This window comes from Streptomyces sp. NPDC058239 (assembly GCF_042882185.1).
Lineage (GTDB): Bacteria > Actinomycetota > Actinomycetes > Streptomycetales > Streptomycetaceae > Streptomyces.
On sequence record NZ_JBHVWS010000009.1, the window covers coordinates 1 to 57,671 of the forward strand.

Genomic DNA, 57,671 nt, shown 5'->3' on the forward strand with positions numbered 1-57,671 from the left:
CACGCCAACGTGACCCGCCTCTTCAACGCCGTCCAACAACGCCTCCCCTTCGGCCCCGACGACACCTGGACCCTCTTCCACAGCTACGCCTTCGACTTCTCCGTCTGGGAAATATGGGGAGCCCTCACCACCGGCGGACGCCTCGTCGTCGTCCCCTACCACACCAGCCGCGACACAGACGCCTTCTACACCCTCGTCCACGACCAGGCCATCACCCTCCTCAGCCAAACACCATCAGCCTTCCGCCAATTCGAAGCAACCGACCAGACCCACAACCACGACCTCGCCCTACGCGCCATCGTCTTCGGCGGCGAAGCACTCGACACACCCTCCGTACGCCGCTGGACCAACCGCCACGGCTCCACCACACCCCGCCTCATCAACATGTACGGCATCACCGAAACCACCGTCCACGTCACCACCAACGAAATCGACGAACACCAACTGGACAACAGCACCACCAGAATCGGACGGGCCCTCCCCGACCTCCGAATCCATGTCCTCGACCCGTACGGGAACCCCACCCCGATCGGAGTGGTCGGAGAACTCCACATCGGCGGCGCGGGCCTGGCACGTGGCTACACCGGTCAACCCGCGCTCACCGCACAACGATTCGTCCCCGATCACCTGAAGCCGGCCCCCGGTGCCCGCCTCTACCGCAGTGGCGACCTCGCCCGCTGGACGGCCAGCGGCGAACTGGAGTACCTCGGCCGGGCCGACGCACAGGTCAAGATCCGCGGCTACCGCATCGAACTCGGCGAGATCGAGGACCAGTTGGCTCGGGTGGCCGGTCTGCGTGAGGTCGTTGTCCTTCCGTATCAGGAGGCGAACGGCCGTACGGATCTGGTCTCCTATCTCGTACCGGAGCCGGACGCCGACCGGCCCACCACCAGTGAACTCCGGGAAGCCCTCGCCGGCCACCTCCCCGACTACATGATCCCGAGGAACTTCGTCCTCCTCGATGCCCTCCCGCTCACCCCGCAGGGCAAGCTCAACCACCGGGCGTTGCCCGCTCCGACAACCGAACGCCCTGAACTGGCAGCCGAGTTCATCGCTCCGCTGCCCGGGACGGAGGAGCTGCTCGCGGGGATCTGGAGCAACGTTCTCGGCGTCGACCGCATCGGCCGCCACGACAACTTCTTCGACCTCGGCGGCGACTCCATCCGCAGCATCCAGATACTCGGCCGAGCCCGCGACAACGGAATCACCTTCCACCTCCAAGACCTCTTCCACCACCCCACACTCGCCGACCTCGCCACCACCACAACCACAACACAACCCACCACCACACCACCCACCACCCAGCCCTTCTCCCTCATCACACCCCACGACCGCGACCGGCTCCCCGACCACCTCGACGACGCCTACCCCATGGCCGAACTCCAGGTCGGCATGGTCTACGAAATGCAACGCGACCCCGACCGCAACCCCTATCTGAACGTCGAGAACCTTCCGGTCGCCGGTCCGTTCGACGCTCCCGTCTTCCGGCGGGCTCTCGCGCTGGTGGTGAAGCGGCATCCCATCCTGCGTACGTCATTGGCGCTGACCGGGTACAGCAAGCCGCTCCAACTGGTGCACACGGACGCCGATGTGCAGCTGACGGTGCTGGATCTGCGGGGTCTCGGGGACGACGCGCAGCGCACGGCTCTGCGGGAGTGCGTCCGTACCGAGCGGGCGAAGGTGTTCGACATCGGTGCGGCGCCGCTGTGCCGGATGACGGTCCATGTGCTGTCCGACGACGCCTTCCAGTGGACCGTCACCGACCACCACGCCATCCTCGACGGCTGGAGCCTCGCCTCCACCCTCGCCGAAATCATCGACACCTACCACACCCTCCTCGACGGCAGCACCCCATCACTCCCACCCCTCCGCTCCACCTACCGCGACTACATCGCAGCCGAACAAAACGCACTCACCACCCCCGCACACACCACCTACTGGCTGGACCTCCTCACCGACCGCCCCGACACCCGCCTCCCCCGCGATTCGGCCGAGCTGTCCGACGAGCCGGGCTACCGCAGCGTCACCACGCATCTGTCCCCGCAGCTCCTCGCCGCTCTGGAGCACGGTGCCGCGCAGGCCGGTGTTCCGCTCAAGGCAGTACTGCTGGCCGCCCATCTGCGTGCGTTGAGCCTGGCGACGGGAAGCCCGGATGTCATCACCGGGCTGACGGCCAACGGGCGGCTGGAGGAGACCGATGGGGCCGAGGTACGGGGGCTCTTCCTCAACACCGTGCCGTTCAGGCTCCGTCTCCCGGAGGGCAGTTGGGCCGATCTGGCGCGGGCCGTGTTCGACGCCGAGCGCGAGATGCTGCCGCACCGCAGGTATCCGATGGCCGCGCTCCGGCGCGAGCTGGGCGGCGCCCCGCTCTTCGAGGTCAACTTCACCTACAACAGCTTTCCGCAGTTCGGTGCGCTCGCCGAGGCGGGTGCGCTGGCCAAGGAGGGACCGGGCAGCGACGTCCCCGGCGTGGCCCCCACGAGCTTCCCGTTCAGCGTCACGCTCAGCCGGGAATCGGTGCTCGGCGGGATGTGGATGGAGCTGGAGTACGACACCGCGGAGCTGTCGGCCGACCAGGTCACCCGGTTGCGCGACTACCACCTGCGGGCACTGGAGGCGGTGGCGGCGGACATCGGTGCCGACGCGCACGGGGCGCCGTTGCTGAGCGAGGCCGAGCAGGCGCTGCTCGACATGCTGAACTACACAACGGACGCCCGGGCGGCCGGCAGGGTTCCGGTGCACGAACTGCTGCGGCGGCAGGCCGCCCGTACCCCGGACGCGCTCGCGATCGAGGACGGCGAGACACGGATCAGCTTCGCCCGGCTGGATGCGGACAGCGATCGCCTCGCCCGGCGGCTGCGTCGGGACGGGGTACGTCACGGCGATCTCATCGGCATCTTCCTGCGGCCCGGATCGGCCGCACTGACCACCTTCTGGGCGGTGTGGAAGGCGGGGGCCGCGTTCGTCCCGCTCGATCCCGGGCTGCCGGGGCACCGCCTGCGGTCGATGCTGGAACAGGCCCGGCCCGTTCTGCTGATCACCGACGATCCGCAGGCCGCCCCCGTCGGTCACCGACTGCTCGACCTGTCGGCCGTCACGCACGAGCCGGGCGCGGAGGGGGCCGGGACGCGGTCCGGGGCCGGCCGGGACAGTGCCGCGCTGCCGTCCGTGAGCACGCGGGATCTGGCGTATGTGATGTTCACGTCCGGCACCACCGGTGGTCCCAAGGGCGTCATGATCGAGCACGGCAGCCTCGCCGCCTATGCGGTGGGTACGCCGCTGGGGCGCACTCGCTCGCTGGGTGCCGGGAGGCCGCTGCGGGTGGTGACCGGCACGTCGGCGTACATCTCCGACTTCCTGCTGGCGCAGGTTCTTCTGGTGCTCGACGGTCACACGCTGTGTGTGCTGAGCGAGGAGCAGCGGCGTGACCCCGGGCATCTCGTCTCCCTCGCCCATGACCGTGAGCGGGCCGTGGACGTCATCGACACGACCACCGTCCAGCTTCAGCTCCTGGTCGAGCAAGGGCTGCTGGATGCGCCGTGGCCGCCCCGGCTGCTCGTCTTCGGCGGCGAGGCGTGCCCGCCCGATCTGTGGGCGGCGCTGGGCGAACGGTCCGGCGTGCGGGCGTTCAACAGTTACGGGCCGGCGGAGGCGACGGTCGAGGCGACCGTGGCGCGTGTGACCGGTGGCGGCGGGCCCGTCATCGGGCGGCCCTGCGCCAACACCCGGATCCATCTCCTGGACACCGCAGGGCATGAAGTGCCGCCCGGCACCGCGGGTGAGATCTGCGTCGGCGGCGCCGGGGTGGGCCGGGGCTACCTCGGTCGGCCCGGGGTCACGGCCGAGCGTTTCGTGCCGGATCCCTGGGGCCCGGCGGGCAGCCGTCTCTACCGTACGGGTGACGTCGGCCGTCTCACGGAATCCGGCGTGCTGGAGTTCCTGGGGCGGGTGGATCACCAGCTGAAGGTGCTCGGCGAGCGCGTCGAGCCGGAGGAGGTCGAGGCGGTGCTGCGCGCCCATCCGGGTGTGGCCGCCGCGGTCGTCGGTCGTCATCCGGACCACGAGGGGCTGCTGGCGAACGTCGTACCGGCCCAGGGCGGTGCCCCGGACCAGCGGGAACTGCGACGGCATGCCGCCTCCCGGCTGTCGTCGGCGGCGGTTCCGGCGCACTTCGTGGTGGTCGACGCATTGCCGCTCACCCCGGCCGGAAAGCTGGACCGTGGCGCTCTGCTGACCACCGGCCCCGGCTCGGGGCCCGAGGGAACCGAAGGTCCTGAAGGAGTCGGAGGTCCGGGCGAACCGGGCCGTGGAGCGGCGGAGTCGGCGTTCTCCCGGACGGAGCGGCGCGTCGCCGAGGTGTGGCGCAAGCTCCTCGGCCTTCGCGCCGGCCGGCAGGACGACTTCTTCACGATCGGCGGGCACAGTCTGCTGGCCGTACGGCTCGCGGGTGAGCTGGGCGCCGCGTTCGGCACCACGGTTCCGCTGCCGCAGCTGTACAGCACTCCCACACTGGCGGGTCAGGCGGCGTACCTCGACGATGCCCGGCACGCGCGGGAGCGCAGGGGCCGAAGCGGTGGCCTGCGCAGCGTCATCGGCCTCGGCGGCTCTCCCGGCCTCCAGCCGCTGGTGCTGGTGCATCCGCTCGGTGGCACGCTCTTCTGCTACCGGGATCTGACGGCCCGGGTCGCGGACTCCTTCGAGGTCCTGGGGGTCCAGGGGGACCTGATGGGCGGCGGGGACACGGCGGACTTCGCCTCGCTGGCATCGGGTTATGCCCGCGAACTGGCGCCCCTGCTCCGGGGGCGGCGGCCCGTGATCGCCGGCTGGTCGGCCGGCGGTGTGCTGGCGCACGAGGTCGCCTCTCGGCTGGCGGACCGGGGCATCGTGGCCGATCGTGTCGTCATCATCGACGCCGCTCCCCAGCAGGGGCCGGACGCGGCGGAGGACGCGGCGGCGCTGGAGCGGCTGCGTACCGATGTGGCACGGCTGGGACCGCGCCGGCTCCTGGCGGAGCACGCCATCGACGACGTGCTGCGGCTGCTCGGCGTGGACGCGGAGGCGCTGGCGGAGCTGAACGGGCCCGTCACCGCGTCACTCATGGAGTTCTGGCAGGGGATGCTGTCCGGCCTGGCCGGACACCGGCCCTCCCCCTACCCGGGCCCCGTGCACCTCGTGGTGTCCCGCCGGGGTGAGGAGGCGGCCGTCCGTGCCGCGATCACCGGATGGGAGCGGTTCGCCGAAACGCTCCGTGTCTCGTACGCCGACGGCGACCACTACCAGCTCATGCGGGAGCCCTGGATCGGGGACGTGGCAGAGGTATTCGCCGGCCCGGACGATCCGACAGATCAGACCGACGGGGGCGTGTCCGGCCGGTCCTGATCCGCCGTACACATCCGAATCCGGCTGGACCCTTTCGAAAGGAACTCGACGTGCTGGTGCTCGGTGTCAGCGGACTCGACCGATCATTGTCCGTGAAGAAGAACATGCTGCCCGGTCTGGACTGGCGGGAACAGCGTGTGGTGCAGGGCCTCGACTCGGCCGCGGCCCTGGTCGGGGAGCAGGGCGTGATCGCCGCCTCGGCGCAGGAGCGGCACGACGGGGTGAAAGGTACGGGCGCGTTCCCCGTCGACGCGGTCGAGGCGTGCCTGCGGATGGCAGGAGTCACCCTGGACGACGTCGACTTCGTCGCGCACGGCTTCCGGTACGAGCCGTCCGTCGCGTTCGAGCGCGATGAGTTCGCCCGGCGTTGGTACCGGGAGGTGTACAGCGAGGACGTGCAGTACGAGGTGTTGCGCGCGCACTATCCGGACCAGGACTGGGAGCGCAAGTTCGTCCGGGTGGGCCACCATGTCGCCCATGCCGCCAGCAGCTACTACCTGAGCGGGTTCCCCGACGCGACGGTTCTGGTGGCCGACGGTATGGGCGAGGCCGAGTCCACGTCGGTCCTGCGGGGCAGCGGTGACGCGTTGCACGGTGTGCGCAGCTACTCCATATCCGCGTCGCTGGGAATCCTCTACAGCGTCGTCACCCAGTACCTGGGGTTCCTGCCGGGGATGGACGAGTACAAGGTGATGGGCCTGGCGCCCTACGGGGACGCGAGCCGGTACGCGAATGTGGCGGACGAGCTGGTGCGCAGGGCTCCGGGCGGACGGCTGCTGACCCCCGTCCTGGCGCACGACAAGTCGCCGACGGAGCGCGAGACGCACCGGGGGGCCATCCGTCGGCTGGAGGAGCTGTTCGGTCCGGCCCGGCATCCGGAGGCATCGCTCGACCAGCGGCACATGGATGTCGCGGCGACCGTCCAGCGCAAGCTGGAGGAGAGCCTCCTGTATGTCCTGCGCGAGACGGCCGATGGCGCGGGCGGCTCCCGCAATCTGTGTATGGCGGGTGGTGTCGCGCTGAACTGCACGGCCAACGGTGTGATCGCCCGCAGCGGTCTGTTCGACCGGATGTTCGTGCAGCCGGCGTCGGGGGACGACGGTACGGCTCTCGGCGCGGCTCTGTGGCAGCTCCAGCAGCACATACCGGCGCCGCCGGCCCCGATGACGATGCCGTACTGGGGCGAGGAGTTCGACGACGCGGACATCGAGACGCAGCTGCGTGGGCTGGGTGCCGGATTCACCGTACGGAAGCTGGCCGAGGACGAGCTGCTGGCCGAGGTGTCGTCGCTGATCGGCGCGGGCAAGGTCGTCTCCTGGTTCCAGGGGCGGATGGAGTTCGGCCCGCGTGCGCTGGGCAACCGGAGCATCCTCGCGGACCCGGCATCGCCCGGCATGCGTGCCCATCTGAACACCGTCGTGAAGCAGCGTGAGGAGTTCCGGCCGTTCGCGCCGGCCGTGCTGGCGGAGGAGGCGAGCACCTACTTCGAGATCGAGCCGGGTCAGGAGTCGATGTACCGTCACATGCTGTTCGTGGCGCAGGTGCGGCCGGAGTACCGCGACAAGCTGCCGTCGATCACGCATGTCGACGGCTCGGCCCGGGTGCAGACCGTCGACCGGGAGAGCGCGCCGAGGTTCTGGCGCCTGATCCGCCGGGTCGGTGACGACCGGGGCATCCCGATGGTGGTCAACACCTCGTTCAATCTGCGCGGCCAGCCGATCGTGCGGACGCCGGACGTCGCGGTCGCCACGTACGCCCGCTCGACGCTGGACGCGCTGGCGATCGGCGACTGGCTGGTGACCCGCGACCAGCCGTCGGCCGACGGGACCGCAGGTGCGACCGATGAGTGAGCGGCCCGGCCCCGCCGGGGCACATTCCGTGACGGAGCTCCGTGAGGCCGTCGCCGCGATCTGGCGCGATGCCCTCGGTCTGGACGACGTCCGCGACGACTGCAACTTCTTCGACGAGGGCGGCGACTCCGTCCTCTCCGTGGAGGTGGCGATCTCGCTGCGGGAACTCACCGGCCAGGAGCTCGAACTGGACATCCTCTACGAGTACCCGGAGTTCGGCGCACTGTCGGCGGCGTTGAGCGCAGGCCCCGATGAGGGAGGGCCAAAGACGAGGGAGCTGACCGCCGCCGAGGAACGGCTGTGGACCGCCGAGCAGCTACACCCGGGGAGCGCTGCCTACCATCTCGCCGTCCGTTACCGCTTCCCCGGCGGTCTCGACGTCATCAGGCTGCGCGCCGCGCTCGACACGCTGGCGGCCCGGCACGAGGCGCTGCGGCGCGGCTTCGTGAAGCCCGCGCTCTCACTGACCGCGCGGAAGGCCTCCGTGGCCTGCCGGTGGGTGGACGCGCGGGGCGTGTCGGACGAGAGTGTGCGCGAACTCGTCGACACCGAGGTGCGCACACCGTTCGACCTCGGCCGGCCTCCGCTGTTGCGGGCCCTTGTCGTGGACCGGGGCGACGCGGGCAGTGAACTGGTCCTGACCGTGCACCACTTGGTATGTGACGGGGTTTCGCTGGACCTCCTCGAAACACAGCTCCAGCAGCTCTACGAGGACGGCTCGGGTTCAGAGGGCACGGAGTGGGAGCGGGAGCCCGCCGGACGGCAGGCCGTGTCCGTACGGCCCCGGGATGCCGGGGCGGCGCTGGACCACTGGCGGACGATGCTCGCCGGCTGTCCCGGGGCACTGTCCCTGCCGCACGATCTGGCCCGCCCGGCGCGGCCCGGTGTCGGGGGCGCCGCCCATCGCATCGTGCTCACGGACGAGCAGGTGTCGACGATCCTGTCGTCGGCCGAGGAGGAGCGGCTCAGTCCGTTCATGGCGTGGGTGGCCGCCTATGTGACCGGCCTGGTCGCGGTGACGGGCGACCGGGACCTGGTGCTCGCCGTGCCGGCCTCGTCGCGGGGTCCCGCCCAGGCGGGCGAGGTCGGCATGTTCGTCGACACGCTGCCGCTGCGGTTCACCGTCCTGCCGGGGGCCACGGCCCGTGACGTGGTGCGGTTGGTGCGTCGTGTGGTGACCGGTGCCCTGGCTCATCAGCAGGTGCCGTTCCAGACGCTCGTCGAGGAGGTGCGGTCCGGCACCGACCGTTCGCGGGCCCCGCTGGCTCAGACCGCCCTCACCTACATGGACACCACTCGGTGCGGGCTGCGGTGGGACGGTCACAGCGCCGAGCGTGAGCAGATCGGCACGGGCACCGCGAAGTACGAGGTGCTGTGGCTGGTCACGCGGACCGGTCGCGGTACGGTCTGCGAACTGGAGTACTCCACGGACCTGTTCACCGACGAGGCGGCGGCCGCCCTGCACCAACGCATGGTGGCGGCCATCGGCGACGCCTTCGCACGGCCCGACGCCCCTCTGCCGGAGTGCGGTACGGACGCGCTCGACGTGTTCGTACCGATCCACGAAAGGGTGCACCGCCGGGCCGTGGAGCGCCCCGGCGCGGTGGCGGTGCGACACGGGCGGACGACGCTGACGTACGGGGAGCTGGACCGGCGGGCGAGCGTGCTGGCCGCCGGGCTCCGGACGGCCGGGATCGGCCGCGGCGCGGTGGTGGCCGTGCCCATGGAGCGCGGTATCGCGTCGGTCACCACATGCCTCGGCATCCTGTACGCGGGCGCCGCCTACCTGCCGGTGGACATCGCTCAGCCGGCCGAGCGCACCCGGCACATCGTGCGGACCGCGGCGACGGCGGCCGTCGTCCCGGACGACGCGGCGGCCGAACTGCTCGCGGAGGTGGTGCCCTCCCACCTGTTGGAGAAGCTGCTCGTCACCGACGAGGCCCCGGTGGCCCCGGCGGCAGTGACCGGAGCCGATGTTGCCTATGTGATCTGCACCTCGGGCTCGACCGGCCGTCCCAAGGCGGTGGTGGTGCCGCACCGTGCCGTCGCACGGCTCGTGCCGGACGCGGACTTCGTGACGTTCGGCCCCGCCGACCGGGTCGCGCACGTGTCCAATCCCGCCTTCGACGCGGCGACGCTGGAGATCTGGGGAGCTCTGGCCGGCGGCGGCACCCTCGTCGTCGCGGACCGGGACGTCCTGCTGTCACCGCGGCGGATGCGTTCCTTCCTCACCGACGAGGGCATCTCCGTCATGTTCCTCACCGTGACTCTCCTCAACCAGATGGTGGACTTCGCGCCGGACGCCTTCCGGGATCTGCGGGTGCTGCTCTTCGGCGGTGAGAAGCACGATGCGCGCAGGCTGGGGAAGCTGTTCGCGGCCGGCCCGCCCCCGACTGTGGTGAACGGCTACGGTCCCACCGAGAACACCACGTTCAGCACCACCCACGCGGTGACCGCCGAGGATCTCGCCGCGGGAGTGGTCCCCCTCGGCCGCCCTCTCCCGCGCAGCACGGCGTACGTCCTCGACGCATCCGGCCGGCAGGTCGGGGCCGGCGGGACCGGGGAACTGTACGTGGGCGGCGAGGGGCTCGCCCACGGCTACCTCGACGCCCCCGCGCAGACCGCCGAGGCCTTCGTCCCCGACCCGTTCGCCGGGCGTCCCGGGCAGCGGCTCTACCGCACGGGCGACCAGGTGCGGGTCCTGCCCGGTGAGCGGTACGAGTACGTGGGACGGCTCGACGACCAGGTGAAGGTGCGTGGACACCGCGTCGAACTCGCCGAGATCGAGGCGGCGGTACGGAGGCAGAACGGGGTGGCCGACGCCGTGGTGCACGCACGTCCGACGGACGACGGCATCGAGATCACCGCCTTCGTGGCACCGGACACCGCCGGGGACGGACCGGAGGCGGCCCTGGACGTCGCCGTGCTCGGGGACGGACTGCGCAGCGAACTGCCGCAGTACATGCTGCCGACGGTGATCGTCGTCGACCGCATCCCCGTCACCGCCAATGGAAAAGCGGACCGCGAGGCACTCCTGTCGGCGTCAGCCGGGGCCGGTGGCCGCGCCCGGGCGGAGTCCGCCGATCCGGCGCAGGACGGCGACCCGGTCGACGGCACGGTCACCGCGCTCTGGCAGGAGGTGCTTGGCACCGCAAGCGCCCTGCCCGAGGACAACTTCCTGAACGCGGGCGGACATTCCATCAAGGCCATGCGGCTGCTGGCCCTCCTCGGCGAGGAGCTGGACGTCACGATCGATCTGGTCGACTTCTTCGAGAACCCCACCCTGCGCGGGCTCACCACCCTCGTACGGCAGGAACTGACGGGAGGCGAACTGTGAACGCCGCTCCTTCTCTGGGCCGCTTCCTGCACTGGGCGCAGGTCCAGCCGGACGCCGTGGCGATCGTCGACGAGACCGGCGAACTCAGCTACGCGGCAATGGAGTCCGCCGCCCGCGCCCGTGCGGCGGGGCTGTCGGCCGACGGGGTGCGCCCCGGTACGCGGGTCGCCGTCGAGTGCGGGTACGGCACCGACTACGTGGTCGCTCTGCTGGCGACCTGGCTGCTGGACGCGGTGGCGGTGCCGCTCGATCCGGCCGCGCCGGCCGAGCGCCGCCGTCACCAGGTCCGACAGGCGGGCTGCGAGGCGGCCGTTCCCTTTCCGTACGCCGACGGCATCGTCCGCGCCGCCGTCGCCGACGTGATCTCCGGGCGGGCGACCGGGACCGCCGGCCCGCCGGACGCGGACGAGCCTGCCGCGTACATCCTGTTCACCTCGGGCTCGACCGGGCTCCCCAAGGGGGTGGAGATCGAGCACACCGGGCTGCTCACCATGCTGGACCACTTCTCCGGCGCCATGGGGCTGGGGCCGGGCGACCGGATGCTCGCGCACAGCAGCATCGTCTTCGACATGTCCGTGCCGGAGATGCTGGTGCCGCTGACGAGCGGCGGCACGATCGCAGTCGCTCCGTCGCGGTGTGCGCGCAACCCGGAGTTCTTCGCGAAATGGCTGCTCGCCCAGGAGCCCGGCGCCGCGTACGCCACACCCAGTCAGCTGCGGCTGCTGCTTCCCTTTCTGTCCGGTGAGCGGGCCTTCACCCACCTGGTCAGCGCCGGGGAGGCGCTGCCCGCCGCGCTGGCGCAGGAGTTGGACGGGATCGTCGGTACCTTGTGGAACGGGTACGGCCCCACCGAGACGACCGTCTGCGGGCTGTGCACCGAGGTCCGTCCCCCCTATCGGGACCCGTTGCCGATAGGCGTACCGATCACCGGTCTGCGCGCCCAGGTGCTGGACGGGTCGCGGCAGCCCGTTCCCGAGGGTGAGGTCGGTGAACTCTGCCTCTACGGGGTCGGCGTGGCGCGCGGCTACGTCGGTGCGCCCGGCCTCACCGCCCGGTCCTTCATCACCGGTCCCGACGGCTCCCGTGCCTATCTGACCGGCGACATGGTGCGGATCGGTGCCGACGGGCAGTTCTTCTTCCACGGCCGGATCGACGACCAGGTGAAGATCCGGGGACACCGTGTCGAGCTGGGCGAGATCGAGTCGGTCGCCGAGCGCACCCCAGGTGTCTCGCAGGCGGTCGCCCTGCTCACCGAAGCGCTGCGCGGGCGGGCCGAGTTGCATCTCGCCGTGGTGTGCCGGGCCGGGGCCGGCGAACCCGTCGGCCCCGGGGCGGCCGAGGCCGCACTGCGCGAACGCCTGCGGCGGGACCTGCCGGTCCACATGCGGCCGGGGCGCCTGTTGTTCTTCGACGAACTGCCGTGCAACGCCTCGGGGAAGACCGACCGCAACGGGGTGCGGCGGATCGTCGAGGAGCGCCTGAGACGTCCCTGAGCAAGGCACACGCACACCGTCACCGGTCGTGCGCCCGAACAGATCCTTCCAGTCGATTCAACCGTCAGTCAGGAAAGGCAGCGGACTCATGAGCGAGCAGACGACCGGCACCCGGTACAACGTGGTCCACAACGACGAGGAGCAGTACAGCCTCTGGGCCGAAGGGCGGCCGCTCCCGGCCGGCTGGCACCGCACGGACTTCAGCGGCGGGCGCGAGGAATGCCTGGCCCACATCGACGCGGTCTGGACGGACATGCGCCCCCGGAGCCTGCGGGTGGCCATGGGCGAGAACTGAGAGCTCACCGACCGAGGGCCGGGGAGAAAACCCGTCGTCGTACGGGTGCCTTCCCTGGCCGTATCCCCAGCCAGCAGTGGAGGTCAGCCGTGTGGGCGCTTCTTCGCCGCAATGCGCAGTTCCGTCGGATGTTCGCCGGCGAGGCGGTCTCCAGCTTCGGGGACAGCGCCATGTTTCTGTCACTCGCCATCTGGGCGAAGGACCTCACCGGCTCGAACGCCGCCGCCGGTCTGGTCATGCTGGCACTCACCGTGCCGGGCCTGTCCGCGCCCTTGCTGGGACACCTCGTGGACCGGGTGCATCGCAAACCGCTGCTGGTCAGGATGTACGGGGGCATGGCGGTTCTCGTGCTGTCGTTGCTGGCCGTCCGGGGCTCCGGCCAGTTGTGGATCATCTATGTGGTAGCCCTCGCCTACGGGGTGCTGGTCTCCACCCCCGCCCGCCAGGCACTGCTGAAAGACCTGCTGCCGTCGTCCGACGCCGTCCAGGCCAGGTCGCTCCTCATCGCCACCAGGGAGGGCGTGCGCATCGCCTCCCCGGTGGCCGGAGCCGGGGTGTACGTGGCGTTCGGCGGCGTCGCGCTGGCTGCGCTGGGGGCGCTCACACTGAGCGCAGCCGCGCTGCTGATCGGTTCGGTCAAGGTGGTCGAGTCGGAACCGGACCCTGTCGAGGAGTCCTTCGGCACCTCCCTCGCCGCCGGCCTGCGGTATCTGCGCGGCACACCGCTGCTGTTCCGGTTGACGCTGGCGATGGTCGTCTTCCTCGGCGGCATCGGAATGCTGGAGACCGCGGCCTTCGCCGCCGTCGATCACGGCCTGGGCCGCCCGGCGGCGTTCGTCGGGGTCATGGCGTCGATCCAGGGCGCCGGTTCCGCGCTCGGCGGTCTGATCTCCGGGACGGTGATACGGCGTCTGGGTGACGTCGGTACCAGCTGCGTGGGCTACGGGCTCGTCGCGCTGGGGCTGTTGCTGTGCGTCTCACGCGATGTGGCGCTCTTCCTCGTCGGAACGACACTCATCGGTGCGGGCCTGCCGTTCGTGGCCGTGGTGCTGGGCGCGGCGGTGCACCTGTATGCACCGGCCCGGATGCAGGGTCGCGTCAACGCCACGGTCAACACCGCGAAGGACGGGGCGCAGACCCTGTCGCTCACGGCGGGCGCGGCGCTGATCGGGGTGCTGGACTACCGGGTCATGTACCTGGTGATGACAGTGACCACGGTGGCGTGCGCGGTCAGTCTGCTGGTCCGCTCGATTCCCGCTCCGCAGGTGGTGCCGTCGGTGGCGGACGCCCCGGCCGACGAGGCTCCCGTACCGGGCGCGGCCCCCGTGCGCGAGCAGGACAGCGGCGCACCCGCGGGCGAGCCGCGGGTGGGGTGAGCCACGCCGTCCGGACCGCAGAACGAGCCGCGCCGATCGCTGTGTGGAAGGCTTCCACGACGAAGGGCGTACGGGGACGGAGCGTGTGCCCCGGACGCCCGCGGGGTCCGGAAACACTCGACGAAGGGTGCGACATGAAGTTCACAGTCCTGGGGGGACGCGGCCTGATCGGCACGCAGGTGGTCGAACGGCTGAAAGCGGCCGGCCAGGATGTGGTACCCGCTTCGCTGTCCACCGGAGTCGACGTGATCAGCGGCAAAGGCCTGGAGCAGGTTCTCGAGGGCGCCGATGTGGTGATCAACCTGACGAACTCCCCGGCATTCGACGAATCTTCCATCGACTTCTTCGAAACGTCGATGAACAACCTCGCGGCCGCGGCGGAGGCGGCCGGTGTCCGCCACCATGTGATTCTCTCGATCGTCGGTGTGGACCAAGTGCCGCAGTACGACTACTACCGGGCCAAGATCGCCCAGGAGAACATCCTCAAGAACGCACCGACGCCGTACTCGATCGTGCGCGCCACGCAGTTCTTCGAGTTCGTCGAAGCGATCCTGTCCTGGACGACCGATGGCGACACCGTCCGTCTGCCTTCCACCCCCCTGCAGCCGATGGCTGCTTCCGACGTCGCCGCGGCTGTCGTGCGGGCCGCGTCCGAAGCGCCGTTGCAGGGCATCCGGAACGTCGCGGGCCCTGACGTCTTCCCCCTCGACGAGCTCGGCCGGATCACTCTGGCCGCACACCCCGACGGCCGCCGCGTGGTCACCGACGACCGGGCGGGCATGTTCGCCCTGGTCACCGGAGACGTCCTGACCGCGCCGGCGGACGCCGACCGTGCCCCCACGCACTACACGGACTGGCTTCAGCAGCCGTAGCCGGACTGCTCCGCCGCCCCCCTATTCCACCGTGATCGCCTGCACCGGGCAGACGCGGGCGGCTTCCTTGACCATCGGGTCGTCCACGTCCTTCTCGTGACCCGGCAGCAGTTCGCTGAAGCCGTCGTCGTCCTGGGTGAAGACCTTCGGCGCGGTCAGCGCACACTGGCCGGCGCCGATGCACACATCCCTGTCGATACTGATCCGCATCACCACTGCATCCTTTCCAGGAGAGGTCCGGTCACCACGCCACGGGCAGTTCGAGCATGCCCTGGATCGTGTCGCCGGGCTTGAACGGGATCTCGTCGACGGGTGCCGCCAGCCGCAGCTGGGGCAGCCGGTCGAAGAGGGTGCGCAGTGCGATCTCCAGCTCGGCCCGCGCGAGATTCTGGCCGAGGCACTGATGGACCCCGAAGCCGAAGGCGACATGGTGGCGCGACTCCCGGCCGAGGTCCAGTTCGTCCGGCGCCGGGTACGCGGCTTCGTCGCGGTTGATCACCGAAGTGGACAGCACGACGCCCTCACCTGCCCGGATGGTCACCCCACCCACCTCGATGTCCTCCGTCGCCACCCGTGAGATGCCGTCGGCGATGGACAGGAATCGCAGCAACTCCTCGACCGCGGCGGGCATCAGATCCTCGGATGTGCGCAACCGGTCCAGCTGGTCCGGATACTGAAGAAGGGTGAACGTACCCAGCGAGATCATGTTCGCGGTCGTCTCGTGCCCCGCCACCAGCAGGATCTCGGCCAGCTGGACCAGTTCGTCGCGGCTGATGGCTCCGGTGTCGAGCTGCTGGGTGATGAGCTCGTCGAGCAACCCCTCGCCCCGGTCGGACCGCTTGCGTTCGATCAGTGACCTGAAGTACTCGTCGAGCGCCGCCCGCGCGGCCTCGATATCCGCAGCCCCGGGACCGCGCAGCAACCTGCGCGACTGGGACTCGAAGAAGTCGTGGTCGGCGTACGGAACACCCAGAAGCGCACAGATCACCATGGAGGGAACGGGCAGCGCGAAGGCGCTCACCAGATCGGTGGGCGGGCCCTGCTCGATCATGGCGTCCAGCAGCCCGTCCACGGTCTCCTGGATCCTCGGCCGCAATGCGGCGGTCCGCTTCACGGAGAAGCTCGGGATCAGCATCCGGCGCTGCGCGTTGTGCTCGGGGTCATCGACGCCGATCAGTTCGATACGCCGTTTGGTGCTCCGGGCCACCCGCTCCGTGAACACCGGGAACGCGGGGTTCTCCCGGTCGGCCGACAATCGCCGGTCGACCAGCAGCGCACGCGCCTCGGCATGCCCGGTCACCAGCCACACCCGGCGGCCGTCGAAGAGTCTGGCGGGAGACAGCGGCTTCTGCCCGTCGTCCTGCGACCGGTACTTCGCCGGCGGGTGGTACGGGCAGGTGCGGTCCTGCGGGAAGGAGACGGTCTCGGTGTCTGCCATGGCGGGCCTCGCAAAGAGGACGGAGGGGTTCCTACCGGTCTCCCCCACTAGATGCCTCAGTCACCTAACTAGTCTACGTAATGTTCAGCCAACTCGCCGGGTGTGCGGCCCCCCGGAAGCGTAACGCCGCGACGTGCGTCCCGCCCCGCGAGCCGCCGGCGGACACCGCCGCGCAGACCGGTAGCCCCGACGGCTGCTCCGGCCGGGCCGCCCGCACTGCGCTCGTGCCGGCCGAGCCCGGTGGCGAAGATGTGCAGGTCAAGATTGCGAGGAAGCGTCACGCTCTTGATCCGCTTGCCCTCCGGGACCTGGAACAGTGTGGTGGCAAGGACACGGACGGCAGAAAGAGGACACGGTGGTGCAGTGCAGCACGTCAGGGTGAACGTGCTCTGTGTGCCGTGGTGTTGCAGTCCGACATGGCGGCGGGGCGCTTAGGTTCGCGCGATGCCCCCGCTTCAAGACCGTCCGACAACCGTCGTGCACCGTCCCGCACCTGCGCTGTCAGCACAGAGACACTCCGGTCGTCTGGTGGTGGCCATTCCTGGGGTGGTCGCGCTCTGTTTTGCACTGTGGTCGATTGCCTCGCCGTCGCCGTGGACTGACGAAGTCGTCACGATGGCGGTCGCGCGTCGCTCCGGTCCGCAACTGGTTCGCTTGCTCGGCCAGGTGGATGCGGTGCACGGCCTGTACTACCTGTTGATGCACGGAGTGGGGCAGGTGTTCGGGGTGAGTGCGTGGTCGATGCGCCTGCCCTCGGCCCTGGCGGTGGCTGTTACGGCGGGCGGGACCGGCTGGCTGGGGCGCCGGCTGGCCGGTGGCCGGGCGGGCTGGTGGGCGGGGCTGCTCGTCTCCGCGATGCCCACCGTGTCGCGTTACGGGCAGGAGGCACGTTCCTACGCGCTGGTCCTGGCTGTCGCGGTGCTCGCCACGTGCGCGCTGTTGAAGGCCATGGACAGCAGCAGCCGGTGGTGGGCCGTGTACGGCGCCTCGGTGGGGCTGCTCGGCTGGCTGAACATGATGGCTCTGCTGCTGGCAGCCGCCCACGGGGTGGTTGTTGTGGTGAACGGGCCGGGCCGGCGGGTGATGTGGCGGTTCCTGGTGTCGCAGGCCGCGGGAATCGCGGCGCTCTCTCCGCTCCTGGCGTTCACGTTCACCCAGCGATCAGCGGTGGGAGAGGCCGAGCCCGTCGGGGCCGGCACACTGCCGGCGTTCCTGGGCTGGCTCCTGGTCCCGGGACAGGAGTACGTGCCCCACCGGATGAGGACCCTGCTGGCAGCTGCGGCGATCACGGCTCTGGCTCTCACCCTCACCCGGGTGCGCAAGATCCCCGGCCCGCTCGTCGTGGTCGCCGTGCCCTGGCTGGTCCTGCCGCCCGTGGTGCTCTTCGCCGCCTCCGTGCACGAATCGCACTTCGCCTACCGCTATCTGCTGTTCTGCCTGCCACCCGCAGCACTGCTCATCGGTGCTGCCTGCGCACACACGACGCGGTCGCGGCAACTCGTCGTGGGCCTTGCCCTGTCCGCTCTGTTCGTTCCGGCTCACGTGAACATCCGTCGGCAGGACAGCCGTGCCTGGGACACCACCGCCGTCATCCACATGGTGGATGCCCGGGCCATGCCCCATGACGGGTTTCTCATCTCGGGTGGCAGGTGCCCGTTGCTGGCAGCCGCCTACCCGCAGGTCTTCGATGGCCTCGACGACCTCGGGACCGCCGTGCCGGCAGCGCGCCGGGGAAGCCTGGACAACAAGCCGGTGCCGCCTGCCGTCCTGGCCCAGCGGCTGCCGCGGCCGTCGAGGGTCTGGCAGATCACCTGCCGTCACCTCTCCACCGGCATCCGCCACACATCCGCCGAGCGAACCGCTGCCCAGACGGCCCAGCTCATGCAGCAGGGCCAGATGTCGCTGGTCTACCGTCGCACGGTGCGGGGCATGGACCTCTCCCTCTATGAAAGGTGAGGTTGAGGGCCGCCGGTCGTTCAGCCTTTGTGCACAGAGGTGTTGCCTCCGTTTCGCCGGCCACCGACAGTGTTCGTGCATGACAAGGAAACGTACTTTCGGTCTCATCACGGCGGCGCTCCTCACCTTCTCGGCCGGAGCACTCGGAGACACCTACGCACAGGCCGATGGCGGACCGTCCGCCGCGAAGGGTCCGGCCGCCTTGTCGGGCACTCCAGCCGAGCGGGCATACCGTGACTTCAAGGACCACGGCCCGCGGGCGAAGATCCTCACCGCCGCGCACCGTGCCCAATGGCGGAAGGCACCCGAGAACAGCGTTCCGGCGTTCCTGGCGGCCTTCAAGGACGGCGCCGAGATCGTGGAGACCGATGTACGAAGCACCAAGGACGGTCAACTCGTCCTCATGCACGACGAAACGGTGGACCGTACGACCAACGGCACCGGTAAGGTCTCCGACCTCACCCTGGCGCAGATCAAGGAGTTGCGGCTGAAGCAGGGGCTCGGTGGTGCGCAGGCGGCGGTGACCGACGAGAGGGTTCCGACGCTGGCCGAGATCATGAAGCTCGCCAAGAACCGAGGTCTGGTCAACCTCGACAAGGGATGGCCGCTCCGTGAGCAGATGTACCAGGTCCTGGCCGACACGGGAACGGTCCGCAATGGCCTGTTCAAGTCCGACGCACCCGTGGACCAGGTGCGGGACTTCCGCCGTAAGCACCCGGAAGCTCTGTACATGCACCTGGTCCAGGACGGCAACATCGGCTCCATCGATGAGTTCGGCGACGAACAGCCACTCGGCTACGAAGTGGTCTTCGACAGCGCTCAGGACGCGGTCGCCCGCAAGCCCGTCATCGACCGGCTGCGCTCCACCGGCCGGGTGTGGGTGAACTCGATGTGGAACGGTCTGGCCGACCACTACACCGACGAGGCCTCGCTGATCGACCCGACCCGCGGCTGGGGCGCGCTCGTCGACACCTTCGGTGCCACGGTCATCCAGACCGACAACGTCGGGAATCTCGAGTCCTGGCTGCGCACCGGTCATGTGCCGCAGCAGCCGCGTGCAGACATTCGTATCCAGGCCGAGGATTTCGCCCGGGGCGGCGAGGGTGTCGCATACCACGACGCCGACAAGGGAAACCGGGAATCCGTAGCCCGTATCAATGAGGACGTCGACATCTGCGACCTCAACGGTGCGGTCGCGGTGTGCTGGATCCGCGGCGGAGAGTGGATCGACTACGCGTTCACGGTCAGCAAGTCCGGCACCTACAAGGTCGGTGCACGGGTCTCCTCGCCCTATGCTCCGGCCGGAACCTACCGGCTGAGCTTCGACGGCGGAGAGCCGGACCGTGCCGTCCAGGTCCTCAACACCACTGGTCACAGTGCGTTCTTCGACCAGCCGAGCGGCGTCAGCCAGTATCTCGAAGCCGGAAGCCATCGCCTCCGCATCCATCTGGACGAGTCCGCCTACCAGAACTTCAACCTGGATTACCTGGACCTCGTACGCGGCTGAGCCGAGACCGGTCCGGCCGAACGCGATCGCAGAGAGTCGGCGTCGGTCGCGGAGCCGGCCCGGCCCCTTTCACAGGGGGCGACGCCGAAGGCGCCGGTCCAGTCGGGCGGATCACCACGGCCATCGGGCGGCGCTCGTGGCACGGAAGCCGCACACGTGGGGTGATGCAGGTCCGACGGAGTTCATGGGCTCCGGGCATGGCGGGCACACGTGCCCGTCGAGATCTGCCGCCCCACGGCACCGGTGCGTGCCGCGCGCATGCTCAGGAGCGTGCCAGATCGGCCCGCAGAGCTGGCTTGGTCACCTTGCCCGAGGGGGTACGCGGCAATGATGGGCGCAGGACGAGTTCGCGTGGGATCTTGTAGCGGGCCATCAGTGGTGCCATCCAGGTGCGCAGGCCGTCCAGGGTCAGTTCTGCGCCGTCGCGCAGTACGACGACGGCGACGACGGTCTCGCCCCACTGCGGGTGCGGCCGGCCGATGACCGCGACGTCGACGATGTCCGGGTGTCCTCGCAGGACCGCCTCCACCTCCTGCGAGGCGACGTTCTCACCACCGGTGATGATCATGTCCTGGATGCGGTCCACCAGGGTCACGAACCCGTCGGTGTCGATACGGCCCAGGTCGCCGGTGCGGTACCAGTCCGCTGAGAAGACCTTCCCGGTGGCTTCCTCGTCGTCCAGATATCCCACCATGCGGGTGTCCGAGCGCAGCCAGATCTCACCGGTCTCGCCGGCGGCTGCGTCCTTTCCCTCGACGGTGACGACGCGCAGGTCGACGCCGGGCATGCCACCCCGGCCGATGGAACCGGCCTTGCTGATCTGTTCGGCGGGCGACAGCGAGGAACCGACAGGGCCCATCTCGCTCATTCCATACACCTGGTGGAAGTTCGTGCTTCGGTAGGCGCTCATCAGGGTGCGGGCGGAGTCGGCGTCGAGGGGACCGCCGCCGTAAACCCATGCCCGCACGGAGTGCAGGTCGAACTCATTGAAGTCCGGCACGGCCCGGAGAGGTGCCAAAAACGCGACGGGGGCTCCGAACACCGAAGTGACCTGCTCCCTCTGCACGATCTCCAGCATCCCCCGGGGTTCGTACTCTCGCTGGAGCACCACGGTGCCGGCCATGAGGACTGTGCCCATCGTCCAGTTGTTCAGTGGCGATGCGTGCCAGATCGGCATGCAGATCAGGAAGCGCTCGTCGGGTCGCAGCGGCAGGGTCGCCGCGGTGTAGGTGGCGGTGAGGGCGATGCCGCGGTGTGTGTGCACGCACCCCTTCGGCCGGCCGGACGTGCCGGAGGTGTAGAGGATCTGAGCGATGCCGGCGTCTGTCGTCCGGGCGCCGTCCCACTCCGCGGCCTGCTCGATCAGCGATTCGAAGGAGGGGGCGTCGGACTCCCCTGCGCCCAGCTCTTCGTCCGGTCGGCTGATCAGCCATTGGACCTCGGCCGCGGCGTCGGTTGCGCGGGCGCCGACGGCCTCGTCCACGACTGCCATCCGGGCGCCGCAGTGCTTCAGGAGCCGCTCCACCTCGGAGGTCTGAAGTTTGTGGTTGACGGGCACCAGGGTGGCGCCCGCGTGCCAGGCGCCGAAGGCGGCGAGGAGGAAGGCAGGCGTGTTGTAGGTCATCACCGCCAGCCGGTCACCGGGTTTCAGCCCCGCATCCCTCAGCACGCGAGCGGCCCGCCGGACAGCAGTGGCCAGCTCCCGATAGGTCAACCGCTGATCACGGTAGACGACGGCTTCCTTGTCGCCGGCCTTGCGGACCGCGCTGTCCAGCATGGCACTGAGGTGCATTCCGGGCTCCTGATCGCATGCGGAAGTGTGAGGGCGGTGCTGCTGCACCGAAGATATGAACCCCTGTTCGGAGCATGCATCATCGGATGCCCATCCGTACAGAGCCGCTTCCCGGGAGAAAGCCACGAGGCGGCGGGGAGGGTGACAGAAAGATCCGAACAATGGTCCACTTCTTTCATGGCCTACCGCAAAACCCCCGCAGTGCAGGACCGGCTCGCCGCCGCGAAGGACCGCCTCATCCAGTGCGCCACATCCGTCGTCGCCGACGTGGGCTGGGCGAATGCCTCCGTCACCGCGGTCGCCGCCGCTGCCGGAATGTCGGTCGGGTCCGTCTACCAGCATTTCCCCTCGAAGGGGGCCCTGGCCGTGGAAGTCTTCCGGCGCGCCTCGGCACGCGAGGTCGAGGTGCTCGGAGAAGTGCTCCGGGACGGCAGCGGCGACGCGGCGGAACGACTCGCGTGCGGAGTCCGTGTCTTCGCCCGCCGCGCCCTGCAACACCCTGGACTGGCCTACGCCCTGCTCGCGGCCCCGGCCGAGCCCGCGCTGGGTGAGGCCCGTTCGGAATTCCGTCGCCGCTATCGCGCAGTGTTCACCGATGTGGTTCGCGAGGGCGTCGCCGCCGGATTGTTCCCCCGACAGGATCCGGAGGTCACGGCCGCCGCACTGACCGGCGCGATCGGAGAGGTGTTGGTGGACCCGTTGTCCGCTCCCACCGGCGACGCGGCCGATCATCTGGTCGCCGAGCTGATGGCGATGTCACTGCGCTGCGCCGGCGCCCCCTCGGCCACCACCGGCTGACAGCACTCTCCCCGACCGGCAGCGGATGGCGGATCAGGGCGGGCGCGGACGCCACGCGCTTCGTAGATTGGCGAGAACACCTCGAGCACCGGAAGGCCGGCACGGGATCCGTGACACCGCAGATCGATTACAGGGGGGTATTCGCAGCCACGCCCAGTCCGTACCTGGTGCTGGACCCCGACTTGGTGATCGTGGATGTCAACGAAGCGTATCTGCGGGCGGCCGGCCGGAGCAGGCAGGACCTGATCGGGCAGCACCTCTTCGAAGCCTTTCCGGACAATCCGGCGGACCCCGACGCGGACGGCGTGCAGAACCTGGGCGCCTCGCTGCGCCGGGTCCTCGGCTCGAAAGAGCCGAACACGATGGCAGTGCAGAAGTACGACATCCCCGTCGCGGGCCAGGAGGGGGTGTTCGAGGAACGGTGGTGGTCCCCGATCAACACCCCCGTGCTCGGACCGGATGGAGAGGTGGCATGGATCATCCATCGGGTGGAGGACGTGACCGCGTTCGTCCTGTCCCACACCGGCCGCCCGGAGGCGGGCGGTGGGGCGCTCGGCGAGCGAGAGGCGATGGCGGCCGAGCTCTACGCCCGGGCGCAGCAGTTGCAGCGACTGAACGAGAAACTGCACGAGTCCCACGCCCGGGAACGCCAGGTGGCCGTCACCTTGCAGGAGGCGATGCTTCACTCGCCGGACCTGGGTCGGCACCGGGACGTCGCGGTGCGCTATCTGCCCGCCACCGGGACGCTGAACGTGTGCGGTGACTGGTACGACGTGGTCGACCTGCCAGAAGACGGCTTCACCGTCGCGGTCGGTGACGTCGTGGGCCACGGCCTGGGGGCCGCCGCCATCATGGGCATGCTGCGCAGCGCCCTGAGCGCCGCCGTCAGAGCCGTCGACGGGCCCGACAAAGCCCTGGAGGTCCTGGACCTGTACGCCCGTTCCGTAGAGGGAGCGCTGGCCACGACCGCCGTCCAGACGGTCATCGACCCCGTCGGCTGCAGGATCGCCTACAGCAGCGCCGGTCACCCGCCCCCGGTCCTGGTGCACTCCGACGGCAACTGGGACCTGCTGGACCGGGCCACGGACCCGCCCCTGGCCGCCCACCCCGACCATGTCCCCCGCCCCCGGGCCGCCGTGTCCTACGCCCGAGGCGACACCCTGGTTCTCTACACAGATGGACTCATCGAACGCCGCGGCGAGGACATCGACGTCGGTCTCGGCCGGCTCACCGATGCCCTGTCCCGTTATCGACGCCTGGGTCCGGACCGCCTCGCCGACGCCCTGCTGGCCGTCCTCGGCGTCAGCGGTGGCGCCCGTGACGACATCGCCTTGGTCGTCGTCCGCCTGTGAGCCGGCGCCTACCACCGTCGCGGCGCGCCATTGATCCCTGCCCCATGCCTGCGGCGGCGGGTGGCGCCATGAGAGACAACCAGTGGGGCTGCACAGCAATGGAGGAAGGGCATGAGATGCACATAAGGTTCCCATATGTCACATGCCAGTGAAGGCGGCGCGGGAGGGATCAAGCGCCTGTCGCGGTGGCGTCCTCGGTCCGGCGGTTACAGGACGTGGGTCTGGTGGCTCCCCCTGCTGCTGATCTCCGTGGACGTGGTGGTGGATCTGGCGTTGCTCCACAGCCGCGAACCGCTGAGTTTCCTGCTCGTCGGAGCCCCGCCCCTGTCGGCGGCCACCCGGAGCCCGCGGCACACGGCCGGGATCACCGTCGTATGTGTGGGGCTGGAGATGTGGATGGCTTCCCTGCGCCCGGGGCACTTCGCGGAACAGCACCATGTGGCCATCTACATCGCCACCGCGCTGATCGGCATCGCCAGCATCGCGCTGTCCCGGCAGCGGATCCGGGCCGAGGCCAGCCTGGTCCACGCCCGCTCGGTTGCCGAGGCCGTGCAGATGACACTGCTGCGCCCATTCCCGAAGCGGCTCGGTCCGGTGCGGGCAGCGGGCTTCTACGAGGCGGGTGAGGGCGGCACGCTCGTCGGTGGTGACCTCTACGAGCTGTGCGAGACCCCGTTCGGCGTGCGGGTCGTCCTCGGAGACGTACGCGGGAAGGGGCTGGATGCGGTTCAGACGGTGGCCGCCGTCCTGGGGAGCTTTCGGGTCTCCGCCCACGAGTGGACGGACCTGAGCCGTCTCGCGGAACGCCTTGAGCTCAGTATCGCCCGCAATGCCGGATGCCCTGCGGGCGATGAGGAGCTGTTCGTCACGGCTCTCATCCTGGAATTCCCGCCCGGTGGAGGCTCGGTGAGGATCGTCGATCGCGGTCATCCGTCGCCGCTTCTGCTCACTCCGCAGGGCACGCAACGGCTTCGTACCGCCCCTGGCCTGCCTCTGGGGCTGGGCGAGCTGGGCCGCGGAAGCGCCGAAGTCACCACCCACCCGCTGCGGACAGGGGAAGTGATCCTTCTGTACACGGACGGGGTGAGCGAGGCGCGGAACGCGGGCGGAGAGTTCTATCCGGTGATGGACCGGCTGACGGCTCACTTCGGTGACGGCCACAGGGCTCTGGATCCTGAGGCTCTCGTGTCCTTCATCAGGGCCGACACGGACAAGTGGTCGGCCGGAGGGAAAGATGACCGGGCCGTGATCGCTCTCACCCTGACGTAGGCGTCCCGGGTCCCGGACCTCCGTTCCTGCCTCGGCACACACCTGCCAGAGGTCTGCAGCCGCCAGGTCCGAAGGAGGCCGCCGGGCCGCGTCACGGAGCCGATGGGCTGCTCGGCGGCGGGGCGCCCCGCAGCGTCTGTTCCGATTCCGTCCGTGTGGAGCACGAGGCGGCTGCTCTCGGGCAGCAGCGCTTCGAGGGTCTCGAAGGGCGGGCCACCGGCCCCCAGCGTGGGCCCGAGGTGTGTGACGTCTGCGCCGGACGGCCGGGGGCGTGCACCTCTCGCCCGGTGGACGGGCCCACGCGGGTTACGGAGATTCGCCCGTCGTCTGCGCTTCGGTGTCGCGGCCGGGAAGAACAGTGGTGCTGAAGTCCGCCACGGCCGCCTCCAGACCGACGTCCTGCTGTGCCCGCTCGGACATGTACCAGCGGTGTTCCAACAGCTCGTGATAGAGCTCGGCCGGGTCCATCGAGCTCCGGAGATCCTGCGGAACCGCACGCACCGTGGGCCTGAACACCTCGCGGACCCAGCGGTGGGCAAGCACCTCCGCACGGGCACCGAGCGGGTCGCCCGGCGCGTAGTCCTCCTGTGTCGCCATCCAGCTCTCGAGGTCGTTGAGGAGTCGCCGGGCCTGGTTCTCCTCGGCATCGAGTCCGGTCAGGCGCAGCAGCTGACGCTGATGATGGCCCGCGTCGACAACCTTGGGGACGAAAGTGATCGTGTCGCCGTTCGAGGAGTTGACGATCTGCATCTCGGCGACGTCGAAGCCGAGATCATTGAGCCTGCGCACGCGACGTTCGATGTAGTGATACTTACCGGCCGGATAGACCGAAGTGCGGGTCAGCTCCTTCCAGAGCTCCTCGTACCGCTGGCAGATCTCCGCGCCGAACGCGATCGGATCCACCGAGGGATGGAGCGCGCCCGCGGCCTCCAGGTCGAGCATCTCGCCGCTGATGTTCACCCGGGCCAGATCGATGTCGTATTCACGCTGCCCTGTGCTGAGTCGGCTGTGCACATCGCCGGTCTCCGCGTCTACGAGGTAGGCGGCGTAGGCACCGGCATCCCGGCGGAAGAGTGTGTTGGACAGAGAGCAGTCGCCCCAGGCGAACCCCGCCAGGTGCAGCCGGACCAGCAGTACGGCGAGTGCGTCCATGAGCCGGTGCACCGTGCTCGGGCGCATTGTCGTCTCGAACATCGAGCGATACGGCAGGGACCCGTTGAGGTGACGGGTGATCAGCACCGGCTCCAGCGGTTCCCCGTCGCTGCCGGTGCGCCCGGTGACCACCGCAAGTGGGTCCACCGCGGGTATCCCCAGCCGGGCAAGGGTACGCAGCAGCTCGTACTCGCGCACCGCCGGCCGTTCGGCGAGCTCCTTGACCGCCACCACGTCGGCCCCTGCTCGGGCATAGCGCACAACGTGGCGGGAGATGCCGCGCGGCAGCGTCACCAGATGCTTCTCCGGCCACTCTTCGAGCGGCAGGTGCCAGGGCAGTTCGAGGAGGAAGGCGGGGTGTTCGGGGTTGGTGGCGCTGAACTGCAAAGCCATCGGGTCGCCTCGCTCGTACGGTGACGGGGACACCAGTGTGACGCAGCCGGTCGCGAGCGCCGTGGCCAAGGGGACGAAAGCCTGGTCTTCTTGGCCGACGTCTTGGTCTCAGGATGCCGCGTCGGGGCCGCAGCGGCCCGGGCGAAGCCGGTCGGCCCGGTTCGAGCGGACAGCGCTGTTCGGGCAGGCTGGTGGTCCTTTGGACGGCGTGCGGGCGGGCGTCGCGGCGGCACGCCGTCCCGGACCCGTACCACCGCACTCGCGGACGGGTCGGCGAACGTCCGACCGTCGACCAGCTCTCCGGACCGCCGGACCAGGTCGGCAGACGCCTCCTCATTCACCGCACCGGCGCGAGACCGCCCGGTGGGCGTGACCGGGTCCGCACCGTCGGGGGATCCCGGCCCCAGGCACCATACCGGTCGGCCGGCCGCCCCGCGTCCGGCCGCGTGGCCAGTGATCACGCCCGGCAGCAGATGCAGCGGCGGTCGGCCGGTCCTGGCTTCGAAGACATGCCGACTGCCCACTCCGTCCGCTCAGCTACCGTGTGCTACCAGCGCTCTTCCGGCTCCTGCCCTGCGACACAACGTCTCTCGGCGCAAACCGTGTTGACGCCGGCCAAAGTCCGTGTCCATGCCTACTGCAAAGCCTTCTCATGTCCGCACCGTGTGTGCGGACCGCGCGACGACCAATGGAGTGCACGTTGAGGACGACGTTCCGTTCTCGTATCACCGCCCGGTTCGGGCGCACCTACCTGTCCAGGATCCAGAAGTACGGGATCGGCTCTTCCACGATCAGGCTGCTGCCCGAAGACCTGCTGATGCTGCTGCGCAGGGATGGCCTGGACCCGGTGGACAAGCTGGCCGGGCTCCGGGCGAAGGCGCCGGTGTCCAAGGTCTCGCTGCCGTTCGGTATGGACGCCTGGGTGGTCACCGGCTACGAGGAGTCGAAAGCCGTCCTCGGATCGGCCGACGGGTTCAGCACCGACTTCGCCCACCTCGCCACGAACGCCGGAGTCGCAGCGGAGCAGAGCCCCGGCGGGCTCGGGTTCAGCGATCCTCCCGTGCACACGCGGCTGCGCCGCATCCTGACCCCGGAATTCACGATGCGCCGGCTGCGTCGCCTCACCCCCAGGATCGATGCCATCGTCGAGGAGCGCCTCGACGCGATGGAAGCCCGTCAGGGCCCGGTCGACCTGGTGCAGGAGTTCGCGCTGCCGATCCCCTCCCTCACGATCTGTGAGCTGCTCGGCATTCCCTACGAGGACCGCCAGGACTTCCAGCAACTGGCCATGGACCGCTTCGACCTCTTCGGTGGAACGACCGCACCCTTCGGCGCCATGTCGGAGTCGCTGGCGTACTTCAGGAATGTGGTCAAGATGCAGCGCGAGAAACCGGGCGACGGCCTGCTCGGCATGATCGTGAAGGAGCACGGCGACAGCGTCGACGACGAGGAACTCGCGGGCCTCGCCGACGGCGTGCTCACCGGCGGGTTCGAGACGACCGCCAGTACGATCGCCCTCGGCTCCCTCGTGTTGCTCCAGAACACGGACGTCTTCGAGCGAATACGGACGGACGACGCAATGGCCGCGCCGTTCGTCGAGGAGGTGCTGCGCTACCTCTCCGCGGTGCAGATCGCCTTCCCACGGTTCGCCCGCGAGGACATAGAGATAGCGGGGGTGGTCATTCCCCGGGGCGACATGGTGCTCTGCTCACTGAGCAGTGCCAACCGCGATGCGTCGTACGTCATGGACGACGGACGCTTCGACCCGCACCGCAACACCTCAGGGCATCTCGCCTTCGGCTACGGAATCCACCGCTGCATCGGCGCCGAACTGGCACGCATGGAACTGCGCTCCGCCTACCCGGCCCTGGCGCGGCGGTTTCCCCGGATGCGCCTCGCCGTCCCGCCCCAGGACCTGGCCTTCCGCAAGCTGTCGATCGTCTACGGCATCGAATCGCTGCCGGTGCATCTGCGCTGAGCGGGCGCACACCCTCAGCGGACCTGCACAGTGACAGCGGGCCGTACGCGGGCCGGCTTCCCCGGTCGGCGCCGCGGATGTCCTCCTACCAGGTGACCGTGATCCGCTGAGGACTGCGGGATGTGGTGCCACGTCGCCACTCGACTCCGTGGGCGGGTTGCGCAAGCCGGAGGCCGGGGAAGCGGGCGGCGAGCCGGTGCAGGGACAGTTGGAGTTCGAGCCGGGCCAGCCAGGCGCCCAGGCAGTAGTGCGGGCCGGCGCCGAACGACAGAGTGGGGGCCTCCAAGGGTGCGAACAGGTCGGCGAACTGCCGGGGCGGGAACACATCGGGGTCACGGTTGGCCATGCCGCAGTCGGCGAGAACCACCGAGCCGGCCGGGATGGTCACGCCGCCGACCTCCGTATCGGCGGCGGCGTGGCGCGCGGTCCCCCGGTCGTCGCCGAGCGGAACCAGGTGCAGCAGCCGCTCGGCCACCACCCCGGCGGCCTGTTCGTCCGCGCCGAGACGGGGCCAGCTTTCCGGCCGTTCGCCGAGCAGGTAGAGCAGGGAGTTGCCGAGCATCGTCATCGTGCTGTCGTGTCCGCCCACCACCAGCCCGCACACGAGGTCGACCAGTTGCCCCTCCGGGATACCGCCCTCGTCATCGGCTGCCCGGACGAGCACGCTGGTCAGATCGTCGCCCGGCGCGCTTCGCCGCTCGGCCAGCAGCGCGCTTCCGAAATCGGCGAACTCCGCCAGCGCCGATTCCATTTCCTCCTTGGGGTGGGAGCCGTCGGAGAAGGCGTACTGGCTCCAGTGACGCAGCCGTTCCCGGGCCGGGGCGTCGAGACCCATCAGTCGGCTGACCACCTCGACGGGGAGCGGAAGGGTGAAGCGGGCCACCAGATCCACCGGAGGTGTGCTGTCGGCGAGTTCGTCCAGGCGTTGCTCCACGATCGATGCGATCCAGGGCCGCCAGCGGGCGACGGCCCTCGGCGTGAACGCACGCCGCAGGGTGCGGCGCAGGCGCAGATGGTCCTCGCCGTCCTGGTTGAACATCAGGTCGAGGCTGCCCACCAGACCGGATTCGCCCGACAGGGTCGGGGCGTCCGGTGCGTGGAGCTGTGCGCGTCCGAATCGGTTGTCGGTCAGGACCATGCGTACGTCGGCGTACCGGCTCACCAGCCAGGCCTGAGTGCCATCGGGTAACGCAATGGGCCTGGGCGGTCCGGGTGGGTCGAACCTCAGACGGTGCAGAGGCAGCGACGGCGGGCCGGTAATCGTGTGGGTGTCGTCTGAGCGGGGCACGGGACCTCCTGGCTTGCACGAGTACGGGAGGGGCTGCGGCTGGGCGGGCCGGTGGAAAATGGGTTCGGGAAACGGCGGTCAGAGCTCGACCAGCACCTTGCCCCGGCTCGCTCCCGTGTCCTGGTAGAGGCTCCGATAGGCGTCCGGGATGTTCTCGAAGCCGTGGTGGAGGGTGTGCCCGCAGCGGACCTCGCCCCTCCGGATCCTGCCGCCGAGCTCGTCGTGGAGTGCGCGCCAGTTCTGCTCGGTGAACCATTCCAGCGAGAAGATGCCGCGCACGGATGTGCGCGGGAACATGATGTACGGCAGCAGCCGTGGCCCGGTGACCTCCCGGCCGACCTGGGTGGCCCACTGCCAGCACACGGCCACCTGACTGTCTACGTTGAGCATGGAGAACACGGCGTCCGTCACCGTGCCACCGAGATTGTCGAAGTACTTGTCGACTCCGTCCGGTGCGGCCCGGGTGAGATCGGACCGCACCGCTTCGCAGCTGTCCCCGTGGCGGTAGACGACGACCGCGTCGAATCCCAGCTCGTCGAGATATTCCGCCTTCTCCGTCGTCGAGGTGGTGCCCACCACCCGGGCGCCCGCGAGCTTGGCCAGCTGGCCGACCAGCGAACCGACGGAGCCGGAGGCACCACTGATCACGACGGTGTCTCCCGAGCGGACCGACATGAACTTGGTCAGGGTGCCCCAGGCCGTCATACCGGGACCGCCCATGACACTCAACGCGGTGGGAAGCGGAAGCGCGTCGTCGTACCAGCAGGGGTCCAGGCGGCGGAAGGCGGGAAAGACCATCGGAAACGTCCCGGTCTGCCAGGGGGTGGCCGCGCCGTTGCTGATGAGATGGGTGCGCCAGCCGCCGAACCCCTGCACCAGATCACCGGGCCGGTGGGCCGCCAGAGGACCCGCTTCCAGCACCTCCATGATCGAGTCGGCGCCCATGTGCGCACCGAGAGGGGTGTCCAGCGCGATGCCCTGGAGGTAGGGGTCCACCGATACGTACCGCGTCCTCAGCAGCATCTCGTCCGGGGCGAGGCCGACGTCGAGATCCTCCTCGACCAGCCCATAGACCCTCTCGACGTCGGGGACGCCTTCGATGTGCGCACGTACCACCCATTTCCTGGCCCTCATCCCATTCCCTTTCTCTCCACAGGAGACGAGCAGTCCTCCAAGACGGACCGCGCGTCCGGTCCGGGCCCCACCGGAACGACCAGATGGGTGGGGGGCGGCCCGCTCTCGTCGACGGACGCGGTGAAAGTCCGGCCGTCGTCCCGGCAGATGAACTGCATGACATGCCGGCCTGCCGCCGCTGCGCGGATCAGGCCGCCCGTCGTCGCCCATACGCCGGACTGATAGAAATTCCGCAGTCCCGGCAGGCCGGGTCCGTGCTTCTTGATGAGCGTCTCCAACGTCTCCCCGCTTTCCACGAACGGCTGCCAGCCGAGCACTGTGCCGTCGTAGTTGCCCGTGTAGCGGACCTGGGTGAGCGGGCTCGACACATCGCGCACTGCGATCGCGTCCGCGATGCCGGGGTGGCGCCGTTCCAGGAATTCGACGAGTGCGTCGCGGGCCCGCCGCTTGGCCGCGTAGTACCCGCGACCATGGCGTACCGGCAGCGTGTGGAGTTCCTGGCCGCCACGGGTCCGCGTCGCCTGCTCCGGTCCTTCGTCCAGAGCCCGCCAGGGGGCGATGTCGCAGAAGTAGGTGACGTACGCGATGCTCGTCCCACGTGGGGAGAGCTCCGGGTAATGCCTGCTGCGGAACTGGACGTTGATGCTCGGGTGACGTAGGCCGGTCAGGCCAGCCGCTTCCGCTTCGTCGAGCAGATAGGTCGTGCAGGGCTCGGCGTCGGGGAAGTCCCGGCGGAGGCCGAGGAAGAGCGTGAAGTATCCGGGGAACACCATGCCGGGTTCACGGATGGTCCGGGTGTAGAGGCGGTGGTACGCCTCGTTGAGGTAGCGGCCACCGAGCAGATCCATCATCGTGGTGCGGCCGTCGCAGGCCGAGACGACGATGTCGGCGTGCAGTTCGCTGCCGTCGCTCAGCCGAACTCCGACCGCACGGTCGTCCTCGACCAGCACCTTTTCGACCTTGGCGTTGTAGGTGACTTGGCCGCCGAGCCTGCGGTAGCGGCGCTCGATGGACTGCGCCAGTCCGAGCGATCCGCCCTCGGGGACGCCCGCGGAGAGGTTCGCGTGGGAGGCGAGCTGGAAGTGGAACGGCAGCACCGGGAACGCCGGATGCTTTTCGTACAGGATGAAATTGAACGCCTCACGCAGCAGGGGGTCCTTGAACCTCGCCGAGTAGTCGGTCATCAGTACGCTGATGGATTTGCGCACGACGTTGAAGTACGGGACGAAGGAAGCCAGCATCCGCCATCGTTCCAGCCTCGGCATCAGCCCGACCGGCTTGAGGAACGGATAGACGGCGAGGCATTTACGGAAGGTGCGCAGTTGCTTGCAGAAGTCGCGGATGAGAGCGGAGTCGGCAGGCGAGATATCCGTCAGATGGGCCTGTAGCCGGTCGGGGTCGGAGTAGAAGTAAACGGCCCGGCCGCACCGGCCGCGCACGACGTTGAACACATCGAAATGCCGTACTTCCTTGCCCTGCAACGCGCCGAGCTCCAGCCAGATCTGGTGCATCTCATTGCCGGGGCCGCTGCCGAGGAGCCAGCTGACACAGGGATCCAGGGTGAAGTCGCCGCGGTCCCAGGCCGTGCAGCAGCCGCCCGGCAGTTCATGCATCTCCAGGACATGGGTCCGATAGCCGTTCATCCGGGCATAGCAGCCGGTGGACAGACCGCCGAGCCCTGCACCAATGATGATCATCGACTGTCGTTCGGAACGCGACATGAACCTGCTCTCCTCGGTGTTCATGTGCGGGTTTCCCCGCGCGCGGACCATCTGTCGAGCTGCGGCAGACGGCCCAGCTTTCCGGGATGCCATGGCTCGCCGCCTTGGCTCTCGGACACCGTGAACCCGCGTCCCAGCTCGTCGCAGAGGTACTGGACGACGAAGCGGCCGGTCGACGCGGCACGGATCAAGCCGCCCATGCCGACCCACTGCCCGGCCATGGAGAATCCGCGCAGGCCCGGCAGGCGCATCCGGTCCTTGCCCACCAGCTCGGCCGCGATGTCGTCTGCCTCGGAGAACGCCTTCCAGGCCAGAATGGAGCCGTCGTGGTTACCCGTGTAGCGCCGGGTCGTCGCCGGGGAAGCAACATCTACCAGCTCGATGCGCTCGGCCGTACCCGGCAGGCGGCGTTCCAGGAAGTTCCTTACGAAATCGGCCACTTGGCGCTTCTTCGCCCGGTACTCCTTGCGGTCGACGGCGCGCAGCGCCTGCCAGTAGGCGAAGTCGCTGAAGTACGTGCAGTGGACCACCGACCTTCCGGGCGGGGCGAATCCGTCCGAGTAGTGGGAGCGCAACTGGACCACCAGACTGCTCTGCAGTGCGCCGGGCAGCTGGACGGCGTCCTCGGGAGAGAGCAGGTACGTGGTGCTGTGCGCCCGGTCGGGGCCGAGGTCGCCCCGGACCCCGACGAAGGCCGAGACCACCGCGGGGAACAAGGTGCCCGGACGATGCAGCAGGTCGTTGTACAGCTTGTCGATCCGCGGACCGGTGAACCGGCCCTGCAGGAGACCGTGGATCGTGGTGTGGCCGTCACAGGCCGAGACGACATGGTCGGCGTAGTACCGTCTGCCGTTGCGCAGTTCGATGCCGATGGCACGCCCGTCCTCGACGAGGATCCGTTCGGCCCGTGCCCGGTAGCTGATCTCACCGCCCAGCGCCTTGTACCGCTCCTCGATCGACCGGGCCAGTCCCAACGAACCTCCTTGCGGGAAACCGGCGTTGTGGTGATGGGCGCTGGCCATGTTGAACAGGTACGGGAGCAGCGGGAAGCCCTCCGGGTCCTGGAAGAAGATGTTGCGGAACGCCCGCCGCAGCAACGGGTCCTGGAACCGGTCGGCGAACTGGTGCATCGGTGTCGCCGCCGTACGCCAGAACAGACGGAACGCGGGCAGGACCGTGCGCAGCGTCGCCGCTCTCTCCCGCACGGTCCGCAGGGCGGGGGCGGTGAGGAACGGGTACAGCTCGATGCCGATGAATCGCCTCAGGTCTCGGCAGAACGAGCGGATCAGCCGGGCGTCGGCGGGCGAGAGACCGAGCAGATGCCGCTCCAGCCGGTCCGGGTCGTTGTAGAAGACCACTGAGCGGCCGGTCTCGTCGACGACTCGGTTGAACATCTCGAAGTTGGTGATGGTCTTGCCGTCGAGCGCCCCCAGTTCGCGCCACACCTGATGGGCGTCGTTGCCGGCGGCCGTACCGATCAGCCATTCGATGCAGTAGTCGAAGATGTAGCCGTCGCGCGACCAGGCCGTGCAGCAGCCCCCGGGCAGCACATGCTTTTCGAAGATACGGGACCGCATCCCGTTCATCTGCGCATAGCACCCGGTGGACATTCCGGCGACGCCGGCACCGATCACGATGACACGCGGCCTGCCGTCCGTCTCCCGCTCTTCGGCGCTCCACGCGTCGCCCTCGTCACCGGCCATCGGCGCCGCCCTCCTGGAGGATGCCGCGCACCAGCTCGGCGTTGCGGGCCACGTGCTTGGGGTCGAGCATGTCGGAGTGGATTCCGGAGCCGCGCAGTACCGCCGTGGCCGTGGTGGAGCTGCCATGCCAGGTGCCGCGTTCGCCGGCGTCGTAGAGTGCTGTCTTCTCCTCGTCCGTGACAACGCTGACGGTCGCGGACACCACACCGAGGTTCGGTGTGCGGCCGCAGAACGCCAGGTACTCCGCCGCGTGGTCAAGGGTTTCGCGAGCGACGATCTCCGACCCTGTGTGCTTGAGCAGGTGTTCGGCCAGTTCCGCCTCGAAGAACTCGAAGTGTTGGGGGCCGGGGACGTAGGGCTCCAGAATGCGGTGCGAGTCCAGGACGATCACATGGGCGACGTCGCGTCCCCGGCCTTCGAGCTCCTTGGCCACCTCGAATGCGAGGTTTCCGCCGAGGGAGTAGCCGAGCAGCAGGCATCTGCCCTCGGGCCGGAGGGACTCGACGAGGTCGGCGTAGCGGGTCACCTTGTTCTCGCCCGGGACGTAGTTGAAGGCGATCAGCCGGTACTCGGTCAGCTGGGCGGCGAATGTCCGGTAGACGAGTCCGTGGCCGCCCGCCGGTGGGAAGCAGAACACTGTCGGCTCCCGATCGCTGTTGAAGCTCAGGCACGGCAGGTCGTCCGAGCTGCCGCCGGTGGCAAGACGCTCCACCGTCGCGGCCATCCCGTGCAGGGTCGTGACCCGGTACAGGAGGCTGACGGGGATGCCGACGCCGAACTCCTGCCGCAGCCGGTGGATCAGCTCGATCAGCTTGATGGAGCTGCCGCCGGCCTCGAAGAACTCGTGCGTGAGGCCGACCCGCTCCAGCCCGAGCAGCTCCCTCCAGTGCCGCGCCATGCTCTCCTCGAACGGTGTGCCGAGCATCTCCTCCGGCTCGTCGTCGGCGTCGAACCGGGGTGTCGGCAGGCCCGCGACATCGACCTTTCCGTTGGCGGTCAGCGGCAGTTCCGGTAATGCGACGAAGTGCGAAGGAACCATGTACGCGGGCAGCAGTCCCGCGAGGTGCCGGCGCAACGCGCGCCGGTCCAGCGCTGCTCCGTCCGCCGGTACGCAGTAGGCGCAGAGCGCATCCTCCCCCCGGGCGTCGGGGCGCACCGTGACGACCGTCCGGGCCAGCTGGGGCCACTGGGCGAGGTGTGCCTCGATCTCGCCGATCTCGATCCGATGGCCGCGGAGCTTGACCTGGTCGTCGACCCGCCCGAGCAGATGGACCCGGCCGTTCGCGTCCCAGCGTGCCGCGTCGCCGCTCCGGTAGAGGCGTACGGGTTCGGCGCCCGGCTCCCGGCTCAGTGTCCGGGTCACGAATCGCTGGGCCGTCTGTGCGGGGTCGCCCGCGTAGCCGAGTGCGACGCCGTCGCCGCCGATCCACAGTTCGCCCGGCACACCGGGCGGCACCGGCTCACCGTGCCGATCGAGCACATGGAGCGTGCTGTTGCTCAGGGGACGCCCGATGGGCACCGTCCGGCCGGGTTCCAGGTCGTCGACGGGTCCTTCGAAGCAGGCGCTGTCGATGGTGGCCTCGGTGACCCCGTAGGAGTTGATCAGGCGGGTGCGGGGTCCGCACAGGTCGCGCAGCCTTCGGTATTCCCCGGCCTTCCACGCGTCGGACCCGACGACCAGCAGACGCATGAAATCCAGCCGCAGGCCCTCGCGTTCGCAGTGGTCCATGAGGCCGCGTACGACAGCGGGGACGAACTCCGCACAGTCGACGTGCTCCTCGCGCATGGTCCGGTACAGGCGTTCGGTGTCGAAGAGAAGATCGCGGTCGACCAGTACCAGATTGCCTCCCGAGCACAGCGCGCGCACCAGGTCACCGGTGAAGACGTCGAACGACGGGGCCGCCATCTGGAGATGAACCCGGACGTCGAGGTCCAGCCTGTACTCCTGGAGCCAGGCTCCGTACGCCGAGGCGAGGTTCCGGTGGCTGACCTGGACGGCCTTGGGGTGCCCCGTCGAACCGGAAGTGTGGATGACGTAGGCGGGTGAGTCGAGGCCTGCCAGGTCCTCGACGCCGACCGCGGGCACCCGCTCCTCGTCCGCTTCGTACAGCTCCCGCAGCGTCAGCGTCTCGGCCGGCAGTCCTGCCATCCGGTCCCTGCAGACGTCGTCCTCGACGACGACGAGGGTCGCGGCCGCCGTCCGCACGGTGTGGGCGACGCGGTCGGCCGGGTGGTCGGGCGGGACAGGTAGGTAGGCGCCACCTGCCTTGAGCACGGCGAGCAGCGCGACGACGAGGTCTGACGACTTGTCCAGGCACAGCGCCACCACCGAGCCGGCTCCGACCCCCAGCCCCCGCAGCCGCCGGGCCAGCTCCCCGGAGCGACGGTCCAGTTCCGCGTACGTCAGCCGAAGGGCCGTCCCGTGACGGGCCGGGACCGTGACGGCGACGGTGTCCGGGCACCGGGCGGCGACCGCGCTGATCAGCTGATGCACCGGGCGGACGCCGTCCGACTCGCGCTCTCCTGCTCCAGGGGGCAGGGCGGCGCGCCCGGCGCCGCTCCACTCACTGACCAGCCGCTCACGCTCCTGAGCGCCCAGCATCTCCAGCCGGGTGGTGGGGTGATCGGCCGCCGCCCGGGTCATGCTGTCGAGCAGTGTGGTGTAGTGCGATGCCATCCGCCGCATGGTCTCCGGCAGAAACAGGTCGGTGTTGTATTTGAGAACGCAGTGGAACCGATGCTCCGCCTCGTCCTCGTAGACGGACAGGGTGACATCGAACTGCCCCTCCTCTTCCGGGAGTTCGATGTAATCGAGCCGATAGCCGTATTTCTCGGTGGCAACCTTGTGGGTCAGCAGGATGAACATGGCCTGGAACACCGCGGAGCGGCTGGGGTCGTGCTGGAGCCCCAGCTTGTCGACCAGCAGGACGAATGGGTACTCCTGGTTGTCGAGGCCGCCCAGCACGGTCGTACGGACCTGTTGCAGCAGCTGGGCGACTGAAGGCGCGCCGGACAGGTCCGCGTGCAGCGGAAGCGGGTTGACGAAGTATCCGTAGACGGAGGCGAACTCCTGCTCGGTCCGGCCGGTGACCGGGCTGCCCACGATGACGTGGTCCTGACCGGAATAGCGCTGCAGCAGTACGTAGTAGGCGCTGAGCAGCACCATGAACGGGGTCATGTCGTGCTCGCGGGCCAGGGCGTGGACGCGGGCGGTGAGGGCCGTGTCCAGTACGAAGAATTCCGAGGCTCCGTTGTGTGTCTGCACGGCCGGACGGGGCTTGTCGACGGGCAGCTCCAGGACCGGCACCTCGGGCGGCAGATGCGAGCGCCAGTAGTCGAGCATGCGCTGCGCCGCGGGACCGGCCAGGAAGCGGTTCTGCGCGTTGAGGAAGTCCAGATAGCGCGCGGTGACCGGCGGCAGCGAGGGCGCACGGCCCTGGCGCAGCCCCTCGTACACCGCGAGGAGCTCCTCGATGAAGGTGAACGTCGAGATCGCGTCGGAGACGATGTGGTGGACCGCTTTCATGATCACCCAGCGGTCGTGGTCACGCTTGAAGAGGCGGAAGCGGAAGAGCGGGTCACACTCCAGGTCGTACGGCCTGCGGTACTCGGCCACAATCGTGCGGTGGATCTCCTCCCATTCCTGGTCCTGCACATCGAACAGCGCGATGTCCGGGCTCCGGTCCGACGACACCTGCTGCAACGGCAGTCCGTCCACCGTGAGGAAGTTGGTCCGCAGCGCGGGGTGGCGTGCGACCAGGCAGCGGACAGCCTCGAACATCAGGTCGGGGTCGAGAGCGACGCGGACCTCGACCGCGCCCCCGATGTTGTACGCGTGGCCCTCGGGGTTGAGCTGCCTGAGGAACCACAGGGCCTTCTGGTTCTGCGTCAGTGGATGGCGGAACTCGTCCTCGAAGACCTCCACCGCCGCCGTGTCGTCACCGCCGGCTGCCAACGCCACCGACTCGGACAGGGCGTCGTGGAGCTGTGCGATCAGTTCGCCGGCCGATGTTCCGCTCAGCAGAGCCACCACGGGGGGAGCCACGCCGAGTTCGGAGCTGAGCCGGGCGCGCAGCTCCATCGCCAGGAGCGAGTCGAGTCCCAGCGCGTTGAGGCCGGCCTGCGGATCGATCTGATCGGGGTTCGTCCGCAGCACCGAGGCGGCCACTGCGGTGAACCGCCTGGTCACCAGGGCGAGGCGTTCCGTCGCGTCCGCATTGCGGAAGGTGTCGAGGATGCCGTCGCTCGTCCCGTCGACCGTCGTGGCCGAGGCCGTCGCCGCCAGTTCGGCCACCAGCGAGGGCGGGGAGGGGTACCAGGCCAGGAACACCGGCCAGTCGACGACAGTGGCGACGAGCAGTTGGGCCCGGTCCTGGCCGATGACCCGTTCCAGGACCGCCATGCCGACGTCCGGTGCGAGCGAACTCATCCCACGGCTGTGGAGATAGTGGTCGACGAGCCCCAGCTCCTCGATCATGCCGGTGGCCCACGGCCCCCAGTCGACGCTCAGCCCCGGCAGGCCGAGCGCCCGACGGTGCTGGGCCAGCGCGTCCAGAAACGCGTTCCCGGCGGCGTAGTTCGTCTGGCCCGCCGTGGTCATGAGCGAAGCGATCGAGGCGAACAGGACGAAGTGGTCGAGCGGTTCGTCCCGCAGATGCCGGTGCAGCAGATACGCGCCGACGGCCTTGGGATCGTGTGCCTCGGCGAACGTCCGTCGGTCCATGTCCGCGACGAGTGTGTCGCGGACCTGCCCGGCGAGATGGAACACCCCGCGGACCGGCAGCGGGTCGGTGTGCCGGTGAGCTTCGAGCCAGGCCGTGAACGCGGCCTCATCGGTGATGTCGAGCGGTGCCAGGACGACCCGCGCCCCGAGCGCCTCCAACTCCTTGACGAATGCCACGGCACGGCTCTCGGCAGTAGCGGGATCAAGACCGCGCCAGGCGGAGCGCTCCGGCAGCGCGGTGCGTCCGATCAGGATCAGACTGCGCGCCCCACGCCGTACGAGTGTCCGGCAGAGCAGCCGGCCGAGCGCCCCGAAGGCGCCGGTGACAAGGTAGTTCGCGTCGGCGCGCAGGTTCAGCGGCAGGGGGCGGGTCAGCCCTTCGGCCCGCCGCACCCTGCTGGTGAGGCGGCCGGCGCCACGCAGCGCGATCTCCTCCTCGTCGTCGGTCAGGATCTCGCGCAGCAGCGCCTGCGCCTCGGCCAGGCATCCCTCGTCTTCCGGACGGCCGGGATCCAGGTCGATCAGCTTGCCGCGGTGGGAGATCAACTCCTGGTGCCTGAGCACCCGGCCGACCCCCCACGCGGGTGCCCCCAGAGGTTCGACGCTCTCGCCTGGCTCGACGTGCTGCGCGCCGCGGGTCACGATGTGCAGCCGGCCGCCGGCCCCGTGGCGCAGCAGCGTCCGGGCGAGGGCGATCAGTGAGTACGTCCCGGTGCCGCTGTGCCGTACGAGGTCCTGCCGCGAGGCCTCAGCAAGGTGCGGCAGGTCGAGATTCCACAGATGCACGATGGTGCCGAAGGAGGGCCGGCCGCCCTCGCCGTCCCTGCCGCCCGTGCCCAGGTCGGCGAAGAGCTGCTCCAGGTCCGTGGCGGACCCCGGGACGACAGTGGATTCCCTTCCCTCGCCCCCCTTCCGGTACGAGTCCCCGGGACGCACGAGGTGGCAGCGCTCGCCGCGCGCGGTGAGCAGGGCGCTCAGGGCGTCGCCCACGCCTTGCCGATCGACGAACACCAGCCAGTCACTGCCGGTGGAGACGGGACTGCCGGAGTCGGCCTCGTTCTCGGCGGCGTCGAAGGGCCTGTCGATCCAGACGGTCTCGGCGAGCCAGGAATCAATCGTGCCGAGTCCGACCGCCGTGGACGCCTTTTCCACGTCGGCTGCGCGGAACCCACCGATACCGCCCAGAGGTTCACCGCTGTCCGCGTAGACGTCGATGTCCCCGACGAGCTCGTCCCCGTCGCTGCGGGTCACGGTGGCATGCACCCAGATCGGCTGGTCTCCCGCCGGGGCGAGGCACACCTCGTCGATCGACAGGGGCAGGCGGATGCCGGAGGTCTGCCGGTCCTCGCCGTCTTCGAGGAGCTGCGTCGTCAGCAACGACTGGAAGCAGGCGTCGAGCAGCACGGGATGGATGTGGTGTCGGGCCGCGTCGTCACCGATCACCGCAGGCGGGCGGAGCCGGGCGAGCACCTCACCGGAACCGATCCACACCTCTTCGATGGCCCGGAACGCGGGACCGTAGTCGTAACCCAGAGCGGCCAGCGCCGCGTAGCAGTCCTTGCCGTCCAGCCGGCGCAGGGTGCGTGCCCGGAGGGCGGCGGTATCGACAGGCGGGCCGGCCGGGCGCGGTTGCCCGGAACGCACGACACCGCTCGCGTGCACTGCCCGGTCGCCCTCGTCCGCCCCTGCCGAAGCAATCGTGAACGCCGCGTTCTGCGAGGAGAGCGTGAGACGCACGGCCCGGTCCTCGCCCTCGGGCAGGAAGAGCGCTTTGCGGAATTCGATGTCCGTCAGTACGGCATGGGTGCCGCCGGTCAGGGATCGGACCGCCTGCGTGGCCATCTCCAGATACCCCGCTGCCGGGAAGACCACAGTGGACTGGATGCGGTGGTCGTCGAGGTAGGGCAGCCGCTCGGTGTCCAGGGTGGTGTGCCAGGTCGGTTCGGTGTGTGTCGTGCGGCGGCCCAGCAGAGGGTGGTCGGCGTGCCCGAGGCGGACCTGCGCCACGGGGCCGGGTTCCGTCCAGTGGCGGTCGCGCTTCCACGGGTAGCGGGGAAGGGCCACCGGAGTGCCCACCGGGTGCAGGGTTTCCCACGCGACGGCGACACCGAGGTTGTGCAGCTCTGCCAGCGAGGCGGCGAAGCGCTCCGGTTCGTTCTCCTGGCGGCGGATCGACGGAAGGGTACGTACGTCCGTCCCCCGGCCGTCGAGGCATTCACGGATGGAGTGACCGAGCACCGGATGCGGGCCGATCTCCAGAAACAGCCCGTACCCGTCGTCGGCGAGCCGGTCGACGGCCGAGCGGAAGCGGACCCGGTGGCGGACGTTCTTCCACCAGTAGCCCGCGTCCAGCTCACTGCCGTGCGCCGTGCCCTCCTGGCCCGTCAGATACAGCGGAACCGTCGCTGCCCGGGGGGCCAGCCCGTCCAGTGAGGCCAGCAGTTCGTCCTTGATCGCCTCCATGCCCGCGCTGTGGTACGGGACCTGCACCGTCAGAAACTTGGCGAAGATCTGCTCGGAGCGGAGCCCGTCCGCCAGCTCGGCCAGTGCGTCCCGGTCCCCGGCCAGCGTGACCGCCGAGGGGCTGTTGACCGCGGCCACGGACACCCGGTCCCCGTACGCGCCCGCCCGGAGCTGTGCCTCCTCCTCCGGCAGACTCACGGCGAGCATCGTGCCGGTCCCGGTGAGCCTCTGCTGGAGCCGGCTGCGGTGTACCACGATCCTGACCGCGTCCTCCAGTGTGTAGACCCCCGCCTCGTAGAAGGCGGCGATCTCGCCGGTGCTGTGACCGACCACGGCGTCGGGCCGCACACCGTGCTCGCGCCACATGGCCGCGAGTCCCACCTGTAAGGCGAAGTTGGCCGGCTGCGCAAGCCATGTCCCGCCCATGCGCGATCCGGCTTCGTCGGCCGTCATCTCCTCGATGAGGGACCAGCCCGCAAGCTTGCGGACGGCGAGATCGCAGCGGGTGACCGCGTCCCGGAACACCTCATCGCCCTCGAACAGTTGGCGGCCCATGCCCCACCACTGCGGCCCCATTCCGGTGAAGACCCAGACCAGGCCGCGCTGTTCGACGTCGAGCTGTCTGCCGTGGACCACCCGGGGGTGAGGTTCATCCCGCAGGAAGGCGGCGAGCCCCTCGTCCAGATCGGCCCGTGAGGAGTACACGACGCAGAGGCGCGACTCAAGGTGCTGGCGGCGGCGTGCAAGCGTGTATCCGAGGTCGGGCAGCGACACCTCGGACCCCTGGACCCCTGCCAGCTCGCGGCGGATGCCCGCCGCCAGCTCCGGCAGGGCGTCCGGGGTCCGGGCAGTCAACGGAAGGAGATTCCAGGCCCGTTCGCCGGGCACGCCCGGCTGTGCTTCACGCTCGGGTGCCTGCTCCAGCACGACATGCGCGTTCGTGCCGCCGAAGCCGAACGCGTTCACCCCGGCCCGTGCCGGGCCCTCGTGCTCGGGCCAGTCGGTCGGTGCGGTCGGGATCCGGTAAGGGGAGGACTCCCGGTCGATGGCCGTGTTGATCCGCTCCAGGTTGATGTGGGGCGGGATACGGCGGTGCTTGAGGCAGAGAACGGTCTTGATCAGTCCGGCGATGCCCGCTGCCGCTTCGGTGTGCCCGATGTTCGTCTTGACGGACCCGACGTAGCACGTGGCACCGGGGCTGCGGCCCACGGCGAGTGCCCGGCTCAGTGCGTTCGCCTCGATCGGGTCGCCGACAGGTGTCGAGGTGCCGTGCGCTTCCACGTACTGCAGGGCACCGGGGGTGATGCCCGCTCCGGCGCAGACGCGTTGGATGAGGGCGACCTGGGCATCCGCGCTGGGCACGGTGATGCCATTCGTGCGGCCGTCCTGGTTGACCCCCGTGCCGAGGATCACTGCGTGGATCGGATCGCCGTCGCGTACGGCGTCCTCCAGCCGCTTGAGCGCGACCATTCCGACGCCTTCGGCCCGTACATAACCGTTGGCCGTGGCGTCGAACGTACGCGAGCGGCCATCGGGCGACAGGAAGCCGCCCTTCGTCTCGGCGATGGTGTACTGCGGTGCCGAATGCAGCAGGACGCCACCGGCCAGCGCGAGATCGGTCTCCCGGTTGTTCAGGCTCTGGCAGGCGAGGTGCACCGCCACCAGGGAGGAACTGCACGCGGTGTCGATCGACAGGCTGGGACCTCGGAAGTCGAAACAGTACGAGAGACGGTTCGAGACCATCGTCATCATGGTGCCGGTGGCGGTGTGCGCGGTCAGTGAGGCAAAGCTCAGGTCGGAGAACTGGAGGATCTTGTAGTCCAGCGTGAACGCGCCGACGAACACGGCGGCGTTGCTTCCGGCAAGCTCCGATGGCCGCTGACCGCCGTCCTCCAGCGCCTCCCAGGCCACCTCCAGCAGCTTGCGCTGCTGCGGGTCCATTTGGTCGGCCTCACGCGGGCTGATACCGAAGAATCCGGGGTCGAACTCGTCGAAACCGTCGATGTATCCACCTCGGCCACCGATCAGACGTCCGGGTTTCTCCTTGTATCTGCTGCCGAGCGTCGTGACGTCGTATCGGTCCGCCGGTGTCGGTGTGATGCAGTCCTTGCCGTCCATGAGGTTCTGCCAGTATGTGCGGTGGTCCGATGCACCGCCGGGCAGTCGGCAGCCCATGCCGATGATCGCAACTTTGTCGCTCACAGAGGCACTGTTCACGTCGGGCAAGGTCGTACTCCTCAAGTCGTGGCAGAGCGGCACGGCATGGATGTGGGAGGGCGGTGCGGTTTCCCGAAGAAGACAGCGGTCAGACGGAACCGGGCCCGGCCCTCTTCGCACGGCGCCAGGGGTGGAGAAGGGTGTCGGCGATCTCGCCGGTCGGGGGGAACGACTCGGGATCGCCGATTCCGACCGCGATCGGCTCACGGCCGGGCCGCCAGGTGTAGCTGTCGAAGAGGTGGTCCCAGATCGACAGATCCGAGCCGTAGTGGCCCGCCTCGGACAGCTCGGTGCTGTGATGCAGGCGGTGTTGTTCGGGACTGGCGAGCACATGATTGAGCCGGCCGATTCGCACGTCGATGTTGGCATGGACGAAATAGCCCTGTGCTGCCACGAAAAGACCCACGACGAAGACGGAGCCATGGGAGAACCCGACCGACGCCAGAGCCAGTTGCACTGCCCCCTGCGCAAGGACGATGTCGAGAACGTGATTGACACCGTTATTGGCGACGTTGACTTTCTGCGGCACATGGTGCACACCGTGCAGTCGCCACAATATCGGGTTGGCGTGCCCCATTCGGTGCACGAGATAACTGGCCAGTGAGCCGGTCAGCAGGGCTGCGGGTATTTCGGCCCAGAGATTGAACGCCGGTTCGTCGGGCGTCACCACGGAGACAGCCGCGGTGACCGCATATTGCGCCAGGGCGCTGGCCGCCATCGTCAGCAGGAAGTAGATGCCGTACCAACGCCATTCACCGGGGCTCGGGTGCCAGGCGCGCCGATACGGAATCAGACGTTCGAGAACGGTGAGGTAGGCGATGGTGCCGACCAGGAAGAGCGGGCTCACACGCTCCGGATCCCAGTCGAGACACAGCGCCGCCGCGGCCACCGAAACTGTGGCCACCAGCAGGAACGGATAAGCCAGCACGCGCAGGACAACGCACGCCGGGAGTGCGAGCGCTCTCACCCGCTGCACCGGACCGGAATCCTTCTCCGGATCGCCATCGGGCAGTGGTTCGCAATTTTCCATCCGCAGCACCTTTACGAAGGAACCAGTACAGAAGAATGCACAGACCGCGAAGGAGGAACTGACGACTTCCTGCGGGCTCGCTGGACCGACGCTTCGGACGTCGGTTGTCACGCATTGAAGAATTCGCACCCGGAGACTCATGTGAACTGCCTTGCGGACCAGGCGAACCCGAGCGAGGACGCCGGGCGAACCCGCTCTGTTTGCATTTCCCTTTCAGGCGCCCTCAACCGTCTGATTCAAGCCTCGTCTTGATGCGCCGGACCGCCATGGCAGCATTCGCCACCCCGTCCAATTTTCAATGAACCAGGCGGACCAGCCGGGCGGAATGCGAATAATTCGACCTTCCACCAAGTGGGTTACTAGTAATACTGATAATCTATTGGGATTTTACAGTTCCGCCTTTTCTGACGGGTATCCTTCAATTGGACGGCAAGGGCCGGAGCGACCAGGGAAAGGCCGCCCGGGCCGGAACGGCCTTCCCTGCCGGACGGGATCCCGCTCGCCGCCGCCAGGACGGCAGCGTGGCCTCGGCCCCGGTCCTGACGATGCAGCGGGCACAGAGCGCTGTACGGGCCTCGTGGTCGGACGGCCGGACTCGCGGGACGCAATCGGGTCTGCCATGGCTCATAAACGCCGGATCCAAGGCTGCGACCGTGTCAGGGATCGTCTCGGCCAGAGGTCTCGGCAGTGCGGCAGCGTGTTGATGGTTGAGCGCTCGGTGCCGGAGCCCGGCGGAGGAACCCGTCGGTCCTTTACTGCATGTCAGCGGTGCCGATGTTGCGCCCTCGGGGACTGGAAGGGTGGCGCGAATCCGAGGAGGGGCCGTTGGACCCCCGGGGCAGTGACCCGGGGCTGGGTCTAACGCCGTTGGAGGAGGCCGCCGTTCATGGCGACAACCACCGCGCGTGTGCGGTCGCTGACGTCGAGCTTGGCAAATATCCGCAGGAGATGGGTCTTCACCGTGGCCTCCCCGATGAACAGGCGTCGGCCGATCTCCGCGTTGGACAGTCCGTCGGCCACCGCGTCGAGCACCTCCGACTCGCGCGGGGTGAGTGTCACGGGCGAGGGCTGCCGCATTCTGGCCACCAGCCGTTGCGCGACGCGCGGGGCGAGGACGGTCTCGCCCCGGGAGGCCGAGTGGATCGCTTCGACGAGTTGGTCGCGGGTTGCGTCCTTGAGGAGATAGCCGGTTGCTCCCGCCTCCACGCCGCGCTCGATGTCCGCATCGGTTTCGTACGTGGTCAGGATCAGCACCCTGGTCCGCCCGGGGCGCGAGACGATCTCGGCGGTGGCGCCCACCCCGTCGAGAACCGGCATCCGTAGATCGACAAGTGCCACGTCCGGCTGGAGCTGCTCGACGAGCCGCACTGCCTCTCGGCCGTCGCCGGCCTCGCCGACGATGTCGATGGTTGGTTCGGAGGCCAGCAGCGCTACAAGCCCGGCGCGCATCACCGTATGGTCGTCGGCCAGAATGACGCGCAGGGGGCTCTGTCGCGGTGTTGGAGCTGTCATGTCATACCTGACCGTTCATGGGGATGGTCACGAGGATCCGGGTGCCGTCGCCGACCGAGCTGGTGACGGTGAGCTCGCCGCCGAATTCGGCGAGGCGTCTGCGCATACCGTTCAGACCGAAGCCGTGCGACTCCTCGACCACGAATCCGCATCCGTCATCGGTGATCTCCAGCTCGATGCCGTGGGGGTGCCTTGCCAGTACGACGCCCACTGCAGATGCCGACGCGTGCTTGCGGACGTTGGCCAGGGACTCCTGGGTGCACCGCAGCAGTGCGATTCGGGTCGGCTGGTCGCACTCGGCATCCGTCGGTTGTGCCAGTTCCGCCGTGACGGTGAGGCCGGTGTCCTCGGTGAACCGGTCCAGGGTCCGGCGGAGTGTCGTGGCGACCGATCCGCCGGCCACGCCGCTGCGGGGCGCGGCACCCACCAGGACCCGGGCCTCCGCGAGGTTCTCCCGGGCGGTCTGCTCGATGGACTGGAGCTGCTGGGCACTTCGGTCGGGGTCGGCACGGAGCCCGGAGCGGGCGGCCTCGGCGAGCACGATGATGGAGGCGAACCCCTGGGCGAGCGTGTCGTGGATCTCCCGGGCGAGGCGTTCGCGTTCCTCCGCCGCGCCCTGGCGCTGGTACACCTCGGACAGTTCCAGTTGGGCTGTCTTCAACTCCTCACGCAGTTGGGCCCGTTCGTCCCGCAGATCCAGCGCCTTGGGCGTCAGCGCCGCGATCAGCACGCCCACCGCGTACACACCGAGGGACGAGATGGTGTTGGTGGTGAGGACGTCGGCTCCCCAGCCTTCCCTCAAGGTGCCGCCGACGGTGATCGCCAGGGCGCCGAACCCGCTGTAGACGATCGCGGACCGAAGACTGTTCACGAAGATGACGAACTGCGCCAGCGTCACGGTGTACAGCACACCGAAACCGTCCCCGAGGTAGGAGAGACCGCCCAGTGCGAGGATCAACACACACAGATAGCCGTACGGGCTCAGTACCGGGTTGTCGGGGAAGCCACGCACGAGCGCGTAGCAGAGAGCGAGCACGACCAGCAGCGCAAGCAGCCCGGACTTGGCGGCGGCAGGAGTGTCGCCCACGAGTGTGAGCAGGCCTATGAGTGCGATGAGCGCCCAGGAGAGACCCTCCCACCAGTGGAGCGCCCATATCCAGAACGGGTCGCCGCGCTGCGGTCGTTGAAGCATGTCCGTCAGACTACGTTCTGGAGCGGGCGCGTGGTGTGGGCGGCGTTCGCCGGCCGCCGCGAGCGACGCAGGGGCCACCAGGCATGTTCCCCGAGGAGCAGAAGGATCGACGGCAGGATCATCATCCGGATGACCACCGCGTCCAGCAGCACCGCGACGGCCAGGCAGAAGCCCATCTGCTTCATCTCGGTGAGGTGCAGGAAGACGAAGGCGGCGAACACCGTGACCATTACCGTCGCCGCGCTGGTCACCACCTTTGCCGACCGGCCGATGCCGTCCAGCACTGCGGCGCGAGCCGTCATTCCGCGCTCCATGGCCTCCTTGATGCGGCTGACCACGAACACCTGGTAGTCCATCGACAGGCCGAAGAGGATCACGAAGAGGAAGAGCGGTACGCGCGATGCGATCGCGCCGAGGGAGTCGAAGCCCAGCAGGCCCTCGGCCCAGGTTCCTTGGAAGACCGCGACCAGTGCTCCGAGTGCGGCAGCCGCGGACAGCAGGTTGAGGACGACGCCGATCAGGCCGATCATCACCGATCGGAAGGCCGCCACGGTCATCACGAAGGTCAACAGCAGCAGGAAGCCGATGACGAGCGGCAGTTTGCTGTTCTCGTGCGCCACGTAGTCCTGGCCGCGGGCCACATCGCCGCTCACCGCCGTCTCCACACCGGGCAGCTTCCCTGCGGTGTCGGGCAGATATTTCTCCCGGATGTGGTCCAGTGACGCGATCGCCCGGTCGGAGGGCGCCGGGTACGGTACAGCCAGCTCAAGGACAGTGATCCGCCCGTCGGCCGAGGCGTGTACCGCCGGCTCGGCGTTCCGGGCGAACAGCGGATCCGTCTGGGCCCGCCGGCCCAGTTCCGCCAGAGCCTGCTTCACCTGTCCGGCCCGGTCCGGGGTGGATCGGGCGACGACCTCGTGCTTGACGAGAAGTTCGGGAAACTTCTCGGTCAGCCGGTCGTACGCCTGCATGGCAGGGATGGAGCGCGAGAACGTGTCCTTGCCCGGGTCGATGAGCTTCAGGCCGAGTGCCGGCGCTGCCACACCGAGCATGACCAGTACGGATACACACAGGGTGATCACGGGATGCCGCTGTGCGGGTCGCATCAGGGCGCCGAACACCCGCCCGTTCTCGGGCTTCACCGGCTTCTCGGCCACCGGCTTGCCCCGGCGCGCCCGCCGGGCGGCCTTCTTGGCGGCACGGCGTCCCGTACGGTGACCGATCTTCACCAACAGTGCGGGAAGCACGGTGAGAGAGCTGATCACGGCGACCGCCACGACCAGGATGGTGCCCGTCGCCAGCGAGGAGAAGATGACGTCCGTGGCGAGATAGAGGGTGGCGGTGGAGACGATCACCGCAAGACCGGAGACCACGATGGCCCGGCCCGCTGTTGCCGCCGCGAGCTCCACCAGCGCTTCGGGGCCGAGCCGGCCGTCGGCGTGGGCCCGTTCCTCGCGCTCGCGCTTGAGGTAGAAGAGCGTGTAGTCGACGCCCACTGCCAGACCGATGAGCAGGATCATGTTGGTCCCGACCCCGGGGTCGGGCAGGAAGTGGGAGGCTGCCATGGCCAGGCCCAGGGCGGCGGCGATCGAGGAGAGCGCCAGCAGCAACGGCACACCGGCCATGACCACCGAGCCGAAGACGAGCAGCAGGATGATGAGCGTGACCGGCAGGGTGATGCGTTCCGACAGGGCGAGGTCTTCACCACGCTGGTCGTTGACGCCCTTGCTGATGGCGGGCGATCCGGTCTCCTCCACGACGAGGCCCGGGTGGTCGGCGGCCACCTTCGCCGTCTGGCCGAGGAGCGGAACGACATTCTTCTTGCCGTCCAGCTCCGGGCCCTTCAGGACCACCGTGACACGCAGAGTCGTGCCATCCTCGGAACGGACCGGGGCCGCCACACTGTCCACTTCGGGCAAGTCGGCCATCCGGCCTGTGAGGTCGCGGACCGCGGAAGCCGCCGCCGCCGTGTCCAGTGGGCCGGACCGGGAGGAAATCATCACGTGCTCGGTGGGCCGGCGCTGCAGCCCGCCTTCGGTGGCCATCGATTCGGCGTGCCCCGCCTCCCCCACCCAGAAGTCCTCGGTGGTGGCCGCGTTGCTGCCGACGGCCACCCCGAAGCCGAGACACAGAATGACGAAGACGAACCAACCGGTGATCGCGCGCCACGGATGCCTGGCGCTCCAACGAGCCATACGTACAGGGCGATTGAGGTTTCTCATGCCTCAAATGCTGGTCCGCAGAGCCAATCCTCCGGCAGCCCCTACCAGTTGAACCACACGTCCACCGGTCGGTGGACACGGGGATCTCGTCAGACGTCCCTGCGGCCGCCGAAGTCCAGGTGGATCAAGGGGCGTCACCTCACCGGGAGTCGGCCGACCGCGTGCGCAGGGCAGCGGCGACGGACTCCAGAACCTCGATGGGGCGCAGCAAGTCCCCGTATCCGATCGGAGGCCTGCCCGTACGGGCCATCTCCAGGAACGCTTCGAGACCCGGTACGCAGTAGTGGGCGTCGAGGGTGAGGGTCTGCTCGACCACGGTGTCCTGAGTGAGCGTCATTCCGTGGAAGGGAATCTGGCGCGTGTCGTTCGGCTTGACGAAGTTCACGAGGACACGGGTGCCGCCCGCGGTGAATGACGCGCTGACTGTGGTGTCGGTGGTGTCCGTGCGTACGTCGGAGATCTCACCGGGGGCGAGCCGGAGGGCTACGTCCACCGGGTGGATGCCGTAGAAGAAGATCCCGCCGTACTCGCCGTCGGGATCGGCAGGTCCGGAGGTGACGACCACGTGCGGTTGCCCGCCCCGCGCAGTCCGGGCGACCAGCGCGTCGGTGTCGGGAATCCAGCGGAGCGCCGAGGATGACGTGAGCGGTGCGTCGTGGGCGAGGGCGGTGTCGATCATGGCCTGGGCGTCCGCGACGGTGCAGGCCAGCGGCTTGTCGACGAATACCGGAAGCCCTTCGGTCAGGAAGGGGGTCGCCTGGTCGCGGTGGTGCGCACCGTGCCGGTCCGCGATGATGACGGCGTCCACCAGTCCGAGCAGGCCGATGGGCTCGTCGACGATCTTTTCTATCCCTCCGGTGGACGCCAGCGTGTCGTTGCGCCGACTGTGCCCGCCGCTGAGAGCCACGACGCGGGCGTCGCCGTCCGCCTCGTGGACGTTGAGGTGGCCGACGATGTGGTCGACATGAGTGTTCTCGGTGCCGACGATCCCGATACGCATCACAAGAGGCTACCTTCACGGTGACAGGCAGGTTGAGAGCACTCGCCCCGGCCACCGGGCGGGCACCCCTGGTGCTGTCGCTACGTGGAGCGTCCCGCAAGGGGCCGGGAACCCGGCGCTGCGCCGACAGAGCGGGGCTGCCGGCTCGATGCCGTTCAGCGCAGAACGACCAACGAGGCCCTCGGCCGGCAGCTCCTCCCCATCCAGCTCGCCACCGGCCGCCCCGAAGTCGCCCGGTCCACCTACCGCGTCCTCGCTGCCCGCGCGCGCCTGCGCCCCCGACGGCAGGCCGATTCGGGACGCGGCACCCTCGACTTGATAGGCAAGTGAGCATTTGCCTATCGTGTGGTCGTGGCCGACGACCTTTTCAAAGCCTTGGCCGACCCCACCCGCCGCACCATCCTCGACGAGCTCACGGAGAAGTCCGGACAGACACTGTTCGAGATCTGCTCGCGACTGACCATGAAGCATCGGCTCGGCATCTCGCGCCAGGCGGTCTCCCAGCACCTCGCCGTGCTGGAGGCCGCCGGGCTCGTCGAGACCAGGCGAGAGGGCCGCTACAAGTTCCACGACCTGAACACAGCCCCGCTGCGGCAGATCGCCGAGCGATGGCTCGTGCCCGACACATCCGGACCGGAGGAGAGCACCCCATGAAGATCCATCTGACCAGCGTCTTCGTCGACGACCAGGCCAAGGCCCTGCGCTTCTACACCGAGATCCTCGGCTTCGTGAAGAAGCACGACGTCCCGGTGGGCGAGAAGGACCGGTGGCTGACCGTCGTCTCGCCCGACGAGCCCGGCGGCACCGAACTCCTCCTGGAGCCCGCCGGCCACCCGGTCGTCAAGCCCTACCGCGACGCGCTCGTCAAGGACGGCATCCCGCTCGCCCAGTTCGCCGTCGACGACGTGAAGGCGGAGTACGAGCGCCTGCGCGGCCTCGGCGTCCGCTTCACCCAGGAGCCCCTGGAGATGGGCCCCGTCACCACCGCCGTCTTCGACGACACCTGCGGCAACCTGATCCAGATCGCGACACAGCCGCAGTAGGCGATCGGCCGCGTGCGGGGCTCGGCCGCGCCGGCGGCTGGACCCTCGCCCTGGAATTCGCCGGCGGCGTGTCCATGACTCCGGAGTTCCCGGAAACCCTCTCGGCCGGCACCCGCGCCGTCATGCAGTCGTCCAACGGCGGCAAGTCCAGGGTTTCCGGCGTTCCAATGTCCACGGCGGCACGACCGAGTGGCGTACGCAGGGGCCGTCGAGCTCGACCGGGCGATCGAGATGCGGGGCGAGCCGGTCCGACCACCGGTACGCAATCGGGCCGCGCAACGCCACATCGTCTCCTGCACCGAACACGTGTACTCCGTCGGCGGTGGGCACGTACAGCAGTCCGGCCTCAGGGGTGTTGTCGGTGCACCAGAGTCAGGCCCTGTTCGTTACCTCGGCCCACGCCCAGGCGTTCTCTCTGTCCCTGGCCTGTGCGTGATGCGCTCGGCGCGCTCCTCGCACCATCGACCGATCGGCAGGAAACTCCTGTGCAACAGACCTCAAGATGGGTCCACTTGCTGACCACGGCCGTAGCTGCGACCGCGCTGTTCACCGGAGTGACAACTGCCGCCCCGGCGTCCGTGTCCGCGACGCACACCACCCCGGCCACCGAGAGCGGTGACGGTCCGCACCCGCCGCTGTTCTCCATCACCGAACTTTCTTCCCGGCGCATCGCCACCGGTGACCTGGTAGCCGCAGCGAAGTGGGGCGCCGACAGCCCGATCGATGATCCCGCCAGGGAGCAGCAGGTGCTGGACGCCGTGGCCGGACAGGCGCGGAATCTGGGCGGGGACGCCGAGGTGACCCGACAGATCTTCCGGGACCAGATCGAGGCGAACAAGGAGGTGCAGCGTGGGCTGCACCGGCTGTGGCAGGACGATCCGTCCAAGGCGCCCGCCGTACGCCCCGGCCTCAGTGAGGTGCGCAAGGAGGTCAACCGCATCAACGAGGCACTCGTTCGAGCTGTCGTTGCCTCGGCACCGCACCGTTCGGCGCCGCTGTGCGGCGTCGCGCTGGCCGCCTCTGCGGTACGCGTGCGTCACGAAATGCACCTCGATGAACTGCACACGGCGGCGCTGGCCGGCTCTCTGAAGTCCGTATGTGGTAGTCGCGTCCGACGTCCGTCACAATTCGGTTTCGTGGCCACCGATCTCCTCGAAGAGCGCCTCGGCAGCCGCCGGCCCGGCCGAGGAGCCGGTCGGAACGAGCCTGTGGTCGAAGGGCGTCGAGGACCGCTTCGCGACTACTCAGCAGTGGCGAGTCGGTCGTGCGGCTGGACGGTGACGAGGGCGATCCCCGCACAGCACACCGCGAGGAGCATCAGTTCGGCGGTCGAGGGCACGGGCGCGGTGTCCAGCGCCCAGTCGCCGAGGCGCACGGTGAACGGAACGGCCAGCTGCACAGCTGCCGTGAAGACCGGCCCTCGGAGCAGGATGAGCCGGTGTTGTACGAGGTAGGCGGGCGCGTAGACGGCCGCGCCCAGCACCACGATGCCGCCGGTCGCGGCGAGTGTCGGCGGATGGGCGATCAGGGCGGGCAGGGCCATCGGCAGCAGCAGACAGGTGGCGGCCGCGAGCAGCACGGGCAGAACGGCGAGGGGCGGCAGCCCCGACAGCCGTTCCCGGTACAGGAACCCGTACACAGCGAACGCCACGGTCGCGGCCGCCACCAGCAGCAGCCCCGTCCCGTCCAGATCCCCCGCGTCCGCGCCGAGCGCCGCGTATCCGGCCGCTGCCGCGCAGGCCAGCACTGCCCCCGCCGCCTTGCGCGGCCCGGACCTCTCACCGAAGAACACCGCCCCAACCACCACCGAGGCGCATGGCATCAGCGCGACGACGAGGTTGGTGAGCGAGGTGCCGATGCGCGGGATGGCCAGAAGGGTACCGGCCGCGTAGCCGGCGAAGCCGAGCAGGCCCAGCAGCCATACGGTGCTCGGGCGGGCCGCGGCCCGGCGCAGATCGGCCCGTCCGCCCGCACTGGACGCGGCGACGGCGGTGAGCACCGCGCAGCACACCGCTGTGCGGCCCACAGCGACGATAAGCGGATCGGTTCCGGTGACCAGGGCGCCGGAGAGCAGCCACGTCCCTGCGAGCAGCAGCACGAGGGCGACCGGCACGGCGTGGCCTTTCCGTAGGGGCGCGGGAGGAGCGCAGCGGGGCCCGGAGCCGTTCGACCTGCCCTGTCACACACGGACACCCCCGAGCGGGTGGCTGCCACGGCTCTCGTTCGCCACGAAGAGCCGCAGCTCGGACCGCCCATCATGGTGCGCCCGGACGAAGGCGTCCACCGACTTGCGTGCCCTGCGGGAGCCTCACTCCTGCCAAGGGGAATCCAGGATGGTGTCCACGAAGTTGCCCCGCTTGAAGCCGGGTACATATCGCTCCAGTACATCGGCCTTCACATTGCCGAAAGTGGTGTCCGGCTTGGCTTCGATGCCTTCGGTGAAGGCCCGGAGAATGCGCTGTTTGAAGTCGGGGCGGGGATGGAGGGCAACGATCGACGCGCGGTCCGCGTCGCTGATGTCGGCGTACCCGATGCCGAGCACGTCGTACTCCACCCCCGCGGTCACCAGGGCGACCTCGGGTTCCATGAACTGTGGAACTCCCGGCGTCGTGTGGAGCGCGATCGCCGTCCAGACGCGGCGGATGCTGTCCTCGGGCACGCCGTGGCTCTGCAGAAATCTCCGTGCCTCGTCGGCGCTGTCCACCTCGAAGCGGCGCCCGCTCCCGCGGAACTCCTCGTTGAGGCCCAGGTCATGGAACATCGCTCCGACGTAGAGAAGTTCCGGGTCGAAGCTCAGCCCCTTGTTCTGCCCCTGCAGGCTGCCGAAGAAGTAGACACGGCGGGAATGGTGGTAGATCAGGTCGTCGGTCGCGTCACGCACCAGTTCGGTGGCCGCGGCGGCCAGCTTGGTGTCGGGCGCCGTCACTCCGGTGGCGTCAGGAAGGTCGGCACTGCTGGGCATGTGGACTCCTTCGTCGTGCGACATGTCGGATCTTCCCTTTCCGATTCTTCAGCCTGCGGCTCTCCCCCGCCCGGTCAACCACGGGCTGCCTCGTCCCTGTCCGCCGGGGCCGGGGAGAAATGGAGATGGGCCAGGTCGTGCGGGACCGGGCCGTCGGGACGGAACAGGGGCGCGCTCTCCCCGTCGGCGGCCGTGGCCGGAGCGTCCGTGAGTCGAAGCCGGGTGCGCAGCCGCCCGTAGAAATCGTGCGGGCCGAGCCTGATGACGCGCAGACGCCGCGGGGCCGCGTACACCCCGAGCCAGTCTCCGGCGTCAAGTACGCCGCGCAGCTGACCGTCGATCGTGACCGCGCCCTGCCCCGAATGGGGCAGGACCCGCACCGCGATCGGTTCGTCCGGAGCGACGACCACTGTGCGGTTGAAGGTCATGTGCGGGGCGACGGGTGTGAAGAGGACGGCATCCATGCGTGGCGACACCACCGGACCGCCTGCGGCGAAGCTGTAGGCGGTCGACCCGGTGGGGGTGGCCATGATGACGGCATCGGCCGAGTACGAGGCGAGGAGCCGGCCGCCGATATAGACGCCGAGACTCACCTGCCGGTCGCGCGCGAGCTTCTCCACGACGACGTCGTTGAGGGCCGTGACATCCAGCGCCACGCCCCAGCCCTCCTCCGCGGCCTCCGCCTCCAGGTCGACATGGGGAGGCGGCAGCATCGGACGTCGTCCGTAGCCCATCAGGGCGTCGATGTCCTTGGGCACTTCGATTACGCGGGAAGTCCTCATCGTCAGCGTCATGCGCTCCTCGACGTCCGCCCGTCCGTGGTGGACGGCGTCGAGCGCCCGGACGACGTCCTCGGCCGGCACCTCGGTCAGGAAGCCGACCCGGCCCAGGTCGATCCCGAGAACGGCGGCGTGGTTCTTGGCCGCGATCCTGGCGCCGCGCAGAAATGTGCCGTCTCCTCCGAGCGTCACGATGAGATCGGGGTTGCCCGCGACATCGGCCTCCTCCCGTCCGCCACGGCGGCGCGCGTCGCCGCGCCACACATCGATGTCCGTGCACGGAACGGCTTCGCCCGCACACCAGTCGCGTACGACGCGCGCCGTGGCAGCAGCCTCGGGACGGCCCTGGTGGACAACGACTCCCACGCGCTCGACACTCATCTCGCTCCGGCTCCCGTACTCCGACGATGTGGCGATTTCCTGGTCCCACCTTGATGGCCCATGGGTGTGCGGGCTTCGTCGCCGGGCCGACAGACCGTTCCCGGTCAGGCGATCGGGCCCCTGGGAGGGCATCGCGACCGGGCCGCCGCGGGCGCAGCGTGGTCCGCCCACCGCGCGGCAGAATGGTGGGGAAAGGTTCGCCTGCTCTTCATGCACGGGACGCGGCCGAGTCCACCCGGTGGCTCCTAGGGTTGCGACGCCCCACACCCGTGTGCTCGTCACTTCTGTCCGGAGGACAGTCATGACCGCAGTTCAGGCGTCCAGGCGCAGCCGACGCTCCCTCACCGCGCTGGCCGGGGCCGTGGCTCTCGCCGCCGCCTCGATCGGTCTCTGGGCCACCACCGGTTCCACCGCACAGGCCGCCGGTCTCCCGGCCCCCGATCATGTGGTGGTCGTGGTGATGGAGAACCACGCCTACACCCAGGTGATCGGTGCCTCCGGCGCCCCGTACATCAACAACACTCTCAAGGCGGGCGGCGCCGGCCTCACCCAGTCCTTCGGGCTGACCCACCCCAGCGAGCCGAACTACTACATGCTGTTCTCCGGCTCCAACCAGGGCCGCACCGACGACAGTTGCGTGGGCGTCGGTTCCCTGTCCGCGCCCAATCTCGCCTCCGAGCTGATCGCCGCCGGAAAGAGCTGGGCGAGCTACAACGAGACGCTGCCCAGCCAGGGTTCGACCGTCTGCAGCAGCGGTGACTACGCCCAGAAGCACAATCCCTGGTTCGGTTTCTCCAATGTGCCGACCAGCGCGGCGAAGACCATGACGCAGTTCCCGGCCGACTTCACCGCCCTGCCGAAGGTCTCGTTCGTCGTACCGAACCTGTGCAGCGACATGCACGACTGCTCGGTCTCCACCGGTGACACATGGATCAAGAACAAGCTGGGCGCCTATGCCGACTGGGCCAAGACCCACAACAGCCTCCTGGTCGTCACGTTCGACGAGGACAACAAGCTGTCGGGGAACCGCATCCCCACCGTCTTCTACGGTCAGCACGTCACCCCCGGCAGCTCCAGCGGTGCCACCTACAACCACTACAACGTGCTCCGCACCCTGGAGGACCTGGCCGGCCTGACGACGCACGCCGGCAACGCGGCCTCGGCGTCCGACATCTCCGGCATCTGGAACTGACATCTGTGTATCTCGCAGACTCCCGCAGTGCCGATACCGCCGCCCCGGACACCGGTCCGGGGCGGCGGCCGGCCGTGGTACCCGGCACTGTCCTTGCTCTCGGCGCCGTCAGTCTGATCACGGACATCTCCTCGGAGATGGTCACCGCTGTCCTGCCGCTGTACGTGGTCACCGTCCTCGGCCTGTCGCCGCTCGGCTTCGGTGTGCTGGACGGCATCAACAACGGCGTCGGCGCCCTGGTACGGTTCTTGGGCGGCCACCTCGCCGACCGGGGTGGTGGCCGCAGGCACAAGTCGGTGGCAGGCATCGGTTACGGTCTGTCCGCGCTCTGCAAGCCTGTGCTGTTGTTCGCCCACAGCCTTCCCGTGATCAGTGCTGTGCTGGCGGTGGACCGCACCGGCAAGGGCCTGCGAACCGCGCCCCGGGACGCGATGATCTCGCTGGCCAGCCGGCCCGAGCACCGCGGAAGAGCGTTCGGCGTGCACCGCGCCATGGACACCACGGGCGCCCTGCTCGGACCGCTGGCGGCCTTCGCCGTTCTCCGGGCCGCTGTCGACGGCTACGACGCGGTCTTCGCAGTGAGCGGCTGCGTCGCCGCGCTCGGGGTCCTCGTGCTGGTCCTCTTCGTGCCCGGACAGTTCACTCCGAAGGACACCGAGCCGTCCCGGGAGCGCCCCGCGTTGCGCGACTCGGTCGCCCTGCTGCGCCGCCCCGGACTGCGCAGGCTCACCCTGTGCGCCGCCCTGCTCGGCCTCACCACCGTCAGCGACTCGTTCCTCTATCTGCTGCTCCAGCGCGAACTGCGGCTGCCCGCCCAGCTCTTCCCATTGCTTCCGCTCGGCACGGCCGCCGCCTTCCTGCTGCTCGCCGTA

At 69.1% G+C, this 57,671-nt stretch carries 35 protein-coding genes and 1 pseudogene (1 of these 36 running past the window's edge); 19 read left to right on the forward strand and 17 right to left on the reverse strand.

Going from position 1 to position 57,671, the window contains the following annotated elements; translation table 11 throughout:
• The first annotated feature begins 9 nt into the window (after positions 1-9).
• The 7 genes from ACFVYE_RS13235 (at position 10) to ACFVYE_RS13265 (ending at position 14,602) form a co-directional block, all read left to right on the forward strand.
• Positions 10-5,379 carry an amino acid adenylation domain-containing protein gene (locus ACFVYE_RS13235; protein WP_389605509.1) on the forward strand — a complete coding sequence of 1,790 codons (5,370 nt, stop codon included), beginning with the start codon at positions 10-12 and terminating at the stop codon, positions 5,377-5,379.
• Between the two features lie 50 nt (positions 5,380-5,429).
• On the forward strand, positions 5,430-7,229 hold the full coding sequence (locus tag ACFVYE_RS13240; RefSeq protein WP_383964114.1) for a carbamoyltransferase: 1,800 nt from the start codon (positions 5,430-5,432) through the stop codon (positions 7,227-7,229).
• A gap of 28 nt (positions 7,230-7,257) precedes the next feature.
• Positions 7,258-10,566 (forward strand): amino acid adenylation domain-containing protein, encoded by a 3,309-nt coding sequence (locus tag ACFVYE_RS13245; RefSeq protein WP_389605511.1) that lies wholly within the window; start codon positions 7,258-7,260, stop codon positions 10,564-10,566.
• Positions 10,563-12,059 carry an amino acid adenylation domain-containing protein gene (locus ACFVYE_RS13250; protein ID WP_389605513.1) on the forward strand — a complete coding sequence of 499 codons (1,497 nt, stop codon included), beginning with the start codon at positions 10,563-10,565 and terminating at the stop codon, positions 12,057-12,059. The genes ACFVYE_RS13245 and ACFVYE_RS13250 overlap by 4 nt, the downstream gene beginning before the upstream one ends.
• A gap of 88 nt (positions 12,060-12,147) precedes the next feature.
• The gene (locus ACFVYE_RS13255; protein ID WP_383964122.1) at positions 12,148-12,354 is read left to right on the forward strand and encodes an MbtH family protein; all 207 of its coding nucleotides are present in this window, start codon (positions 12,148-12,150) and stop codon (positions 12,352-12,354) included.
• Positions 12,355-12,443: 89 nt separating this feature from the next.
• A complete protein-coding gene (locus tag ACFVYE_RS13260; protein WP_383964125.1) occupies positions 12,444-13,730 on the forward strand; it encodes an MFS transporter in 1,287 nt (428 codons plus the stop codon).
• A gap of 134 nt (positions 13,731-13,864) precedes the next feature.
• Entirely contained in the window at positions 13,865-14,602 is a 738-nt protein-coding gene (locus ACFVYE_RS13265) for an SDR family oxidoreductase (protein WP_383964128.1), read from the forward strand.
• 21 nt (positions 14,603-14,623) lie between these two features.
• Here the strand turns inward: ACFVYE_RS13265 and ACFVYE_RS13270 are convergent, their stop codons facing one another.
• Positions 14,624-14,812: a ferredoxin gene (locus ACFVYE_RS13270; protein WP_383964131.1), complete on the reverse strand. Its 189-nt coding sequence runs from the start codon at positions 14,810-14,812 to the stop codon at positions 14,624-14,626.
• Positions 14,813-14,843: 31 nt separating this feature from the next.
• Complete coding sequence (locus ACFVYE_RS13275) at positions 14,844-16,040, reverse strand: cytochrome P450 (RefSeq protein WP_383964134.1); 1,197 nt, start codon at positions 16,038-16,040, stop codon at positions 14,844-14,846.
• 615 nt (positions 16,041-16,655) lie between these two features.
• On the opposite strand from ACFVYE_RS13275, the gene ACFVYE_RS13280 reads away from it, so the two are divergent.
• Both ACFVYE_RS13280 and ACFVYE_RS13285 read left to right on the forward strand, forming a co-directional pair.
• Positions 16,656-17,996 (forward strand): glycosyltransferase family 39 protein, encoded by a 1,341-nt coding sequence (locus ACFVYE_RS13280; RefSeq protein ID WP_383964137.1) that lies wholly within the window; start codon positions 16,656-16,658, stop codon positions 17,994-17,996.
• 79 nt (positions 17,997-18,075) lie between these two features.
• Positions 18,076-19,503: a glycerophosphodiester phosphodiesterase family protein gene (locus tag ACFVYE_RS13285; RefSeq protein ID WP_389605517.1), complete on the forward strand. Its 1,428-nt coding sequence runs from the start codon at positions 18,076-18,078 to the stop codon at positions 19,501-19,503.
• 262 nt (positions 19,504-19,765) lie between these two features.
• Here the strand turns inward: ACFVYE_RS13285 and ACFVYE_RS13290 are convergent, their stop codons facing one another.
• Positions 19,766-21,295: a class I adenylate-forming enzyme family protein gene (locus ACFVYE_RS13290; RefSeq protein ID WP_383964143.1), complete on the reverse strand. Its 1,530-nt coding sequence runs from the start codon at positions 21,293-21,295 to the stop codon at positions 19,766-19,768.
• 177 nt (positions 21,296-21,472) lie between these two features.
• Between ACFVYE_RS13290 and ACFVYE_RS13295 the strand changes: the two genes are divergently transcribed.
• The 3 genes from ACFVYE_RS13295 to ACFVYE_RS13305 all read left to right on the forward strand — a co-directional run bounded on the left by ACFVYE_RS13295 (position 21,473) and on the right by ACFVYE_RS13305 (position 24,714).
• On the forward strand, positions 21,473-22,093 hold the full coding sequence (locus ACFVYE_RS13295) for a TetR/AcrR family transcriptional regulator (RefSeq protein WP_383964145.1): 621 nt from the start codon (positions 21,473-21,475) through the stop codon (positions 22,091-22,093).
• A 110-nt stretch (positions 22,094-22,203) separates the two neighbouring features.
• Positions 22,204-23,445, forward strand: coding sequence for a SpoIIE family protein phosphatase (locus ACFVYE_RS13300; protein ID WP_383964148.1), 1,242 nt, complete (start codon positions 22,204-22,206; stop codon positions 23,443-23,445).
• Positions 23,446-23,580: 135 nt separating this feature from the next.
• Complete coding sequence (locus tag ACFVYE_RS13305; RefSeq protein ID WP_389605520.1) at positions 23,581-24,714, forward strand: PP2C family protein-serine/threonine phosphatase; 1,134 nt, start codon at positions 23,581-23,583, stop codon at positions 24,712-24,714.
• Positions 24,715-25,020: 306 nt separating this feature from the next.
• Here ACFVYE_RS13305 and ACFVYE_RS13310 read toward each other — a convergent pair whose 3' ends face one another.
• Entirely contained in the window at positions 25,021-26,259 is a 1,239-nt protein-coding gene (locus tag ACFVYE_RS13310; RefSeq protein ID WP_389605522.1) for a DUF4032 domain-containing protein, read from the reverse strand.
• A 688-nt stretch (positions 26,260-26,947) separates the two neighbouring features.
• On the opposite strand from ACFVYE_RS13310, the gene ACFVYE_RS13315 reads away from it, so the two are divergent.
• Positions 26,948-28,237: a cytochrome P450 gene (locus ACFVYE_RS13315; protein ID WP_389605524.1), complete on the forward strand. Its 1,290-nt coding sequence runs from the start codon at positions 26,948-26,950 to the stop codon at positions 28,235-28,237.
• A gap of 85 nt (positions 28,238-28,322) precedes the next feature.
• Here ACFVYE_RS13315 and ACFVYE_RS13320 read toward each other — a convergent pair whose 3' ends face one another.
• From ACFVYE_RS13320 to ACFVYE_RS13365, 10 genes are all read right to left on the reverse strand, one after another.
• The gene (locus ACFVYE_RS13320; protein WP_383964160.1) at positions 28,323-29,399 is read right to left on the reverse strand and encodes a cytochrome P450; all 1,077 of its coding nucleotides are present in this window, start codon (positions 29,397-29,399) and stop codon (positions 28,323-28,325) included.
• Positions 29,400-29,603: 204 nt separating this feature from the next.
• Positions 29,604-30,659, reverse strand: a complete 1,056-nt coding sequence (locus ACFVYE_RS13325) for an MDR family NADP-dependent oxidoreductase (protein WP_389605526.1) — start codon at positions 30,657-30,659, stop codon at positions 29,604-29,606.
• A complete protein-coding gene (locus tag ACFVYE_RS13330) occupies positions 30,656-32,380 on the reverse strand; it encodes a phytoene desaturase family protein (RefSeq protein ID WP_383964166.1) in 1,725 nt (574 codons plus the stop codon). Before ACFVYE_RS13330 ends, ACFVYE_RS13325 begins: the two co-directional genes overlap by 4 nt.
• A 20-nt stretch (positions 32,381-32,400) precedes the next feature.
• Positions 32,401-34,083 (reverse strand): phytoene desaturase family protein, encoded by a 1,683-nt coding sequence (locus ACFVYE_RS13335; protein ID WP_383964169.1) that lies wholly within the window; start codon positions 34,081-34,083, stop codon positions 32,401-32,403.
• Positions 34,073-43,495, reverse strand: a complete 9,423-nt coding sequence (locus ACFVYE_RS13340; protein WP_389605529.1) for an amino acid adenylation domain-containing protein — start codon at positions 43,493-43,495, stop codon at positions 34,073-34,075. The genes ACFVYE_RS13335 and ACFVYE_RS13340 overlap by 11 nt, the downstream gene beginning before the upstream one ends.
• Positions 43,496-43,574: 79 nt before the next feature.
• Positions 43,575-44,516 (reverse strand): sterol desaturase family protein, encoded by a 942-nt coding sequence (locus ACFVYE_RS13345; protein WP_389605657.1) that lies wholly within the window; start codon positions 44,514-44,516, stop codon positions 43,575-43,577.
• 858 nt (positions 44,517-45,374) lie between these two features.
• The gene (locus ACFVYE_RS13350; protein WP_383964175.1) at positions 45,375-46,028 is read right to left on the reverse strand and encodes a response regulator; all 654 of its coding nucleotides are present in this window, start codon (positions 46,026-46,028) and stop codon (positions 45,375-45,377) included.
• 1 nt (position 46,029) lies between these two features.
• On the reverse strand, positions 46,030-47,220 hold the full coding sequence (locus tag ACFVYE_RS13355; protein WP_389605531.1) for a sensor histidine kinase: 1,191 nt from the start codon (positions 47,218-47,220) through the stop codon (positions 46,030-46,032).
• Positions 47,221-47,225: 5 nt separating this feature from the next.
• On the reverse strand, positions 47,226-49,442 hold the full coding sequence (locus tag ACFVYE_RS13360) for an MMPL family transporter (RefSeq protein WP_383964181.1): 2,217 nt from the start codon (positions 49,440-49,442) through the stop codon (positions 47,226-47,228).
• Positions 49,443-49,581: 139 nt separating this feature from the next.
• The gene (locus ACFVYE_RS13365) at positions 49,582-50,442 is read right to left on the reverse strand and encodes a Gfo/Idh/MocA family protein (protein WP_389605534.1); all 861 of its coding nucleotides are present in this window, start codon (positions 50,440-50,442) and stop codon (positions 49,582-49,584) included.
• 84 nt (positions 50,443-50,526) lie between these two features.
• On the opposite strand from ACFVYE_RS13365, the gene ACFVYE_RS13370 reads away from it, so the two are divergent.
• From ACFVYE_RS13370 to aroQ, 4 genes and pseudogenes are all read left to right on the forward strand, one after another.
• Complete coding sequence (locus ACFVYE_RS13370) at positions 50,527-50,772, forward strand: hypothetical protein (RefSeq protein ID WP_383964187.1); 246 nt, start codon at positions 50,527-50,529, stop codon at positions 50,770-50,772.
• 21 nt (positions 50,773-50,793) lie between these two features.
• Positions 50,794-51,096 (forward strand): ArsR/SmtB family transcription factor, encoded by a 303-nt coding sequence (locus ACFVYE_RS13375; protein ID WP_383964190.1) that lies wholly within the window; start codon positions 50,794-50,796, stop codon positions 51,094-51,096.
• Positions 51,093-51,485 (forward strand): VOC family protein, encoded by a 393-nt coding sequence (locus tag ACFVYE_RS13380; protein WP_383964193.1) that lies wholly within the window; start codon positions 51,093-51,095, stop codon positions 51,483-51,485. The genes ACFVYE_RS13375 and ACFVYE_RS13380 overlap by 4 nt, the downstream gene beginning before the upstream one ends.
• Positions 51,446-52,435, forward strand: a pseudogene (gene aroQ, locus ACFVYE_RS13385) (gamma subclass chorismate mutase AroQ); the annotation flags it as partial. The gene ACFVYE_RS13380 and the pseudogene aroQ, both read left to right, overlap by 40 nt.
• Before the next feature lie 290 nt (positions 52,436-52,725).
• Here the strand turns inward: aroQ and ACFVYE_RS13390 are convergent.
• The 3 genes from ACFVYE_RS13390 to ACFVYE_RS13400 all read right to left on the reverse strand — a co-directional run bounded on the left by ACFVYE_RS13390 (position 52,726) and on the right by ACFVYE_RS13400 (position 55,607).
• Positions 52,726-53,598: an EamA family transporter gene (locus ACFVYE_RS13390; protein ID WP_389605537.1), complete on the reverse strand. Its 873-nt coding sequence runs from the start codon at positions 53,596-53,598 to the stop codon at positions 52,726-52,728.
• Between the two features lie 195 nt (positions 53,599-53,793).
• Positions 53,794-54,447, reverse strand: coding sequence for an HD domain-containing protein (locus ACFVYE_RS13395; RefSeq protein WP_383964199.1), 654 nt, complete (start codon positions 54,445-54,447; stop codon positions 53,794-53,796).
• A 74-nt stretch (positions 54,448-54,521) separates the two neighbouring features.
• Positions 54,522-55,607 carry an NAD(+)/NADH kinase gene (locus ACFVYE_RS13400; RefSeq protein WP_389605539.1) on the reverse strand — a complete coding sequence of 362 codons (1,086 nt, stop codon included), beginning with the start codon at positions 55,605-55,607 and terminating at the stop codon, positions 54,522-54,524.
• 301 nt (positions 55,608-55,908) lie between these two features.
• Between ACFVYE_RS13400 and ACFVYE_RS13405 the strand changes: the two genes are divergently transcribed.
• Both ACFVYE_RS13405 and ACFVYE_RS13410 read left to right on the forward strand, forming a co-directional pair.
• A complete protein-coding gene (locus tag ACFVYE_RS13405; protein WP_383964205.1) occupies positions 55,909-56,799 on the forward strand; it encodes an alkaline phosphatase family protein in 891 nt (296 codons plus the stop codon).
• A 5-nt stretch (positions 56,800-56,804) separates the two neighbouring features.
• Positions 56,805-57,671: the 5' portion of an MFS transporter gene (locus tag ACFVYE_RS13410; protein ID WP_389605541.1), read on the forward strand. The gene runs 432 nt beyond the window's last position; the window shows 867 of its 1,299 coding nt (coding positions 1-867); it begins with the start codon at positions 56,805-56,807; its stop codon lies beyond the right edge, outside the window.

What these genes read in the sequence shown, in the direction of transcription:
- ACFVYE_RS13290 (WP_383964143.1), bottom strand. Translation starts at nt 21,295, where the DNA reads ATGCACCTCAGTGCCATGCTGGACAGCGCGGTCCGCAAGGCCGGCGAC.
- ACFVYE_RS13295 (WP_383964145.1), top strand. Translation starts at nt 21,473, where the DNA reads ATGGCCTACCGCAAAACCCCCGCAGTGCAGGACCGGCTCGCCGCCGCG.
- ACFVYE_RS13405 (WP_383964205.1), top strand. Translation starts at nt 55,909, where the DNA reads ATGACCGCAGTTCAGGCGTCCAGGCGCAGCCGACGCTCCCTCACCGCG.
- ACFVYE_RS13325 (WP_389605526.1), bottom strand. Translation starts at nt 30,659, where the DNA reads ATGAGGGCCAGGAAATGGGTGGTACGTGCGCACATCGAAGGCGTCCCC.
- ACFVYE_RS13335 (WP_383964169.1), bottom strand. Translation starts at nt 34,083, where the DNA reads ATGGCCGGTGACGAGGGCGACGCGTGGAGCGCCGAAGAGCGGGAGACG.
- ACFVYE_RS13330 (WP_383964166.1), bottom strand. Translation starts at nt 32,380, where the DNA reads ATGTCGCGTTCCGAACGACAGTCGATGATCATCATTGGTGCAGGGCTC.
- ACFVYE_RS13360 (WP_383964181.1), bottom strand. Translation starts at nt 49,442, where the DNA reads ATGAGAAACCTCAATCGCCCTGTACGTATGGCTCGTTGGAGCGCCAGG.
- ACFVYE_RS13270 (WP_383964131.1), bottom strand. Translation starts at nt 14,812, where the DNA reads ATGCGGATCAGTATCGACAGGGATGTGTGCATCGGCGCCGGCCAGTGT.
- ACFVYE_RS13265 (WP_383964128.1), top strand. Translation starts at nt 13,865, where the DNA reads ATGAAGTTCACAGTCCTGGGGGGACGCGGCCTGATCGGCACGCAGGTG.
- ACFVYE_RS13315 (WP_389605524.1), top strand. Translation starts at nt 26,948, where the DNA reads ATGGAGTGCACGTTGAGGACGACGTTCCGTTCTCGTATCACCGCCCGG.
- ACFVYE_RS13350 (WP_383964175.1), bottom strand. Translation starts at nt 46,028, where the DNA reads ATGACAGCTCCAACACCGCGACAGAGCCCCCTGCGCGTCATTCTGGCC.
- ACFVYE_RS13255 (WP_383964122.1), top strand. Translation starts at nt 12,148, where the DNA reads ATGAGCGAGCAGACGACCGGCACCCGGTACAACGTGGTCCACAACGAC.
- ACFVYE_RS13380 (WP_383964193.1), top strand. Translation starts at nt 51,093, where the DNA reads ATGAAGATCCATCTGACCAGCGTCTTCGTCGACGACCAGGCCAAGGCC.
- ACFVYE_RS13365 (WP_389605534.1), bottom strand. Translation starts at nt 50,442, where the DNA reads ATGCGTATCGGGATCGTCGGCACCGAGAACACTCATGTCGACCACATC.
- ACFVYE_RS13400 (WP_389605539.1), bottom strand. Translation starts at nt 55,607, where the DNA reads ATGAGTGTCGAGCGCGTGGGAGTCGTTGTCCACCAGGGCCGTCCCGAG.
- ACFVYE_RS13345 (WP_389605657.1), bottom strand. Translation starts at nt 44,516, where the DNA reads ATGGAAAATTGCGAACCACTGCCCGATGGCGATCCGGAGAAGGATTCC.
- ACFVYE_RS13275 (WP_383964134.1), bottom strand. Translation starts at nt 16,040, where the DNA reads ATGGCAGACACCGAGACCGTCTCCTTCCCGCAGGACCGCACCTGCCCG.
- ACFVYE_RS13310 (WP_389605522.1), bottom strand. Translation starts at nt 26,259, where the DNA reads ATGGCTTTGCAGTTCAGCGCCACCAACCCCGAACACCCCGCCTTCCTC.
- ACFVYE_RS13280 (WP_383964137.1), top strand. Translation starts at nt 16,656, where the DNA reads ATGGCGGTCGCGCGTCGCTCCGGTCCGCAACTGGTTCGCTTGCTCGGC.
- ACFVYE_RS13395 (WP_383964199.1), bottom strand. Translation starts at nt 54,447, where the DNA reads ATGCCCAGCAGTGCCGACCTTCCTGACGCCACCGGAGTGACGGCGCCC.
- ACFVYE_RS13355 (WP_389605531.1), bottom strand. Translation starts at nt 47,220, where the DNA reads ATGCTTCAACGACCGCAGCGCGGCGACCCGTTCTGGATATGGGCGCTC.
- ACFVYE_RS13305 (WP_389605520.1), top strand. Translation starts at nt 23,581, where the DNA reads ATGTCACATGCCAGTGAAGGCGGCGCGGGAGGGATCAAGCGCCTGTCG.
- ACFVYE_RS13285 (WP_389605517.1), top strand. Translation starts at nt 18,076, where the DNA reads ATGACAAGGAAACGTACTTTCGGTCTCATCACGGCGGCGCTCCTCACC.